The following is a 57,301-nucleotide window of genomic DNA, read 5'->3' on the forward strand; positions in this document are numbered from 1 at the left end:
GCCATCAAGACCGAGTAGCAGGGCGCGAAAAGCGAAGGGCCGGACTCCCCCGCGGGAGCCCGGCCCTTCGCCGTTCGTACGGTTACGCCTTCTCGTTCCAGACCCGCGGCCGCAGCGCCACGCCCGAGGCTCCCGACTCCGGCGTCTTCACGGCGAGGAACTGGTTCACGCCGATCCGGTTGCGCTCGAAGGAGACGGCGGAGGCCGCCATGTAGAGCCGCCAGATCCGCGCCCGGCCCGGCGAGGTGCTCCGCACGGCCCTCGCCCAGTCGCTCTCCAGGTTGGCCACCCAGCGGCGCAGCGTCAGGGCGTAGTGCTCGCGGATGGCCTCGACGTCGCGCACCTCGAAGCCGGCGTCCTCCAGCGTCGTCAGCGTGCGTCCCATCGGGGCGAGTTCGCCGTCGGGGAAGACGTACGCGTCGATGAAGGCGTCGATCTGGTAGGCCTCCTCGTCCGGCTCGGGGCGGCGGGAGATCTGGTGGTTGAGCAGCCGGCCGCCGGGCCTGAGCAGGGTGTGCAGTATGTCGGCGTACTCGCGGTAGCGGGCCTCGCCGACGTGCTCGGCCATGCCGATGGACGAAATCGCGTCGTACGGCCCGTCCTTGACGTCCCGGTAGTCCTGGACCCGGATCTCGATCCGGTCCGTCAGGCCCTCCTCGGCGATCCGCTTGCGGGCGTAGGCGGCCTGCTCGCGCGAGAGGGTGATGCCGACGACCTGTGCGCCGTACTCGCGGGCGGCGTGCATGGCCATGGAGCCCCACCCGCAGCCGACGTCGAGGAGCCGGTCGCCCTCCTTCAGGTTCAGCTTGCGGGCGATGAGGTCCAGTTTGTCGCGCTGGGCGTCCTCCAAGGTCCCGCCCTCGGTCCAGTACGCGCACGAGTAGACCATCGACGGCCCGAGGACCAGTCGGTAGAAGTCGTTGCCCACGTCGTAGTGGTGGCTGATCGCCTGTCTGTCGCGGCGCTTGCTGTGCCGCGATCCGGCACGCCGGCGCATCTCCTCGGCGGGCGGCGCCGGGGGCGGCAGTGGCCCGGCCAGCTTCAGGAACGCGGCGGCCGCGGCGCGCAGCTTCGGGTCGCGTACGGACTCCAGGGCGCTCCGGGTCTCCTCGCCGCGCTCCCAGAGCAGCCCCGACAGCCGGTCCAGGGCCTCGTAGAGATCGCCCTCGACGTCGATCTCACCGGCCACCCAGGCCCGTGCGAGGCCCAGTTCGCCGGGCTTCCACAGGAACCGGCGCAGGGCGCGCCGGTCCCGGACGATCAGAACGGGGCCGTCCGCGGGGCCGGCTTCGCTGCCGTCCCAGGCTCGCAGCCGCACCGGGAGCGGGGACCCCAGCAGATCCTCCGCGAGAGTGGTCAGCCGCAGTGCGGCGTCGGCCATGGTGCACACCTCCGTGATGTCGTGCCCCAGAAATGCTCGTCACCACGTAAACACCGTCCGTAGGCGAAAACACTCCCGCCGCCGCGCAACGACTCCGCAAAAACACGCGAAAGGGCCGTCCGCACCACGGATGGCGGACGGCCCTTTCGGTGAACGTAGGGTCCTGCTGTCAGCGCGTCAGGAGGCCTTGGCCTTCTCCTGCGCCGGGGTGGCGGGAGCCGGGGCGGGCTTGGCCGCCTCGTAGAACTCCTCGCGCGGCGTCTCCATCGCACCGAGGGAGACGACCTCGCGCTTGAGGAACATCGCGAGGGTCCAGTCGGCGAAGACGCGGATCTTGCGGTTCCAGGTCGGCACGGCCATGCCGTGGTAGCCACGGTGCATGTACCAGGCGAGCCGGCCCTTGAGCTTGATCTTCATCTTGCCCATGACGATCATGGCGACGCCCTTGTGGAGGCCGAGGCCCGCCACAGCACCCTTGTTGGAGTGCTCGTACGTCTTCTGCGGGAAGCCCCGCATGCCCGAGACCACGTTGTCGCCGAGGACCTTCGCCTGGCGCAGCGCGTGCTGGGCGTTCGGCGGGCACCAGGCGTTCTCGACGCCGGCCTTGCGGGCGGCGACGTCCGGGACCTGGGCGTTGTCGCCGGCGGCCCAGATGTAGTCGGTGCCCTGGACCTGGAGCTTCTCGGAGGTGTCCACGTGGCCGCGCGGGCCGAGCGGGAGGCCGAAGCGGGAGAGCGCCGGGTTGGGCTTGACGCCGGCGGTCCACACGATCGTGCTGGAGTCGACCTCGAGGCCGTTCTTCAGCACGACGTGGCCGTCGACGCAGGAGTCCATGGACGTCGAGAGGTAGATCTCGACACCGCGGCCCTCGAGGTGCTCCTTGCCCCAGCGGCCCAGCTCCGGGCCGACCTCGGGAAGGATCTTGTCGGCGGCGTCGACCAGGATGAAGCGCATGTCCTCGCGCTTCACGTTGGTGTAGTACTTCGCCGCGTCGCGGGCCATGTCCTCGACCTCGCCGATGGTCTCCGCTCCGGCGAAGCCGCCGCCCACGAAGACGAAGGTCAGCGCCTTGCGGCGGACCTCCTCGTTGGTCGTGGAGTCGGCCTTGTCGAGCTGCTCCAGGACGTGGTTGCGGAGGCCGATGGCCTCCTCCACGCCCTTCATGCCGATGCCCTGCTCGGCCAGGCCGGGGATCGGGAAGGTACGGGAGACCGCGCCCATCGCGATGACCAGGTAGTCGAACGGCAGGTCGTACGCCTCGCCGACGAGCGGCGCGATCGTGGCGACCTTGCGGTCCTGGTCGATGCTGGTGACGCGACCGGTGAGCACCTCGGCTCCGCGCACGACGCGTCGCAGCGGGACGACGACGTGGCGCGGGGAGATGCTGCCTGCGGCGGCTTCGGGGAGGAAGGGCTGGTACGTCATGTACGAGCGCGGGTCGACGACCGTGACGGTCGCTTCCGCATAACGCATCTTCTTGAGGATGCGTCGAGCTGCGTACAGGCCTACGTACCCACCGCCTACTACGAGGATCCTGGGACGCTCCGTGGTGCTCATGCATCCGAGTATCCACCCCTCCCAGGGGGGTCGCTCGTGCGCCCCTTCACAAGCTCTTCGGGTACCTCTGCTACACTCCGCCGCCCACGTGACCCAGGTCATGGTCGTGCAAAGGAACCAGGGTGCAGGGGTGAACGTTGTTCACCCCTACTGAACTGGCCTGGAGAGCCCCCGTTAACGCGGAACCACAGGGTGCATTCACACGATGGAAACATCGAGCGAACCGGGCTCCCCGCCTACGAAAGAGCCCCGACAGGGGCGTTGGAGGCCTTAATGGCCCTCCACAGCCCCCATCAGGGCCCTTTTCCTTGTGAAGAACTTCACGAACTTTCTCGGCGGACCGATTCCGGACGCGTCGCCGGGTGCCCGTTATGCCACGGACAGTGCGATTCCGTCGAGGATGTCGTGCTCGCTGACGACGACCTCGCGGGCCCCGGTCCGCTCCATGATCTCCAGCAGCACGAGCGCCCCGGCGACGATGACGTCCACTCGCCCGGGGTGCATCACGGTGATCGCGGCGCGCTCGGCGTGCGTGGAGCCCAGCAGCGACCCGACGATCTCCGCGACCTTCTCGTACGGAACACGGGAGTGGTGGATCCGCTCCGAGTCGTACTCCTGGAGCCCCAGCGCGATCGCGGCGACCGTGGTGACGGAGCCCGCGAGCCCGACCAGGGTCCCGGCCGAACGGATCGGGACGGTCTCCTCGGCCAGGTCGAGCGCGGCCCGGATGTCGGCGCGGATCGCGTCGACCTCCTCGGCGGCCGGCGGGTCGCTGCGGACATGGCGCTCGGTGAGCCGTACGCAGCCGATGTCGACGGACCGGGCGGCCTCGACGTGCTTGTTGCCGACGACGAACTCGGTCGAGCCGCCGCCGATGTCCACGACCAGGTACGTCTCGGTGCCGTGCAGCTCGCCCGTGGCGCCGGTGAAGGAGAACTCGGCCTCCTGGTCACCGGTGATCACCTCGGGCTCGACACCCAGGATGTCCAGGACGCCGCGCACGAACTCGTCGCGGTTCTCGGCGTCACGGGAGGCGGAGGTGGCCACGAAGCGGAGCCGCTCGGCGCCCAGTTCCTTGATGACGGCGGCGTACTCACGGCAGGCCGCGAAGGTCCGCTCCAGCGCCTCGGGCGCGAGGCGGCCGGTCCGGTCGACGCCCTGCCCGAGCCGGACGATCGTCATCCGCCGGTCCAGCTCGACCAGCTCACCGGTCTCGGGGTGGACGTCGGCGACCAGCAGGCGGATGGAGTTCGTACCGCAGTCGATGCCCGCGACCCGGGTCACTCCGCCGACTCCTTCTCGTCCGTGCACGGCGTGACGCAGGGGCCCTTGGCCCACCACTCCGGCAGCATGGCGATCGCCTCGTCGCCCAGCGGGTTCACGCCAGGTCCCGCGGCCAGCGAGTGGCCGACGAGGACGTGCAGGCACTTCACGCGGTCGGGCATGCCACCGGCGCTCGGGAAGCCCTCGAGAACCTCGATGGCGTCACGGCGGGCGATGTAGTCCTCGTGCGCGGCCCGGTAGGAGGCGGCCAGCTCCGGGTCGGTGGAGAGCCGGGCCTGCATCTCCTTCATGACCCCGTTGGCCTCGAGCGTGCCGATCGCGGAGGCCGCGCGGGGGCAGGTCAGGTAGTACGTCGTGGGGAACGGGGTGCCGTCCGGGAGCCGCGGCGCGGTCTCGACGACGTCCGGGTTGCCGCAGGGGCAGCGGTGCGCGATGGCGCGCAGACCCCGGGGCGGGCGGCCGAGCTGCTGCTCGAAGGCGGCGACGTCCGCCTCGGTCGGCTCGGTGCGTGCGGTCTGCGGAGGGGGCGTTTCCATCGTTACGTCTTGTCTTCTCGTCGGAGTGTCGTCGGGGGCGGTCGGTGGGGAGGTCTGCTTCGGTGCGGGTCGGCTGCGGGTCGGCTGCGGGTCGGCTCCGGTGTGCGGGTCGCCCGCGCTAGCGGCGCGCGTCCGCGCGGTCGACGCCGTCCCAGAGGTCGGAGTACCAGGGGTGCTCGGCGGCGCCCTGCTCGGTGCGCCGGGCGCGCTCGGCCTCGGGGTCGTTCACGGTGAAGCCGGTCTCGCCGGGCATCACGTAGTGGAGGTGCTCGCGGGCCAGCCGGCGGACGTAGGCGGGGTCCTGGAGACGGGCCTTCTCGTCCCGCAGCTCCTCGACGCGCGCGGCGGCGTCGGCGGCCTGGCGCTCCTGCTCGGCGATCTCGCCGCGCTGGGAGACGTACTGGCGCATGGGGTACGCGAGCGCGACGACCAGCGAGCAGACCACCAGGGCGAGGAAGGCGGCCCGGCCGGTGAGCCGGGAGCGGCGGGCCTGACGGCGGGTCTGGGAGCGGTAGACACGGGCGGCGGTCTGCTCGCCGAGCAACCTGATCCTGGTCGCGGTGGAGAACCGGTCCCGGTCCTTCGCGGCCATCTCCTGTCGCCTCCCCTGTGTCGTCCCGTAACAAGTGCGTCCCCGCACACGGTACGGGACCGGGTGCGGGGACGTACGTAACCGAGGGTTCCCCGGGATCAGCCGATCAGCCCTTGAAGCGCGGGAAGGCGCTGCGGCCGGCGTAGACGGCCGCGTCGTCGAGGATCTCCTCGATGCGCAGGAGCTGGTTGTACTTGGCGACGCGCTCGGAGCGGGCCGGGGCGCCGGTCTTGATCTGGCCGCAGTTGGTGGCGACGGCGAGGTCGGCGATGGTGACGTCCTCGGTCTCGCCGGAGCGGTGCGACATCATGCACTTGAAGCCGTTGCGCTGGGCCAGCTCGACGGCGTCCAGGGTCTCGGTCAGCGAACCGATCTGGTTGACCTTGACAAGCAGGGCGTTGGCGGCGCCGTCCTCGATGCCGCGGGCCAGGCGCTCCGGGTTGGTGACGAACAGGTCGTCGCCGACGATCTGGACCTTGGAGCCCAGCTTGTCGGTGAGGACCTTCCAGCCGGCCCAGTCGTCCTCGAACAGCGGGTCCTCGATGGAGACCAGCGGGTACGCGGAGACGAGCTCCTCGTAGTACTCGGTCATCTCGGCGGCCGAGCGGGACTTGCCCTCGAACTCGTACGAGCCGTCCTTGTAGAACTCGGACGCGGCGACGTCGAGCGCCAGCGCGATGTCCTTGCCCGGGACGTAACCGGCCTGCTTGATGGCCTCCAGGATGAGGTCGAGCGCCTCACGGTTGGAGTCCAGGTTCGGGGCGAAGCCGCCCTCGTCGCCGAGGCCGGTGGACAGGCCCTTGGTCTTCAGGACGGACTTGAGGGTGTGGTAGACCTCGGTGCCCCAGCGCAGGGCCTCGGAGAAGGACTCCGCGCCGATCGGCGCGATCATGAACTCCTGGATGTCCACGTTGGAGTCGGCGTGCGAGCCGCCGTTCAGGATGTTCATCATCGGAACGGGCAGCAGGTGCGCGTTCGGGCCGCCGAGGTAGCGGAAGAGCGGGAGGTCGGAGGCCTCGGACGCGGCGTGCGCGACGGCGAGGGAGACACCGAGGATGGCGTTGGCGCCGAGGGAGGCCTTGTTGTCCGTGGCGTCCAGGTCGAACATGGCCTGGTCGATGAGGCGCTGCTCGGTGGCGTCGTAGCCGACGAGCTCCGGGCCGATCTGCTCGATCACGGCGAGGACGGCCTTCTCGACGCCCTTGCCCTGGTAGCGGTTCTTGTCTCCGTCACGGAGCTCAATGGCCTCGAACGCACCGGTGGAGGCACCGGACGGAACAGCAGCACGGCCGGTGCTGCCGTCGTCGAGGCCGACCTCGACCTCGACCGTGGGGTTGCCTCGGGAGTCCAGGATTTCCCGGGCTACGACGACGTCGATGGACGGCACGAGCATCTCCTTCTGGGATGTGACGCTAGATGTGACGCTTGCGGTGCAGGGTCGCTTTGGCCTTGCGGCAAGAGCCTAACCGGCTCCAGGGCTCCCGTCGGCCGGGCGCCCGCCCCCTGGGACGAAAAAGGACCCAAGGGCACGCATCTGGGGCCAAAGACCCCCAGAACTACTCGGTGGTAACCGGGGCTGCGCCCCCGGACACGCGGAACCCCGGCCCGGAGCGCACGGGGGAAGAACGCTCCGGACCGGGGTGGTCACCGCGGGAGGGTCATCGGACCCGCGTGAGCCGCCGGACTCACGCGAGCCGCCGGGCTCACTTCAGGTGAAGCTGCTGGCCCGGGAAGATCAGGTCGGCGTCCTCGACGACGTCCTTGTTGAGCTCGAAGAGCTTCGCCCAGCCGCCCTTGACGTCGTGCGCGGCGGCGATGGTGCTCAGGGTGTCACCGGCGACGACCTTGTACTCGCCGTCACCCTTCTTGACCTTCTTGCCGGTCGGGGTGGTGACGGTCTTCGTGGACTCGGCCTTCTTCGGGGCGGTCCGCGTCTCGCTGCGGGTCGTCGGCTCCTCGGCCTGACGCTCCTGCTGCTTCGGGGCGGCCGGCTTCGCCGGCGCGGTCTCGGCGGCGCCACCGGTGTAGGCGGCGTTGGAGAGGCCGACGCCACAGCTCGGCCAGGCACCCTTGCCCTGGCCGGCGAGGACCTTCTCGGCGATGGTGATCTGCTGCGACTTCGAGGCCTGGTCGGCGGTGGCGGCGTACGCGGTGCCACCGTAGGCGGCCCAGGTGGAGGCGGAGAACTGCAGGCCGCCGTAGTAGCCGTTGCCGGTGTTGATGGACCAGTTGCCACCGGACTCGCACTGGGCGACGGTGTCCCACTCGGAGGCCGTGGCGGCCGAGGCGGACCCGGCGGTCATCAGCGGGGCGGCGACGGCGACACCGGCGACACCGGCGAGGGCGACGGCGCGGGTGGCCTTGGAGGCACGACGGTGTTTGCCCTTGGCGGAAAACAGCATGGAACTTCTCCTCACCGACGCCTGCGAGGTGAGCTGTCGGGTTCGGGCCATGTGAGTTGCCCGGCCGCGCGACCTTGCGCGCGGCTTCACCCCAAGCCGGTCCGTCGGCCGTCTGTCTCAACGGCCGGGGACGGCACTTACCTTGGGTCCCCCGCTCCTGCCTACGGCGCTTGACGCGACGACTGTTCCCATCGGCCGACGGCAGGATTCGGCGATTCGGTCGACGGGGCCCGCGGTGGCGAGCGGTCCTGACCGTAGACACAGACCCGGGGGAAGTTCAAAGAGGTCCAGGTCGGACAAATCATCCCTACTTACCTCGGGACGAAGGGTATTTACGCAGGTGAGAGGTGACGGAAGCAGAGTTTGCGGACGGGACGCGCCAGTTGAGACAAAGAGACCCATGTCTCACTGGCGCAGAACCGGACATACGATCCCGAACTACCCCTGGTTCGCGGTCGACCCGAGACTGAGGTCGAGGCTCTGGCCAGGGAGAATGAGGTCCGGATCGGTGCCCACCGTCGAGCGGTTGGCGTCGTAGAGGGCGCCCCAGCCGCCCGGGAGTTCGTTCTGCTGGGCGATCGCCGAGAGGTTGTCGCCCGGCTTGACGGTGTATTCACCGATCGCGTCGGTGATGTCCTGAGCGGCCGTGTTGTCCAGGCTGTCCGGAGTGCCCTTACTGCCCCGGTTGTCCTGATCTGCCGCATCGGCGTCCGCGCCAGGTGTCGGGGTGTCAGACGGGGTGCCGGTCGGCGAGTCGGCCGGGGAGGCATGGCGGCCCTTTTCGCCACTCTTGCCCGGATTGACCGACTCCTCCGGAGCCGCGTCGCCGCGATGCTTCCCGGTACCCGGGGTCGACGGAGCGCTGGGCGTGCCGGACGTCCCGGGCGTGGTGGACGCCTCAGGCGTCGCGGTCGACCTGTCCGCCCCCCGCGAGGTGGTCTCGGGGGTCTCCGCCTCGGGGGTGCCGGCCTCGGGGGACGACGTCTCGGATCCGGCCGGAAGGCCCGCGGTCCGGTTCGACTCCGGGAGGGGACCCGTGGGCTCCGCCGGCTTCACGGCCGGGCCCGGGTCCACATCGGGCCTGGCGCCGTCGTTCGTCAGCCCGGCGATCGGGGCGCAGGTGGCCCACTGCGTGTCGCCCGCGGCGAACGCCCTCTCCGCCACCGCGATCTGCTGGGCGCGGCTGGCGAGGTCCGCACTGGTCGCGTACGCGAGGCCGCCGTGCCGCTCCCAGCTCTCCTGGGTGAACTGGAGTCCGCCGTAGAGCCCGTTGCCGAAGTGGGCGCTCCACAGGCCGCCCGACTCGCACTCGGCGACCCGGTCCCAGGTGGCGGCGTCGGCGGCGGACGCCGAGCCGGCACCCAGGAGGGGAAGCGCCAAGGCCGATCCCGTCACGCCTGCGGCGACAACGATGGCGGGGGCCTGGCGGGGTCTGCGGTGTCGTCCGTTCCCGGAGCGCATGGGGAGGGCCTTTCGCGTGACTGCTGAGGTGACGGTGAACGTAGCGGCATTCGAACGTCAGTAACAAGTCGATGCAGCGGAGATCACGCGAAAGTCACAGTCTTGACGGTCCGTCAGTCACCCAAAGGGGAGAACTCGACCGGAAGCGTGCGCAATCCCCGCATGATGAGCCCTCCGCGCCACCGCAGATCGGCCGGATCCGCGGCAAGTCGCAGGTCCGGCAGGCGAGTCAGCAGCGTCGCGAGCGCGATCTGCCCTTCGAGGCGGGCGAGCGGCGCGCCGATGCAGTAGTGGATGCCGTGCCCGTAGCCGAGGTGCTGGTTGTCGCGCCGGGACAGATCGAGCGTGTCCGGCTCCTCGAAGCGCGCCGGGTCGCGGTCGGCGGCGGCCAGCACCACGAGGACCGGATCACCCGCCGGGATCCGCTGCCCGCCGATCGTCAGCGGCTCCATGGCGTACCGCCAGGTCGCCAGCTCCACCGGCCCGTCGTAGCGCAGCAGCTCCTCGACACCGGTCTCCAGGAGCCCCTGCTCCCCCGCCGCGAGCGAGGCCTGGAGCCGCTCGCGCTGACCGGGGTTGCGCAGCAGGGCGTAGACCCCGTTGCCCACCAGGTTGACCGTGGTCTCGAAGCCGGCGAAGAGCAGGATGAAGGCCATCGCGGCGGCCTCGTTCTCGGTGAGGTGCTCGCCGTGGTCGGAGGCCTTGATGAGCCCCGAGATCAGGTCGTCGCCGGGATCGAGCCGCTTACGGTGGATCAGCTCCGCCAGATACCCGCGCATCCTCTTGACCGACCGCGCCACACCGCCGCGCGGTCCTCCGCCGTGCCGGATCATCATCCCGGCCCAGTCCCGGAAGTCGTCCTGGTCCTCGGCCGGCACGCCGAGCAGGTCGCAGATCGCGTAGATGGGCAGGGGGAAGGCGAACTCGTGGATGAGGTCGGCCTCGCCCTTCGCAGCGAAGGAGTCGATCAGCCGGTCCGTCAGCTCCTGCACCCGGGGAGCGAACTCGGCGACCCGGCGCGGGGTGAACGCCTTGGAGACCAGCCGCCGCAGCCGGGTGTGGTCGGGTGGGTCGATATTGAGCAGATGTGTCATCAGCTCGGCCTTGCGCTCCCCCGGGATCCCCGTCTTCCCCTTGGCGTGCGCCGGCTCGTCGTGGTGCGCCGGGTTCTTGGAGAGCCGCTGGTCGGCGAGGGCCTGCCGGGCGTCCGCGTACCGCGTCACCAGCCACGCCTCGACCCCGCTGGGGAGCTTCGCCCGGTGCACGGGCGCGTGCTCACGCAGCCAGGCGTAGGCGGGGTACGGATCGGTCGCGAACTCCCAGGTGAAGAGCTCGGGAGCGGGGGGCTGGGCGGGGGGCGTACTCACCCTGAGACGGTACAAGGTCGGCGTCGCGTCGGCCTCCGGGCCGACCGGTCCCCGAGATGTGATCGTCCTGTGAAGGCGCGTGGCCTAGATTCTCCCGCGTGGATGCCCAGTTACTCAGAAGCACGTTCGCCGTCGTCGAGAGGCGGGCCGAACATGCCGTCACCTTCTTCTACTCCCATCTGTTCTGGCACAACCCGGGCGTCCGCGAGCTCTTCCCCGAGGACATGCGGGCCCAGCGCGACCGGCTCTTCGCCGCGCTCACCCATGTCGTGGCCCACCTGGAGGACCCCGGGCTGCCGGAGTACCTCGCCCATCTGGGACGCGACCACCGCAAGTTCCTCGCCACCCCCGCGCTCTACGCCGCTCTCGGCTCCAGCCTCACCGCCGCCTTCGCCCACGCCGCCGGGGCCGCCTGGACCGTCGAGGCCGAGAAGGCGTGGACCGAGGCGTACGGGTACGTCGCCGAGCTCATGATGCGAGGCGCCGACCAGGCCGAGGCCGAGGGGCAGCCGGCGTGGTGGGACGCCGTCGTCGTCCGGCGCGAGCTGCTCGGCGAGGACCTGGCGGTCCTCACCCTGAAGCCGCGCCGCCCCTTCGCCCATCTGCCCGGACAGTACGTCGGCGTCAGCTCGCTGCGGGTCCCCCGGGTGTGGCGGACGTACTCCCTGGCCAACGCCGTCCGCGCGGACGGGACGGTGGACCTGCACGTCAGCCGCATCCCGGGCGGTGCGATGAGCACGGCGCTCGTCGACGACACGCGGGAGGGCGAGTGGCTGCGGCTGAGCGCGCCCGGCGGCGCGCTGACCGCGCGGACCGCGCCGGGCGACCCGCGCAGCTACATCGCCGCCGGGACCGGCTGGGCGCCCGTCAAGGCGCTGCTCGAAGAGGTGGCGGCAGGACCGGAGGGCGTCGAGGCCCGGCTCTTCCTCGTCGCGCGCGCGAAGGAGTACCTGTACGGGAAGGAGGACGCCGAGCGCCTGCGGGAACGGATACCCGGGCTGCACGTCACGTACATCACCTCCGCGCCCCGCCACCCCCGCGACCAGGCCACCGAGCGGCTGCTCCACGCGCTGTACACCTGCGGCAACTGGCCGGCCCACGACGTGTACCTGGCGGGTCCGCCCGGCTTCCTCGCCGAGGCCCTCCCGGTCCTCGACCATCTCGGCGCGGCCCGCGTCCACCACGACCGCCTGCCGGCCGTGGCCGGCTTCGGCACCCGTGCGATCGGCACGGCGGAGTGGTTCATCGACCCCCCGGAAGTCCCCTGGCACGACCCGGCGGCACGGGCACCGCACGGCCCCTGATCAGAACCCGGCCGACACCCCGCCGCTCCCGGTGCTCTCGCAAGCCCCGGTGGCCCCGCTCCGTGCGTTCACGCCGTCCTGAGGGCGGCCTCCGCCGCGAGGATCGTGTCCCGGTACACGCGGGCGGCCGCGCGCAGGGCCGCTTCCGGGTCGACGCCCGACACCTCCGCCCGTGCCGCGAGCTCGAGCAGCTCGTAGCCGATCCCCTCACCCTTCGGCAGTTCGACGTCCAGGCCCGCCGTCCGCACCCGGCCCGCAAGCTTCGCGGCGAGCGCGAGGCCGGGCTGACCGAGCGGCACCCCTTCGGTGACCGAGTCGCGCTGCTTCTCGATCGCCTTGGTGCGCAGCCAGTGCTCCTTGACCTCTTCCGGCGTCTCGGCCGTGGCGTCGCCGAAGACGTGCGGGTGGCGGTGGATCAGCTTCTCCACGATCGTCCCGGCGACGTCGTCGACGGAGAAGGGTTCCTCCTCGTCCTCCTCCGCGATCCGCGCGTGGAAGACGACCTGGAGCAGGACGTCCCCGAGCTCCTCGCGCAGCTCGTCGCGGTCGCCCTCCTCGATCGCCTCGACGAGTTCGTACGCCTCCTCGATGCCGTACTTGGCGAGTCCCTTGTGGCTCTGGCGCGAGGACCACGGGCACTCGCGCCTGATCCGGTCCATGACCTGCACCAGGTCGAGGAGGCGAGCCCCGGGCAGGTCGTACGAACCGGGGAGCAGCTCCAGATCGGGCATCGTCACCCGGCCCGAGCCGGCCAGCCGGGCGAGCCCGTCCGTCAGCGCCTGGTCGCCCTCACCGGAGGGCAGGACGACGACGGTCCGGCCCCCGGTGCACGCGTCGACGAGGTCCTGCGCGGCGGGGCGGGCGTGCTCGACGGCGACCCCGGCCTCACGCAGGTACGGCAGCTGCGGGTGGTTCTCGTCGGCGCACACCACCCGGTCGGCGCCGTGCAGCGCCTGCCACGCGGGCCAGGACAGCAGTCCGGGCGCCACGCGGTGGCTGGCGGTGAGCAGGACGATACGGCCGGGCTCGACGGGTGATTCAGCGTTCACCCTTCGACCTTACGTGGACGCCGAGGCGGTCACGCACCCGCTTCGGCGGCCGCCGGGTCCTGGCTGATCTGGCGCACCCACGGGGCCGTGAACGTGCCCAGCTGGATCTTTTCGTCGTCCCACGCACCGAAGCGCGGGTTCACATCGATGTCGAGGTCCTTGGAGGCGGCGGTGAAGACATCGGTGAGCTTCTTCTGGCCCTCGGGGGTGTTCGCGATGCCCAGCTTGGCGGCGATCTTGTTCATCAGGACCGTGCGGCGGACGACCCCGTCGATCTGGTCCGGCGCGACGCCCTGCTGCTGGAGCAGCGTCGCGGCGAGCTGCTCCTGGCCGCCGCTCTGCTGGGTGAACTCGTCCCTGGCCTTCTGGATCTCGCCGCGCGAGGCCGTGATCCCGTTGTCCTCGGCGACCCGGTCGACCACCCGGTCGAAGATCATCACGTTGAGCTTCTCGCGACTGAGGTCACCGGTCGCCTCGATCAGCTGCGCCGCCTGCGGCGAGGCCTCCTGCGCGGTCCGCACGTCCCGTACCTGCGCCTGGAGGCTGGACACCTCGATCCGTTCGCCGTCCACGACGGCCGCCGCCCCTGGGTGGGCCTCACCGCCGCAGGCGGTGAGCAGCGGCGCCGCGGCGAGGAGCGCGGCGGAGACGGAGAGCGCAGTGCGGCGGTGCAAAGGAGCCTCCCGGCGTGGGTCATTCAGCAGGTGCGGCGCGAAGCGCCTCGTTGAGGGGTGGTGGTCGGGTGACGGGCGGGTGGAACGACCTTGCGGTGATCGATGTTAGGCAGTCACCGGAGCCGGGGCCACTCCTTCGCGGCCACTACTTCGTCGTGACTGTCTCGACCAACGACGTAACGGTTCGGCTGGTGTCGGTCCTGGGCCGCGGAACATCGGCGTTCGTGGCCTTCACCAGGAAATGCGGCCGCCGCTTCACCTCGTAGTAGATGCGTCCCACGTACTCGCCGACGAGCCCGAGCATCACCATCTGGACGCCGGCGAGCGCCGTGACGATGACGAGCAGCGTGACGTATCCGGGCGTGTCCACGCCGTTCACCAGCGCGTCCCCGACGATCCAGGCCGCGTACGCCAGCGCCACCGAGACCAGGATCATTCCCAGATAGACGGCGGCCCGAAGCGGTTTGTTGTTGAAGGAGAGCAGCCCGTCGAGACCGTAGTTGAGCAGCTTTCCGAACGTCCATTTCGAGCGGCCCTGCTCGCGCACCGCATTCTCGTACTCGAATGTGGTGGTGCGGAATCCGACCCAGGCGAAAAGGCCCTTGGAGAAACGGTTGTACTCGGTGAGTTCGAGGATCGCGTCGACGGTACGGCGCGAGAGCAGCCGGAAGTCGCCGACACCGTCCACCAGCTCGACGTCCACCAGCCGGTTGATCGCCCAGTAATAGAGGCGCGCCGTCATGGTGCGGGTGACCCGGTCGCCCTTGCGGGTGCGCCGGGCGATGACCTGGTCGTACCCCTCGGCGTGCAGGGCCACCATGCGGTGCACGAGCTCCGGCGGATGCTGGAGGTCGGCGTCCATGATGACGACCGCGTCGCCCTCGGCGTGCTGGAGACCGGCCAGCATCGCGGCCTCCTTGCCGAAGTTACGGCTGAAGGAGACGTAGCGGGCGCGGGGGTCGGAGGCGGCGATCTCCTCCAGGAGAGGGAGAGTCCGGTCGTGACTTCCGTCGTCCACATAGACCAGCTCGAATTCTCCGTCGAAAGCGGAGAGTTCGGTGGTCACATGGTCGTGGAAGCGACCGATGATCTCCTCTTCGTTGAAACACGGAACCACGATCGAGAGCAGCACGAAGGACACGACAGCCCACGCGGATGTCTCCGGCCGATTCGAAACATGACGGCCAGGCGACCATTCGGTGAACTGGCCCCGCTCGATCACCATTTCGTGTTCCGTACTGGCATATTCGCACCATCATGCCTGCTCAGACCACACCGGCCGTGGGCCGGTCCGCCGGCCTCGCCTCGTTCCTCACCGTCCTCGCGGTGTTCGCGGGCGACGCGGTCGCCCGCACGTTCCCCTTCGGTCCGGAACGCCGGAGCGTCAACGACCTGGCCAACCAGTTCGTCCCCTACCACGCCCATCTGTGGGACCTGCTGCACGGACGGGGAGACGGCGGGCTGCTCCTCAACTGGCAGTCCGGCTGGGGCACCAGCTTCCTGCCCGACCTCGGGACGTATCTGGGCAGCCCGTTCGCGCTCCTCGTGGCGCTCTTCCCGCGCGAGGACATCGAGTACGCGGTCTACGCCGTCACCGTCCTGAAGATGGCCGCCGCCGCGGCCGCCATGACGGTGACACTGCTGCGCCTGCGGCCCGGCCCCTGGTGGGCGGCGGCGGTGCTCGGCGCGTCGTACGGACTGTGCGGCTGGTCGGTCATCGAGGCCACGTACAACCCGATGTGGCTCGACGGGCTGATCGCCTTCCCGCTGCTGGTCCTGGTCGGCGACTGGGCACGGCAGGGCCGCCGCCCGCTGCTCGGTCCCCTGGTCGTCGCGCTGTGCTGGGTGGGCAACTTCTACACCGCGTACATGGCGACCATCGGGGCCGCGGTCGTGCTCCTGCTCCGGCTCGCGGCCGCTCACGAGCTGCGCGTCCGGGTGGTGGTCCGGGCGATGGCCACCGTGCTGCTCGGGATCGGGCTCGCCGCGCCGGTCCTCGTGCCGGTGTTCCTCGGCTCCACGCACGCGTACCCGGGCTGGACGAACGACTTCCAGGCGGCCGGCTGGTCGGACTTCCTCGCGCGGCTGCTCCCGGCGACGTACGGCTTCTACACCCCCGCCGCGTTCCTGGGCACCGGCACCCTGCTGCTCGCCGGGGCGCTGCTGTTCCACCGGAAGGTGCCGCGCCGGGAACGGTGGCTGTGGGCCGGGTTCGCGGTCGCGGTCGCGCTGTCGCTCCAGTGGGCGCCGACGCATCTGGTGTGGCATGTCTTCGCCACGCCGAACGGCAGCCCGTACCGGCAGACGTTCGTCTTCTCCGGGGTCCTGGTCCTCGTCGCCTGGACCGTCCTCTCGTACGGCTGGCCCGGGCGGCGCGCGCTGCTCGGCGGGGTCGGCGTGACGGCGGCGGTCGGGGTCGGCGCGGTCGCCAGCGAGCTGGTGACCGGCTGGTCGTACCCGCTGTTCGCCCTCGGTCTGGCCGCGGCGACGGGCGCGCTGTGGCTGGCCGCGCGCGGGAAGCTCCCGGTGGTCGCGGCGGCCCTGCTGGCCGGGGCGCTCGTCGGGCAGGCGGCGGCGACCACGGCGTACGCGGACCGGGAGCGGCTCGGCCGGCTCGACGACTATCCGGCCTGGGGCGCGGAGCAGGACCGGCGGACCGCGGCGCTCGCCGAGGCCGACGGCTGGCCGGCGTACCGCACCGACTCCGGCCGCGAGCAGATCACCGGCAACGAGCCGATGCTCTTCGGCGGCCAGGGCGCCGCGTACTACAGCAGCCACACGCCGACCGTGCTGACGGAGACGCTGGCCTCGCTCGGCGGCGGCTGGACCTCGCGCGGGCGCAATCTGCAGAGCCTGGACAACCCGGTGACGGACGCGCTGTTCGGCGTCGGCGCGCGATGGCGGGGCGACCGGGTGGTACGGACGGATGCGGTGCTGCCGCTGGTGACGGTACGTCCGGAGGGAGCGGCCGTACCGCGGTACGGGGCCTCTCCGTTCCGCAACCAGGAGATGCTGCTCGGCTCGTCGGTGTACACGCTTCCGGGCAAGGCGGCCTGTCCGGTCGGCAGCGAAGTCTTCCTCTGGGCCCCCGACTTCAGGGGGACGGCCCGGCTCGGCGCGGGCGGCACGCCGGTGAGGATGAGCGGCCAGATGCCGAAGCGGCGGGCCGCGCTGGCCTCCCTGGGCGTCCAGGAGTCGGCGGGCACGGTCGTGACCCTGAAGGGCGAACGCGGCCGTGACCACGAGATCGGCTGCCTGGACCGGGCGCGGCTGGCGGCTGCGGTGGAGGGCCTGCGCGCGAAGGCGGCGACCTCGGTCGACGTCACCGGCAGCGGTATCCGCGCGGATCTCCCGCCGGGGACGAGGGGAACGGCGCTGATCGCGGCCCCGAGGATCGCGGGCTGGACCTGCGAGGGCCGCCCGGCGGCTTCGTACGGCGGCCTGGTGGCCGTGCCGCTCGACGGCCGGACGTCGGTGAGCTGCGACTTCCGCCCGCCGGGCCTGCGAGCGGGCCTGGGCCTCGGCGCCGTGGCGGCGGTGCTGCTGGCGGTATGGGTGTGGTGGAGGTCCCGCCGGGAACGACAGGGCCGGCAGGGAGGCTCCCCCTCGGAGACCCCACCGCCGACGGACGTACGGGCGGACGCGCTGGCGCAGACGGGCTGAGCCGGGCGGAGACACGCCGTCGTCCGGCGCTACGGCTGAGCCGGGCGGAGACACGCCATCGTCAGGCCGTCGTCCGGTGCGACGCGACGTCGAGGTGCCAGCGGACCTCGCCCTCGTGCCGCTCCCCGGTGGGCGTGAGCCCGGCGGCTGTGGCGACGGCGGCGGACGCGGCGTGGTCGGGGTGGATGTGCGCGACGAACGTCCGCACGCCGTGCTCGGTGAGCCGGGCGACCATCCCCCGGACGGCCTCGGTGGCGATCCCACGCCCCTGCCAGGGCGTCCCGACGACCCAGGCGATCTCGGCGGTCCCGGCACGGTGGAGAGTCGCCTGGACCGTACCGACGAGCGGCCCCTCGTCCCCCTCCCGGAGCCGGACGACCCAGTTGCACCAGATGACCCCGTCCTCGGGCGACCCCGCGGTCTGGCGCTCGTAGCGGGCACGGAGCTCCGGCACGGTGGGCGGCGCACCGCCGATGAAGGTGTGGAGCCCGGGGTCACCGAGCACCCCGGCCATCTCCTCTGCATGCGCGACGGCCAGGGGAAGGAGGGCGAGCCGGGCGGTACGGAGGCTCTCGGTGGCAAGGGTCACCCGAAGGAGTATCCGCCTCCGGCCGCAGGGGGCGTGCCTCAGCCCACCCGCCGAAACCTGAACTGCGCTCGGTACCCATCGGATTGAGTACCGGTGCTCATGTCGGCGGTGGTCGGCAACCCGCAGAGTGCGGACATGCGATCGAACCTCTTCCCGAAGTCCCTGCTGGCCGCCGCGCTCGGCGGCGTCGTCGTCCTGGCCGGCTTCGGCGCGCAGAACGCCACCGCCGGTCAGCCCTCCATGGCCAACACCGCCACAGCGAGCAATGCCATGGAGGCCCGGTTCCTCGAGATGGCGGACCTCTTCTCGCAGAGCTGTGCGCCCGACGTCTCCAACGGCGTCGACGGCGTGGCGTCGGCCTCCGTGGCCGACACCACGGGAACGGAGCCGACCCCCGACTCCACCCTGCCCGTCCTGGTCGACCCGGTGCCGCTGACCGCGACAGAGGAGTGTGTCGCGCAGAGGCACAGCCTGCGCATCGGCAAGGCGTTCTCGGGGACGGACACGGCCACGTACGAGCAGTTGCGGAGGAAGTTGACGAGCCTGAACTACCCGGCGGCGCGGATCCACCGCATGCCGGACTTCGCGGGGGAGCCCGTGGCCAGGCTCGACCTGCGCGTGGGAGCCGAGCACGTGGCTCTGCAGGTGACCGACATCGACAGCGGCGTCATGGTCGAGGCGTTCGGCGCTCCGGAGGGCGTGAGCGTGACCGAGGTGCGGCTGGCGCCGCAGCTGGACGCGCCCTCATCCTGATGCCCTTGCCGACGCCCTCAGTTCACGCTGCGAGCTTCTCCGCCGAGGGGCCGCAGTCGCGGCACCGGCCCGGTTCCGGGGCGCGGAAGGCGCGGTCGCAGTCCTCGCAGGTCTGCATCGGGTCGGGGGCCGGGGGTTTCACCTGGATCGGGAGTGGCGGTGGGAGCAGGCCGTCAGGCGGTGGGCGAGAAGGCCTGCCGGGTACTTCAGGTGGTCCGGGAGGCACGCCGTGAGTGTGCGACTGATCGCCTCCGGGTGGGCGCCCCGGGCCAGCCAGGTGTCGACACCAGGGGCCAGGCGCTGGACGTCCCGCACCGACAGCAGCAGGCGAGGGTCGTGGGCCCGCAGGCCGAGGAGGAGGTCAGCCGCCGGGCCGTCCGGCAGGCGGATCGGCGGCGCGGGCGGAGGTACCGGGGCCCGCTCGGCCCGGGGCTCGGGCTCGGGCTCGGGTTCCGGGCCCTTCGGGTCCGGCTCGGGGTTCGGTCCGTCAGGATCGGGTCCCGGCTCCGACGCCCCCGGGCGGTTGTACGAAACCGTGCGCGTGGCCATCCGGCCGCCCGGCAGCCGCTCAAGGGTCCTGGCGAGATAGCCGTACGCCTCCAGGTCCCGCAGCGCGGCGGCGATACGGATCTCGCCCTCAGGGAAGCGCTCCGCGAGCGACCTGATCGAGATGCAGGTACCGGCGGGGAGCGACTGGATGTGAACGGCGAGGCCGATCGCGAGCAGCGTGAGCTCCTCGTGCTGGGCGAGGTGGTTGCCGATCACCACGAAGCAGCTGGTGTGCTTCACGTTGACGTGGATGACGCCCCCGCGAGGAGCGGGCGCGCTAGGGTGCTGGGTATCCATCGGGAAGGTTGTTGCTTCCTCGTTGGTCAGGCCCTCGATCGGGATTGCGAGTCCCGGCCGGGGGCCGAACTGTTTTCAGTTGGGTCGCCGAGAGCATATGCCAGGCAACCGGCACCAAATCCAGCCCAGTTGGCACAGTTCGCTCATGTGGGTGACGGGCGCGTCCTGGGGAGGCTGGAGGGGTGGGGAGGGTACTTTCCCCGGTTCTTTGGTCTTTGATCTCGCGCCTCGCCGCCCCGTGGGATCCCACGGCCCGGTCCGTCCCGGCGCATGCGAAAGGGGCCGGACCCCGCCGGGTCCGGCCCCCTCACATGGACACGCGTCAGTTCTTGACGGGGTTCAGGCAGAGGACGAACTTGTACGACTCCAGCTGCTGCGCGAGCGCGACCTCACCCGCGTCGCCGCACTTCTCCACGTCGAAGGTGTCGTCGACGACCTTCACGACCTTGTAGAGGTCGGGCACCTTCTCGCCGCAGGGCTTGGTGCTGACCTCGGGGTCGTTGTCCGGGCCGGTCACCGTCACGCACTCGCCGACCTTGGCGGACACGGGCGCCTCACCCGTCAGGTACGGGAGACCGAGCTTCCAGAACAGGATCGCGGCGATGGCCACGACGATGCTCAGGATCGTCTTGCCTATGCTGCGCTTCTTCTTCGCCGGCTCGGCGGGCGTCACGGGCTGCTCGGCGGGCGCGAGGGGCTGCTCGGGGGAGGCGGGCGGCTGCGTCGTCATGAGGGATTCCTTGGGGACGTGAACATGATCAGACGCGAACGCTACAGCGCACGGAAGGGGCAAACCGGACCCGGAAGATCCACTTCCTCATCAGTTGTGGACTCGTGATTCTGGCGCCCCGTCAGGCAAGCGGCCCGGTCAGGCACAGACCCGCGTCAGGCGAAGCGGCCCATCTGCTGCTGGCGCGCCAGCGCGCGCCGCAGGTCCGTCGGCAGCGCGTGATACGGGCCGTATGCCCGTTCCGTGTCGTACAGGAGCCCCTGGAGCTGCTGATGTGCCGCCGTGTGGTCGCCCATCGCCAGGAGGAGGTTCCCGATCCGGCGGCGGATGTCGAAGAACCGGCTCTGGTCCGCACCGTGTTCGACGAACGGGAGCAGGGAGCGGTACTCCGTCAGCGCGGCGGCCGTCTCCCCCAGCTGCTCCAGACACTGCGCCGCCTCGTAGCGGAACTGCAGGGTCTGCGGGTCGGCCGGGCCGGACTCCGCCGCGCGGTCCTCCGCGAGCCGGCGGAGCTCCGGCAGGGCGCGGCGGTACTGGCCGTCGTCCATGAGGGTCGTCGCGTACTGCTTGCGCAGGATGCGGACGACGGGCGAGTGCTCGCCGTGCTCCGCGGCGGCCGCGGGCAGGATGGAGCCGAGGAGGTCGACGGCGCGGGTCAGGGAGCCCTCGCCCAGCAGCCGCTTGACCTCGTCGACCGTGGCGGCCACGTCCGGCCGGGCGGCCGGCGGCGGGACCGGAGGGGCCACCGGCGGGGGCGGGGTGGAAGCCCGGTCGGGCCAGGGCGCGTGCGGGCGCAGGAAGGGGCGCGTCGGATCGAGCGGCCCCGCCGGGGCGCCGCGCGCGGGAAGCATCGGCAGCAGGGCCTCGTACACCTCGTGCGCCCCGGCGGGGCGGTGCTGCGGGTCCTTGGTCAGCAGCCGCAGCACCAGCGCCTCCAGGGCCTCCGGCACCTCGGGGCGCAGCTGGCGGACCGGCAGCGGCGGCTCGTACAGGTGCCGGTGCAGCACGCCGAGCGCGGTCGACCCGGCGAACGGGACGTTGCCGCTGAGGAGTTCGTGGAGCAGGACGCCGAGCGCGTACAGATCGGTGTACGGGCCGACAGCACCGCCCATCGCCTGCTCGGGCGCCATGTAGGCCGGGCTGCCGATCGGCGAACCGGTGTGGGTGAGGCGGGTGGTGTCGGTGTCCAGGACGGAGGCCACACCGAGGTCGAGGACGGTGACCGTGCCGTCCGGACGCACCATCACGTTCCGCGGCTTCAGGTCGCGGTGGACGATCGGCACCGCGTGGACGGCGGCGAGCACCGCGCACAGCTGGGCGGCGACGGAGACGGCCCACTCCCAGGGGTACGGGTCGTGCTCGGCGAGATGGTCGGAGAGGTCCGCGCCGTCGAGGTACTGCATCACGAGGTAGAGGTCGTCCCCGTCGCTGCCCGCGTCGTGGACGGTGACCAGGCCGGGGTGGTCGACCTGGGCCGTGACCCGGCACTCGCGCACGAAGCGGCGGCGCAGCTCCTCGGCGGCGGTGGCGGGGCCGGTCATGGTGGCGGGCCGGAGCAGCTTGACGGCGACGCGGCGGTCGAGCCGTCCGTCGTACGCCGTCCAGACCTGGCCCATGCCGCCCTGGCCGATGACGGTGGACAGTTCGTACCGCCCGCCGATGACGCGTCCGTTCACCGACCGCCCTCTCGCGGGTCCCTCTGGTCCCTCTGGTCCTTCGGCTCCTTGCGGAGGAGGTCGCTCAGCTCGTCCAGCTCGGCGCGGACCTGGTCGATCCGGGGCGCGGGCTGAGGGGTCTGGACCGGCTGGTGCTGCGGCTGCGGCTGCGGCTGCGGCTGCGGCTGCGGCTGCGGCTGCGGCTGCGGCTGCGGCTGCGGCTGCGGCTGCGGCGGAACGGCCGGCTGGGGCGGCACCGCCTGCCGGGGGTAGGCGTAACCGGTCTGGGGGCGCGGCACGGTCGTCCCGTACGGGCTGTACGCGCCGCCGGCGGCCGCCGGGGACACGAGACCGAGACGGACCTTGTCGTGCTTGATGTCGACGACCAGGAAGTAGACCGTGAACGCCGCCGCGTTGAGGAGGATCATCCCCATGGCGACGTCCGCCTGCGTCGTCTCGATGTCCTCCGGCAGCAGCACCATGCCGGTGATCATGACGGCCGCGGAGACCCCGCACAGGACCCAGTCGAGCGTACGACGGGTCACGACGGCGAGCCGGATCATGGTCCCCCACGTCAGGAACCCGATGCTGAACAGCGGCAGCATCGCGAAGAGCACGCGGAGCACGATCACCGAGGCCGGAAGGGCACGCGGTGGTGGCGGAGGCACATAGCCGTGGCCGTACATTCCTGCTCCTGTGCGTTCGGTTCGGTTGCGGAGACGAGCGTATACACCGACAGGGACAACGGCTCAGGGATGTACCGAACCGTTGTCGGACCGATCGCCGTGCCACCGCTCAGGGGGCCACCGTGCCGTCCGCCAGCCCGTCGTACAGCCCTTGCACCAGCTGCTCACCGAGCCGGCCCGCGAGCCGCAGGGCGTCCTCGAACTCGGCGAGGGCCCTGAACCGCTCCCCGTACCGCTGCTGTTCGGCGAGCGGCAGGCGCGGGAGCTGGAGGCGGCGGACGTCGAGCCGGGTGGCGGTGGAGGCGTAGCTGCTGGCCTGGCGGGTGTTGGCGGTGCCGCGCAGGAACCCGGCCAGGAACCAGGGGTCGAGCGCGGCGGGGTCGGGGCGCAGAAGCTGGAGGTTGCGGCCGAGGGCGGCTCCCGCGGTGGTCGCGTCGACGACCCGGGCCAGGGAGCCGCCGCCGAGGACGGGGACGACGACGTCGCCTTCGGCGAGGACGACCGGCTCCTCGGGGGCGCCGTCGGGGAGGGAGCCGGAGGGCGGCTGGGCGGAGAAGACGTCGTTCTCGCCGAGGACGCGGAGGGGGGCGCCGGTGAAGGAGGCCGTTCCGGTGCCGCCGGCGCGCAGTTCGAGGGCGCCGGTGCGGGCCAGTTCGCCGACGGTGACGCCGGTGGGCCGGGCCGCGGCGGCCGGGTCGGCGGCGGTGTCCGCGGGCAGCGCGGGGGGTGGGGTGAGCGTGACGGTACGGCCCAGGGTCTCGGCCAGCCGGTCGCGGACCGCGAGGAGTTCGCCGGCGCCGCCGCCCGCGGCCGGGGGCGGCAGATGGCGGGCGGGGGCCAGGTCGACGTCGTCGTCGAGGAGTTCGATGACGGGCACGGCCCTGCTCGCACCGGGGGTCTCGGTGACCGTGCCCTGCTTGTCGAAGGGCAGCCAGGCGTCCAGGACGGCGCTGTGAACGGCCTGCCAGTCGAGTCGGTCGCGGCCCGCGCCGCCGATGTGGTCGCCGGCCGTGTCGACGACGAGGAGCTCCGGAGACGGGGTGGCACCGGGGGCCGGCCTGCGCAGCACCCAGAGGTGGAGCGGGATGCCGTACGGCGGGGCCGCGCCGGCGGGCAGGGCGACGACGGCCCGCAGGGCGCCCCTGCGCAGGAGGTCGGCGCGGATACGGCGGCCGGAGCGGCGGGAGGCGGCGGCGGGCGGCATGAGCAGGACGGCGGTGCCGCCGGGGCGGAGCCGTGCCAGGGCGTGCTGGACCCAGGCCAGTTCGGACTCCGTACGGGCCGGGAAGCCGTACTCCCAGCGGGGGTCGTAGGCCAGTTCGTCGTGGCCCCAGTTGCGCTCGTTGAACGGCGGGTGGCAGAGCACGACGTCCGCCGTCAGGTGCGGGAAGGCGTCGGCGCGCAGGCTGTCCCCGGTGCGGACGCGGATGTCCGCGTCGGAGGCGAGGGCGAGACGCAGGGCGGTGAGCGCGGCCAGGTCGGCGTCGGCGTCCTGGCCGTGCAGGGCGCCGGGGTGGTCGACGGCGCGGAGGAGGCCGCCGGTGCCTGAGGCCGGGTCGAGGACCGTGGGGCGGGGGCCTGCGCCGGGGGCGGCGAGTGCGGCCATCAGGGCGGCGGGGCCGGGCGGGGTCAGCGTGTACTGGCGCGGGTTGGCGTCGAGGTGGCGGCCGAGCAGGAACTCGAAGGCCTGGCGGGCGCCGATCTCGGCCGCGAGGTCCGCGGCCCCGCGCAGGAGGGGTACGACAGGGACCAGTTCGGCCGCTGCGGGCGTACGGACCGCACGCTCGGCGCCGAGGCGTTCGGTGAGGACCTCTTCCAGTGCGACCGGCAGGGTCTCGGCGAGCCGTTCGTCGGAGACGGCGGCGAGCGTCGGCCAGGCGGTGGAGCGGTCCCGTACGAGCAGGAGGACGGAGCCTGCCTGGGCGAGGGCGGTGACGGCGCCCGCCGGATGGCCGGCGATCTGCTGCCAGACGCGCTCGCGCAGGGGGACCTCGGCGAGCTTGCCCTGGGCGCGGAGCCAGCGCTCGACGTCGGCGAGGGCGAAGGAGGGGCTGGTCTCCGTGCCGCCGACGGGCCGGGGGAAGTCGGCGTGGCGGCGCCGCCAGTTGCTCACCGCGGCCCGTCCGACTCCGGCGAGCCGGGCGATCCCGGCGGCGGTCACCTCTGCTGCGTGCTCCGGCACCTGACTGCCTCCCTTGGCTGTCCGCACGATTCCCCGCGTACACGTGCTGTGACCCCGGATCTTACCGATGAACGCAAGACCCCTCCCTTCACAGCGTGAGCCGATTCAAAATCGGTGAACCGTGTTGACTCGGTTCACAGGCTCTGCTGTTATTGATTCATCGCTCCACGGGGTCCGGAAGGGCCTCCGTCAACCATCGGCACGTCATGTCCGGGAGGACACCCATGTCGTACGACACCCAGACACCGCAGGTTCCGCAGGTCCCGCACGTGGCCGTGCGCAACGGGCTCGGCACCGCGGCCCTGGTCCTCGGCATCATCGGCACGATCTCCGGCGTCATCCCGCTGCTCTTCTGGCTGGCCGGCATCCTCGGCCTGATCGCGCTGATCCTCGGTCTCGCGGGCAGAGGCCGGGTGAAGCGCGGCGAGGCGAACAACAAGGGCGTGACGACGACCGGTGCGATCCTCGGCCTCGCGGCCCTGATCCTCTCGGTGGTCGGCGCGGTCATCACGTACACCGTCGTGAACGACGCGGTGAACGAGCTCGACAAGGCCATCGAGGAGTCCGCCCCGAAGGACCCGTCGAGCAGCACGGGCAAGGGGGGCGCGGGCAAGGGCAACGTCGGCAAGGGCCTCGCCGCCGGTGACACCGCGATCTACGACGACATCAAGGTCACGGTCTCCGCGGCCAAGGCGTACAAGCCCGGCGAGTTCGCGTCCGGCCACACCAAGGGCAACAAGGCGTACCAGGTGACCGTCGTCATCGAGAACGGCGGCACGGAGAAGTTCGACGCCGCGCTGGCGACGGTGACCGCCCGGGCCGGCAAGGAGGGCGTGACCGCCGAGCAGATCTACGACGACAAGGTCGGCACCGGCTTCAGCGGCACCATCCTGCCCGGCAAGAAGTCCACGGTCGTCTACGCCTTCGACGCCCCGAAGGACGCGAAGGACCTCGCGGTCGAGGTCGGCCCCGGCCTGGACCACGAGGCCTCCCAGTGGGAGCTGAAGGTCGGCTGACCTACCGGCCACCCCGCCCCGCCCCACCCCGTCACACCCGGCCCCGCCGGCCACGCCGGCCCGGCCGCACCCCCCACCGCTCAGCCCTTCGTACGCCCGTAACCCTCCCCACCCCCGGAGAACCACCATGTCTGCCGCCCGCCGCCCCCGAACCCGTCGCACGGCCCTCGTCACCGTGCTCTGCGCCGCGGTCGCGCTCGGCGCCACCGCCTGCGGCCCCTTCTCCGACGACGCGAAGCCCGCGGCGTCCGGGCCCTTCGGGGACCTGACCGGGCCTCAGATCGCCAACAAGGCGATCGCCGCCACGAAGAAGGCCGACTCCCTGACCCTCGACCTCGCCACCAAGACGACCGACGGGCCGATGAAGGCGTACCTCGCGATGGACACCGGCGGAAAGTGCGCCGGCACCCTGACCGTCGGCACGACGGGCACGGCCGAACTGATCAAGGCCGACGACAAGGACGTCTACCTCCGCTTCGACGAGGCGTTCCTGCGGGCCCAGGGGGAGGGAGAGCCGGCCGAGGTCCAGGCTGCGATCCTCAAGGAGTTGAAGGGCCGCTGGGTGAAGACGCCGGTGACCGACCCGGACGCCAAGGACAACCTCGAACTCTGCGATCTGGAGTCACTCCTCGGCGACTTCGAGCAGGGGGTCAACTTGGCGGTGAAGGGCAAGGAGACGACCGTCGGCGGCAAGAAGGCGCTGACGCTCACGGAGAAGTCCGGCGGCGAGACGACCACGCTCTACGTGGCGACGCAGGGCGAGCCGCACATCCTGAAGGTCGTGACGGCGGGCGGGGAGGAGCCGGGGACGATGTCGTTCACCGACTACGGCAAGCCGGTCGAGGCGAAGGCGCCGGCGGCCAAGGACGTCGTGTCCGAGAAGAAGACCGGCTGACCCGCACGGACGCGGACACGGCTGCGAGGGTGTGAGGGCCACCGGAGGGGGGCGGCCGTCACACCCTTCGCGCTGTTCACAGGCTGCCGCTGTTCACAGGCTGCCGCGAGGTTCACAGCGTGTGGCGGACCCACACGTTCGGCTCGACGTAGACCGCGTAGCCGCGGGAGAGCTCGCAGTGCACCGGGACCAGCGCGCCCTCGACCTCCACCGGACCGTCCGTGTCGAACGGCAGACCGGTCCAGGCGCGCCACTGCTCCACCGAGGCCGCGACGGTCATCGAGGCCGGGCAGACGGCCTCCACCTTGGCGCCGGCGCGGACGTGGACGCGCAGCCACGGGTCCTGGGGCAGGCCGTCCGACTCGCGCGTTCGGAAGGCGTACTCGTGGAAGGAGGACGCGGCCTCCAGGTGCTTGCCGTTGGGGCGGACCGGAGCCACGACCTCCGAGAAGCCGAGACGCCGGGCGTTGTCCCGCATGGCGCCGAGCATCTTCGCCGACAGCCCCTGACCGAGCGCGCTCGTGTCCACGGTGACCTCGATCGCGCTCACCGTGTCGGGGACGCGCCCGTGCCGCCGGTCGGAGAACGCCCAGAGCAGCACCTGGTCCCAGCCGGTGGCGGGCAGTTCGCCGCGGTCCTTGGTGTGGAGCTGGAAGGGGACGCTGAGCGCGCGGGCGACGACCTTGCCTCCGGGGTCTGTGGCGACGAGGACGAACTCCGGCAGTTCCGCGACGATCCGGCCGTAGTGCGACCAGCCCACCGGGTCGTTGAGGGTGAACTCCGGCCAGAGGTCCTTCATCGACCACATCGCGCCTTCGAGTTCGGGGCGCTCGGCGAGGGTCGTTATGTTCAGCTCCATGATCGCAGGCTAACGACCGTTCGCGTGACGGAGAAACGATTTACGGAAGCCTCTGCTCCGGGCAGCGGCCGAGGACCTTCTTCATCGCGTCGCGCTCGCCGCTGGTCACCCAGACCCCGTACTTCTTCTTCACCGCGACCTGCGCGGCGACGTAGGTGCAGCGGTACTCCTTGTTCGGCGGCAGCCAGGTCGCCGCGTCCCCGTCGGACTTGCGCCGGTTGGCGGTCGCCTCGACGGCGAGCAGGTTGAGCGGGTCGTTGGCGAACCGCCGCCGCTTCTCCGCGTCCCACTTCTGCGCGCCCTTCTGCCAGGCGTCGGAGAGCGCGACGAGATGGTCGATGTCGACCTTGCTGCGGCCTCGGACGAAGTCGACGCGGTCCCCGGTGTACGGGTCGGCGGCGAGGGTCCCTGAGGCGACCTTGCAGCGGCCGTCCTTGAAGCGGACGTCCGCGAGGTCGCGCCTGAGGATGTCGTCGCGGGTGCCGCAGCCGTTGCGGTCGACGTCGGCCCAGGCCCGGCCGAACTTCTCCCGGTCGTAGCCGGTCTTGGGGGCACGGCCCTTGACCGTGAGCGTGTCCACGGCGGCGAGGGCGGAGCCGCGCGCGCCGGGGGCGCCCTCGGCCGGGGAGTCGTCAGGGGGCTGCGTACAGCCGGAGGTTATGAGGACGGCGGAGGCGAGGGCGGCGAGGGGGAAGGTCCCGCGATAGCTGAGCACGCCGGGATCCTAGCCAGACCCTTTGTGGTCCAGACCATTAAGCCGTTCGGCGCGCGGAAACGACAGGGGGCGCGTAGCGTCGAATAGGCCGTATGTCCCTTTCGAAGGAGTCACGCACATCATGGGGATCATGGACAAGCTCAAGGGCATGATGGGTCAGCACCCGGACAAGGCCCAGCAGGGCGTCGACCGAGGCGGCGACATGATCGACCACAAGACCGGTGGCAAGCACGCCGGCCATGTCGACCAGGGCCAGCAGAGGGCACAGGAGTACATCGACAGGCAGCGGGGCCAGGACCCGCAGCGGGGACAGGACCAGCCCCCGACCACCTGAGGCTCCTCCGCACACATCCCGCCGTGGGGTACGCGTCACGCGCGCGCCCCACGGCCGCGGCGCGTCCAGGCCGTCCTGCCCGCACACGCCACCGCCCGCGTCACCGCGCATGCCACCGCCCAGCATGGAATAACCGGAGCACATCTCCGATTGTCCCCTGCATGACGACCTTGACCGGAATCACAACGCCCTTACGACGTACGACCGTTGCCGTCCTGACCGCCGCCGCGCTCACCGCACTCCCCCTCGGCGGCTCCGTGGCCGCCGAGCCCCGCCACGACGGCGGCACATGGCGCGGCGCCTGGGCCGCCTCGCCGCACGCACCGACCGCACCCTTCGGGCCCAACTGGTCCCAGGCGGGCTTCTCCGACCACACGGTCCGCCAGGTCGTCCGGGTCACGACCGGCGGCACCACGGCGCGGATCGAACTGTCCAACCGCTACGGCACGGCCCCGCTGCGGATCACCGGCGCGACCGTGGCCCGCACGGACAAGGGCGCCTCCGTGAGGGCCGGTACCGTCCGGCAGCTCTCCTTCGGCAAGGGCCGCTCGGTGACGATCCCCGCCGGCGGCACGGCGTACAGCGACGGCGTGCCGTTCACCGTGAAGGCGCTGGAGTCGGTGACGGTCACCCTCTACCTCGCCGCGCCCACCGGCCCCGCCACCTTCCACCACATGGCCTCCGCCACCAGCTACCGCGCGGACGGTGACCACCGCTCCGACCGCGCCGCCACCGCGTTCAAGGAGAGCAGCGGTTCCTGGTACTACCTCTCCGGTGTGGAGGTGAGCGGCGGCGCTCCCGCCCGCCGGGACGGCATCGTGACGTTCGGCGACTCCATCACCGACGGCGTCGGCTCGGGCCTGGAGGCGAACAACCGATACCCCGACGAGCTGGCCGAGCGCTTCGCCGCCGCGGGGAAGCCACGCAGTGTCCTCAACCACGGCATCGGCGGCAACCAGGTCACCAACGACACGACCTGGGCGGGCGAGAAGGGCATCGAGCGGTTCAAGAAGGACGTCCTCACCGAACCGGGCGTGCGGACGGTCATCCTCCTCGAAGGCATCAACGACTTCGGCGGCAGCCTCGCCGGCGGCGTCGTCACCCCCACCCCCGAAGTCCCGGTCGAGCGGCTCATCGAGGGCCACCGCGCGCTGATCCGCGAGGCCCACGCCCGGGGCATCAAGGTCGTCGGCGCGACGCTCACCCCGGTCAAGGGCTCCTTCTACGACACCCCGGCCGTCGAGGCAAAGCGGGACGCCTTCAACCACTGGGTCCGCACCTCCGGCGCGTACGACGCCGTGGTCGACTTCGACCGCGCCGTCGCCGACCCGGCCGACCCGGACCGCATGCTCCCCGCGTTCGACTCGGGCGACCACCTGCACCCGGGCGACGCCGGCTACAAGGCGATGGCCGAGGCGCTCGACCTCGACCGGCTCTGATCACCCCGTCGGCCGTGCCCTGGAGCGGGGCACGGCCGACCCGGAGCCTCTAAGTCCCCAGGACCGTGGTCACGACCCCAGGATCGTGGTGAGGAACTCGCCCGTCCACGCCAGCAGTTCGCGGCCCACCACCGGCTTCCCGCCGATCTTCCCGCTCGTCGGGCGCGGCACCAGGATCTGGTGGACGGCCGGCTTGATGACCGTCCGCGGGTAGAGGCGCTTCAGCCGCAGCTCCTGCGACTCCCGCAACTCCACCGGCGCGAAGCGGATGTTCGGGCCCTGGAGCACGATCTCGCCGACGCCGCACGCGCGCGCCAGCATCCGCAGCCCGGCGACCAGGAGCAGGTTCTCCACCGGCTCGGGCAGCTTGCCGTAGCGGTCGGTGAGCTCCTCCCGTACGGCCTTGATGTCCTCCTCCGTGTTGGCGGAGGCGATCGCGCGGTACGCCTGGAGGCGCAGCCGCTCGCCCGGCGCGTAGTCGTGCGGGACGTGCGCGTCGACCGGCAGCTCGATCTTGACCTCCAGCGGCGGCTCCTCCTCGACCCCGCCGTCCAGGGAGGCGCGGTAGTCGGCGACCGCCTCGCCGACCATCCGTACGTACAGGTCGAAGCCGACGCCCGCGATGTGGCCGGACTGCTCGCCGCCGAGCAGATTGCCCGCGCCGCGGATCTCCAGGTCCTTCATCGCCACGTACATGCCCGCGCCCATCTCGGTGTGCTGGGCGATCGTCGCGAGCCGCTCGTGCGCGGTCTCGGTCAGCGGCTTCTCCGGCGGGTAGAGGAAGTAGGCGTACCCGCGCTCGCGCCCACGGCCGACACGGCCGCGCAGCTGGTGCAGCTGCGACAACCCGAAGTTGTCGCCGCGCTCCACGATGAGCGTGTTGGCGTTGGAGATGTCGATGCCGGACTCGACGATCGTCGTCGAGACCAGCACGTCGAACTTCTTCTCCCAGAAGTCGACCACGACCTGCTCGAGCGCCGATTCCGACATCTGGCCGTGGGCGGTCGCGATCCGGGCCTCCGGGACGATGTCGCGCAGCCGCGCCGCCGCCCGGTCGATCGACTCGACCCGGTTGTGGATGTAGAAGACCTGGCCCTCGCGCAGGAGTTCACGGCGGATGGCCGCGCCGATCTGCTTCTCCTCGTACGGCCCCACGAACGTGAGGACCGGGTGCCGCTCCTCCGGCGGGGTGGTGATCGTCGACATCTCACGGATGCCGGTGACCGCCATTTCGAGCGTACGGGGGATGGGAGTGGCCGACATCGTCAGGACGTCGACGTTGGCACGGAGCTTCTTCAGCTGCTCCTTGTGCTCGACGCCGAAGCGCTGCTCCTCGTCGACGATGACCAGGCCCAGGTCCTTGAACTTGGTCTCCGAGGAGAACAGGCGGTGGGTGCCGATGACGATGTCGACGGAACCGTCCTTCAGGCCCTCCATCGTCGCCTTCGACTCGGTGTCCGTCTGGAAGCGGGAGAGCGCGCGGGTGACGACGGGGAACTGCGAGTACCGCTCGGAGAACGTGCCGAAGTGCTGCTGCACGAGGAGCGTGGTGGGGACCAGGACCGCGACCTGCTTGCCGTCCTGGACCGCCTTGAACGCCGCGCGGACCGCGATCTCCGTCTTGCCGTAGCCGACGTCACCGCAGATCAGCCGGTCCATCGGGACCGTCTTCTCCATGTCCTCCTTCACCTCGGCGATGGTGGACAGCTGGTCGGGCGTCTCCGCGTACGGGAAGGCGTCCTCCAGCTCCCGCTGCCAGGGGGTGTCGGGGCCGAAGGCGTGGCCGGGGGCCGCCATCCGGGCGCTGTACAGCTTGATCAGGTCGGCGGCGATCTCCTTGACGGCCTTCTTCGCGCGCGCCTTGGTCTTCGTCCAGTCCGCGCCGCCGAGCCGGTGCAGCGTGGGCGCCTCGCCGCCGACGTACTTGGTGACCTGCTCCAGCTGGTCGGTCGGGATGTAGAGCCGGTCGCCGGGCTGGCCGCGCTTGGCCGGGGCGTACTCCACGAGGAGGTACTCGCGGGTGGCGCCCTGCACGGTCCGCTGCACCATCTCGATGTACCGGCCCACGCCGTGCTGCTCGTGCACGATGTAGTCGCCGACCTCCAGGGTCAGCGGATCGATCGTCTTGCGGCGCTTGGCCGGCATCCGCTGGCCGTCCTTGCCGGCCGCCTTCTGGCCGGACAGGTCGGTCTCGGTGAGGACGGCGAGCTTGAGCGCCGGGTCGACGAAGCCGTAGTCGATGGATCCGGTCGCCACGTGGACGACGGACGGGGTGACCTCGGCCAGGTCCGCGTGCAGCCGGGCCGCGATCCCCTCGCCGCCGAGGACCTCGACCGTGCGGGTCGCGGGGCCGTGCGCCTCGGTGACGTAGACCGTGCGCCAGCCCTCGGCCAGCCAGCCCTTGGTGTCGGCGAGCGCCCGGGCGGTGTCGCCGCGGTAGGACTCGGGCGCGTGCATGCCCAGCTTCACCGTGTCCGCGTCCAGTGTCTCGTCCGCCGCGAACGGGGAGACCGACCACCACATCATGTCGAGCTCGCGTGCCCGGTCCCGTACGTCCGCGATCCCCCACAGGGAGGCCGCGCCGACGTCGATCGGCGCCTCGCCGCCACCCGCGGTCGCCGCCCAGGACGCCTGGAGGAACTCCTGCGAGGTCGCGACGAGGTCGGCGGCGCGCGTACGGACCCGCTCGGGGTCGCACACGACGGCCATCGAGCCCTTCGGCATGACGTCCAGGAGCAGCTCCATGTCGTCGACCAGGACCGGGGCGAGGGACTCCATGCCCTCGACGGCGATCCCCTCGGCGATCTTGCCGAGCAGCTCACCCAGCTCCGGGTGCTCCTCCGCGAGGGCGGCGGCGCGCCGCTTCACCTCGTCGGTGAGGAGCAGCTCGCGGCAGGGCGGGGCCCACAGGCCGTGCTCGGCGACCTCGAGGGAGCGCTGGTCGGCGACCTTGAAGTAACGGATCTCCTCGACGTCGTCGCCCCAGAACTCGATCCGGAGCGGGTGCTCCTCGGTCGGCGGGAAGACGTCCAGGATGCCGCCGCGGACGGCGAACTCGCCGCGCTTCTCGACCAGCTCCACCCGGGAGTAGGCGGCGGCCGCGAGACCCTCCACGATCTCGTTCAGATCCGCTGTCTGTCCGGTGCGCAGGGCCACGGGCTCCAGGTCGCCGAGGCCCTTGACCTGCGGCTGGAGCACGGACCGTACGGGCGCGACGACGACGGAGACCGGGCCGGCGGACGGGTCGTCGGCGGACGGGTGGGCAAGGCGGCGCAGCACGGCGAGGCGCCGGCCGACGGTGTCGGAGCGGGGCGAGAGCCGCTCGTGCGGGAGCGTCTCCCAGGACGGGTAGTCGACGACCGTGTCCGGGTCGAGGAGGCTGCGCAGGGCGGCGGCCAGGTCCTCGGCCTCCCGGCCGGTCGCCGTGACCGCGAGGACGGTCCGGCCGGCCTCGCGGGCCAGCGCGGCGACGGCGAAGGGCCGAGCGGCCGGCGGGCCGACCAGGTCCACGTGCGTGCGGCGACCGTCGGACGCGGCCTTGACCGCTTCGGCGAGGGCCGCGTCCTTGACGACGAGGTCGAGCAGACCGTGCAGGCTCATGGAGCTTTCCATCCCGGGTTCGACTACGGGGGCGGGCAACGCGAACAGCCCGACACGTGTAACGGGCCGGGGGTCCCGGCGCGGCGGCCGAGTGAGACCAGCCTACGACGTGGGCGGGGCACGGGCGCGGGGGACGGCCTTCACCCTGAGGAGTGAGAGCGGGTGGATCGGGTGGCGCCGCGGCAGGCTCTACGGCCCCGGCAAGCACATCCCGCTCCACGACGAGCCGGTCCCGGCCCTGCGAAAGCTCCACGACGCGCCGGTCCCAGCCCGGCGGACACGGGACGGCCCCGGTGGACCGGAGACCGGTCCACCGGGGCCGTACAGCCCGTGGGGGCACCCCCGTAACCCCCTGGGAGCTACTCGGTCGCGATCGCGTTCAGGACGTTCATCCGGCCGGCCCTGAACGCCGGGACCAGCGCCGCGAACAGGCCCACGAACGCCGAGCCGACGAAGACCGTCAGGATCGTCGGCCACGGGATCTCCAGGACCCCGAGGCCCTCCAGGGCCAGCAGCTTCTGGGCCGCCGTGCCCCAGCCCATGCCCAGGGCGAGACCGAGCAGCGCGCCGAAGAGGGCGATGACCACCGACTCCAGGCGGATCATGCGGCGCAGCTGGCGGCGCGAGAGGCCGATCGCCCGCATCAGGCCGATCTCCCGCGTCCGCTCGACCACCGACAGCGCGAGCGTGTTCACCACACCGAGCACCGCCACGATGATCGCCAGCGCCAGCAGGCCGTACACGATGTTGAGCAGCTGGCCGACCTGGTCCTTCAGGTCCTGCTTGTAGTCGGCCTGGTTCTGCACCTTGTACTGCGGGTAGGCGGCGAGCGAGTCCTTGAGGGCCGCGTACGCCTCCGTCTCCTTGCCGTCCTCGGCCGTCGCGAACATGATCATGCTCTGCGGCTGCTTGTCGGCGGGCAGGAACCGCTCCATGGTGGTGATGTTCGTGTACATCACGCCCTTGTCGACGTTGTTCTCGTCCGACGTGATCGCCGCGACCTTCAGCTTCGCGGTGTCGCCGCCCTTGAAGGCGACGGTCAGCTCGTCGCCGACCTTCACGCCGTGCTCCGTGGCGTAGTCGCTGCCCACCGACATCGCGTCCGCCCCGTACGCGGCGGCCAGCTCGCCCGCCGTCGTGTCGCGCCGCAGATCCTCCGCGTACGACGGCTCCGCCGCGACGAGGCCCTTGTCCACCGGCTTGCCGGCCGGGTCGGTGATCGTCGCCTCGACCCAGGTGTACTCGGTCACGTGGTCGAGGCCGGGCGTCTTCTCCAGAGCGGCCTGGGCCTGCGGCATGATCGGCTGACCGTTGGCGGACTGCACGATGAAGTCCGCGCCGACCGAACGGTCCAGCTCCTCCGTCGCCGAGGCCACCATCGACGAGCCGACCACCGACAGACAGGCCACCAGCGCGAGCCCGATCATCAGCGCGGCGCCGGTCGCTCCCGTACGGCGCGGGTTGCGCAGCGCGTTGCGCTCGGCCATCCGTCCGACCGGGCCGAAGACCCGCAGGACGACGACGCCCAGGGCCCGGACGACACCGCCCGCGAGCAGCGGTCCGACGACGATGAAGCCGATGAGGGAGAGGACGATGCCGAGGCCGAGCCAGAGGGAGCCGGCCGAGGCCTTCTCGGCCTGGGTCGCGGTCCACAGCGCGGCGGCGCCGCCGAGCGTGAGGAGCAGGCCGACCGCGCCCCGCACGAGGCCGGCCTTGCCGTCGGCCGGGGTGCCGGCGTCGCGCAGGGCGGCCATCGGGGAGACCTTGCCGGCCCGGCGGGCCGGGATGTACGCGGCGAGGACGGTGACGACGATGCCGAGGAGGAGACCGACGGCGGGCGTCGTCCACTTCACGGTCAGGTCCTCGGTGGACAGCTCCATGCCCATGGAGGACATGAGCTCCATCAGGCCGACGGCGAGTCCGACGCCGGCCGCGACACCGGCGATCGAACCCACGACACCGAGGAGGACCGCCTCGACGAGGACGGAACGGTTCACCTGCTTGCGGCTGGAGCCGATGGCCCGCATGAGGCCGATCTCGCGGGTGCGCTGGGCGACCAGCATCGAGAAGGTGTTGACGATGAGGAAGATGCCGACGAGGAAGGCGATCCCGGCGAAGCCGAGCATCGCGTACTTCATGACGTCGAGGAACCCGGCGACGTCCTCGCGGCCCGCGTCGGCGACCTCGGCCGCCGTCTGGAGCGTGTAGTCGCCGCCGACCGCGGCGACGATGTTGCTCTTCAGCTTCTCGTCGCTGACCCCGGGCGCGGCGTCGGCCGTGATCTGGGTGAACAGACCTTCCTTGCCGAGGAGTTCACGCTGCGCGGTGGCGGTGTCGAAGTAGACGACGGTGGCACCGGGGTTGGTGACCTTGAACTCGACGATGCCGGAGATCTTCGCCGTGAAGTCGCCGGTGACGGCGATGGTGCGCAGCTCGTCGCCGATCTTCAGCTTGTGCTTCTCGGCGGTGCCGGCGTCGACCATCACGTCGGTGGGGCCGCGCGGCTCATGGCCGGAGGCGACGTCCACCGAACGCAGCTCGTTGGCGCTCCAGTTGGCGGCGATCGTCGGGGCGCCGCTGGTGGGTCCGACGTTCTTGTCACGGGAGTCGACGACGGTCACGCTCAGGGAGATGACCGAGCCCTGGGCGGCCTTGACGCCCTCCGCCTTGCGGACCTGCTCCACGAGGGAGGCCGGCAGGGTCTCGGGCCGGCCGGACTGCGGGGTCTCGTCGTCGACCGCCGCGTCCTTGGGGCTCAGCGTGACGTCCGAGGCGGTCGAGGCGAAGAGCTTGTCGAAGGTGGTGTTCATGGTGTCCGTGAACACCAGAGTGCCGCTCACGAACGCCACGGAGAGCAGGACGGCGACGGCGGAGAGCGCCATCCGGCCCTTGTGCGCGAAGAAGTTGCGCAGGGAGGACTTGAGGACGGTCATGACGTCCGTCCACGGGCGTCGAAGTCCTTCATGCGGTCGAGGACGGCGTCGGCTGTGGGCCGGAACATCTCGTCGACGATCCGGCCGTCCGCGAGGTAGAGCACACGGTCGGCATAGCTGGCCGCGACCGGGTCGTGGGTGACCATCACGATGGTCTGGCCGAGCTCGTCCACGGACTGCCGCAGGAACCCGAGGACTTCGGCGCCGGCACGGGAGTCGAGGTTTCCGGTCGGCTCGTCACCGAAGATGATCTCCGGCCGGGCGGCCAGCGCGCGGGCCACGGCGACACGCTGCTGCTGACCGCCGGAGAGCTGCGTGGGCCGGTGCCCGAGACGGTCGGCGAGACCGACGGTCGACACGACCCGGTCGAGCCACTGCTTGTCGGGCTTGCGGCCCGCGATGTCCATCGGCAGCGTGATGTTCTCGAGCGCGTTGAGGGTCGGCAGCAGGTTGAACGCCTGGAAGATGAAACCGATCCGGTCGCGCCGCAGCTGCGTCAGCCGCTTGTCCTTCAGCCCGGTGATCTCGGTGTCGTCCAGGAAGATCTGGCCGCTGGTGACGGTGTCGAGCCCGGCGAGGCAGTGCATCAGCGTCGACTTGCCGGAGCCCGAGGGGCCCATGATCGCGGTGAACTGCCCACGGGCGATGTCCACGTCGACATGGTCGAGCGCGACGACCCGGGTCTCGCCGGTTCCGTACGCCTTGACGACCTGCCGCGCCTGCGCGACCACAGCCGTCCTCCCCCCGGTCTCCCCGTGCTGGGGAATGGTCACAGCCGAAGTCACGGTATGTCTCCTATGTCTGGGACGGATCCGACTCGTGTCCGAGTCTGCGAGAAGGAGGGCGGAGGATCACTGGTGCTGGGCGCACTCTTCGCCCTGGGGTTATCCGTAAGAACAAGCTAAAGACGAAGAGGCCCGTTCTCCTCCTCCGCCGGGACGAACGGCCCCTGCCCTCTATGGGGGAGGGACCCCTAGGGGTTCTCCGCCCACGGTTCGAGTGGGAGGCTAGGCCGACGGAATTAGATGTACGACCCATCGGATGGAGGGCCGGAGTGTCACGGACGACGACGCGGCAGGCCGCAGCAACGGCGACGACTCCGCGCGGGCGCGGGCCGGTCGTCGCGGCGCTGATGCTCGGCATGGCCCTCGCCGCGCTCGACGGCACGGTCGTCTCCACCGCCGTACCGCAGATCGTCGGCGACCTCGGCGGTCTGTCCGTCTTCTCCTGGCTGTTCTCCGGCTATCTGCTCGCCGTCACGGTCACCCTGCCGGTGTACGGGAAGCTCTGCGACACCTTCGGCCGCAAGCCGGTCCTGATCGCGGGAACGATCCTCTTCCTCATCGGCTCACTGCTGTGCGCCATGGCCTGGAGCATGGGCTCGCTCATCGCCTTCCGCATCGTGCAGGGCCTCGGCGGCGGCGCGCTCCAGGGCACGATCCAGACGATCGCGGCGGACCTCTACCCGTTGAAGGAGCGCCCCAAGATCCAGGCGAAGCTCTCCTCCGTCTGGGCGACGGCCTCGGTCGCCGGCCCGGCGGCCGGGGGCCTCCTCGCCGGATACGCGGACTGGCGCTGGATCTTCCTGATCAACCTCCCGGTCGGCCTGGTGGCGCTGTGGCTCGTCGGCCGGTACCTGGTCGAGCCGGAACGGAAGTCGGTCGAGGCGGCGGCGGATTCGGCGGCGGCGGATTCGGCGGCGCCGGCGGACGGGCAGGTGGATCCGCGGGCGGCGGGCGGGGACGCGAGGGCGGCTGTGCCCGGGGACGCGGCGGCGCCGCGCAAGGCGCGGTGGTACCGGAAGGCGCATGCCGTACGGAAGGTGCCGGTCGTACGGAAGGTGCCCGCCGTACGGAAGGTGTCGGTCGACTGGGCGGGCGCGGTCACCATCTTCGCGACCGGGTCCCTCCTGCTCACCGCTCTCGTCCAGGGCGGCGTCGCCTGGCCCTGGCTCTCCGCGCCCTCCCTCGGCCTCTTCGCGGGGGCGCTCGCCCTCGCCGGAGTCACCGTCCTCGTCGAACGCCGGGCCGCCGACCCGATCATCCCCGGCTGGATCTGGCGACGCCGCACCATCTCCGCGGTGAACCTGGCTCTGGGCGCGCTCGGCCTGCTGATGGTCGCCCCGACGGTCTTCCTGCCCACCTACGCCCAGTCCGTGCTCGGCCTCGGCCCGATAGCCGCCGGCTTCGTGCTCTCCGCGATGACCCTCAGCTGGCCCGTCACCGCCGCCCTCTCCAACCGCGTCTACAACCGCATCGGCTTCCGCCAGACCGCCGTCATCGGCATCACCCTCGCCCTGCTGGTGCTGCTCGCCTTCCCCTTCCTCCCCTTCCCCGGTGAACCCTGGCAGCCCGCCCTGCTGATGCTTCTCCTCGGCGGCGCTCTCGGCCTCTTCCAGCTCCCGCTGATCGTCGGCGTCCAGTCGACCGTCCCGTACGAGGAGCGCGGCACGACCACCGCGTCCGTCCTCTTCTGCCGCCAGGTCGGCCAGAGCGTCGGCGCGGCCCTCTTCGGCGCGATCGCCAACGGCGTCCTCGCCTCCCGCCTGGGCACCGGCACCGACGTGGACAGCCTCGCGTACGCCCTGGGCCACGCCGACGACACCCTCCGCCGCGCGGTCGACGCGGCCGTCGACTACGTCTACCTCGGCGCGGCGGGCGCCGCCGCCCTCGCGCTGCTGGTCCTGCTCACCCTGGCCCCGCGCCGCTTCCCGGTCCTGACGGAGCACCAGGACCGGGGTCAGTCGGCCTGATCCCCGTCCTCTTTCCCCTCCGCTTCCCCGTCGTCCTCCTCCTCTGCCTCCCCGCCGCCGCCCTCGGCCGTACCGCCCGCCTCGTCGGCCCCGCGGCCCGTGAGCGAGGCGAGCGCGGCGCGGATGTGCTCCATGTGGGCGTGGATCTCCTCACGCGCCTCCTCGTGCTCCCGCAGCACGCGCTCCGTCTCGCGCTCGACGCGCTCCTGCCGGGACCGCGCCTCCGCCAGGAGCTCCGCCGCCTCCGCCTCCGCGTCCTCCTGGCCGTGCCGGGCCTCCTCCTCCGTACGCGCCAGCGCGCGTTCGGCCTCCGCGACCTCCGACCGCGCGGCCGCGACGAGCTCCTCGTGGTGGGCGTCCAGTTCGGCCGCCCGGGACGCCGCCGTCCGCTCGGCCTCCTCCCGCGCCGCCGCCTGCTCCACGCGCTGGGCCTCCAGCAGCGCCGCCGCCCTGCGGGCCCTGTCGTCGACCACCACCCGCGCCGCGGCCCGGCGCCCCGCCGCCTCCTCGCGCGCGGCGGAACGCAACGCCTCGGCCTCCGCGCGCGCCGTCTCCAGGGTCTCGGTTGCCGCGGTCTCCGCCTCCGCCAGCAGCGCGTCCGCGTACGCGCGGGCCGCCTCCGTCGCCGTACGCGCCGCCTCCTCCGCCGTCTCCGCGAGGGACTGCGCCTCGGCCTCCGCCGCACGTACGAGACTCTCGTCCTCGGCCTCCGCGAGCTCCAGGATCTTCCGCGCCCGCTCGCCGAGCGACTCGTACCGCTGCGGTTCCAGCGCCTCGATCTCCGCCCGCAGCCGGGCCGCCTCCTCCTCCATCTCCCTGGCGAGGACCGTCAGCCGGGCCGCCCGCTCCCATCCGGCGTCGCGTTCGCCGGAGAGCGCGGCGAGGTGACGGTCGACCTGCCGGGGGCGGTATCCGCGCCCTCGCGCGACCACGGCGAAACCCATTTCTGACGCTCCTTCCGTAATGGCTCAAATGCCAGGATGCGTCATCGGACACGACAAAAGGCGCCCGACGTGTCGTGCACGTCGGGCGCCTTCGGTCACGCGTGGTCTACAGCAGGCCGTCCCACATCTGCTCCAGGAGCACCGACCACCAATTCTCCGGCGACGCCAGCGCCGCCGGGTCCAGCATCGCCAGCTGCGCCTGGAAGTCGACCGTCCAGCGCCCCGCCTGCTCCGGGTTGAGCCCGAAGCGCAGTCGCCACATGCGCCCCAGCAGCGCCATCGAACGGGCGAACTCCGGCAGCCCGCTGTTCACGAACTGCGGCGCCACCGGCGCACCGCCCGGACCGGCCTCGACCGGTACGGCGACGATGTGCGCGGTCCCGTACTGAACGCAGAGCGCCCGCCCGAAGTCCGAGCCGATCACCAGGTACGAGCCCGCGTCCGACGCGGGCTGGATCTGACGCTGCGCCGCGAGCTCGGCCAGTGTCGGCACCACCGGCTGTGCCGGCTGCGCCCAGAAGAACGGACCGAAATCGGCCGGCAGACCCGCCCATACGAGGGTCAGCGCGACGACCTCCGGCACACCCTGCCGGGACACGGCCCGCTGGTCGAACCGGCAGATACCGGGCCCGAAGGCGCCCGCCATCTCCTGCGCGATCCCGTCCGGGGGAATCGGCGGAGCCGGCTGCACCTGCGGCAGCGGGGCACGCACCGGCGCCGGGCGCGCGGGGCCGTCCGCAACCTGGTGCAACTCGCCCTGATGGGTCAGGAGTTGACGCATGCCCTGCTGACGGCCCGCATGATCCTTGCCGTACGGCGCGATGTTGGTGATCCGGGCCTGCGGCCAGGTCTCCCGGATCATCCGCGCGCAGTAACCGCCCGGCAGCTCGCAGGACTCCAACTCCGTGTGCAGTTCGAGCACCTGCTGCGGCGGCACGTTCATGGCGCGCAGCTCGTGCAGGATCTGCCACTCCGGGTGCGGGGTGCCGGGGGCGGACCGCCGGATGATCTGCGCCTCGGAACCGTCGGGCGCGCGGTAGCGCAGCACGGCCTGGTAGCCGGGGCCGACGGTCGGCTGACCGGTGGGCTGCTGCGGGTACCCGTACGCCGGCGGGGCGCCGGGCACCGACGGCGGCGGCATCGGCGGAGCCGGCGGTCCACCCGGACCGGGCTGCGCCAGCATCGTCGCCGCGTGGTGCACCCCACCGGGCGGCGTCCCCGGACCACCGGGAGCACCCGGAGCACCGGGGGGCCCGGGCGGGGCGCCGGGCGCGCCGGGAGGGCCGGGCGGCGCGATGCCGCCCGGTCCGGGGTGAGCCAGCATCGTCGCCGCGTGCGCGACACCCGCACCGTCGGATCCGCCGGGCGCACCCGGCGGCGCGGGCGGAGGCGGCGGACCGCCGGGCCCGCCCTGACTCGGGTGCGCCAGCATGGTCGCGGCGTGGTGCACGGGCTGCGGAGGCGTCGGCGGAGAGGGAGGCCCGGGCGGCTGGGGCCCGTCGGGCCCGAGCTGCGACACCATCTGCGTCGGTACGTAACCCCCGGCGGGCACACCGGGAGCCCCCGGCGCCTGCGGCGGCGGAGGAGGATTCCCCCCACCCCCGCGCGTGGCACGCGGAGGCAGCGCGGCCTTGCTGGTCGCGGCGTCCGCGATGTCCCCGGCCCCGGGAGCCCGAGGCGCGGGAGGAGGCGTGGGCGCGCCGGGGACACCCGGCGGAGGCGTGGCACCGGGAGCACCCGGGGTGCCGGGAGCGCCGGGCGGCGGGGCAACGGCGGGACCACCGGCCGGCACGGACGCGCCGGGCATGCCAGGGGCACCGGGGGCTCCTGGCGCCGACGGCGCGGCGGGGCCACCGATCGAGCCGCCACCACCCGGGGCCGAAGGCGCACCCGTACCACCCTGACCGCCCATGGACGCCGGGCCGCGGGACGCGAACGGGTCGCCGGCGCCGGCCGGCGCCGGGGCGTTCGGGTCGAGGGCCCGGGCGATCGCCGTCGGAGGAAGCGCGCTGCCGCCCGACATCAGGGCCGTCGGAGCGTCCGCACCCACCACCGGGAGCGGCGTGTCCTCGTCGTCCGCGCCCGACAGCGGCGGCGCGAAGACCGTCGCGGGGAGCGGCACGGAACCGTCCGCGCCGCCCGAACTCGCGTTGGCGTCCGCCCACGGGCTGCTCGACGGCGCCTCCGCCGGAACCCCGTCCGAGGCCGTCGGCTCGTAGTCGACCGACCGCCCCTCCGACGCGTCCACGGAATCGGCGGCCGCACCCGAAGGCACCGCCCCCGAAGACACCGAACCGGAAGACACCGAACCGGAAGGCGCCGAACCAGAAGGCACCACATCGGAAGGCGCCGCATCGGAGGGCGCCGGACGGGGAGCCGGAACGTTCACCGGCTCGGCGGACGGCGAACCGTCACCCGTCGCCTCCGGCGTCGACGAACTCCCGCCCGCCTGAGACGCGTTCGGCCCCTTCGGCGGCAGCCCCAGCTTGTCCGCCGCGTCCTGCAGCCACTCCGGCGGGGTCAGCAGGAACGACGTCGCGTTCAGATCGACCCGCTCCGGCGGCGCGGGCGCCGTCGCGCCCGAGCCCGCCTCGTCGGCAACGGCTCCGTACTCCTCCTCGTACCGCCGGATCACCTCGCCCACCGGCAGCCCGGGCCACAACGTCGCCTCGCCGCTGTCCCGGGCGATCACCAGACGCTGCCGGCCGCCGTCCGAGATCGGGCCGCCCTCACGGTCCTCCGCCCACACGACGAAGCCGAGCCCGAACTCCCGTACCCGCACCTCCCGGTGCTGATACGCCGGCACATCACCGTTGATCCATTCCTCGGCGCGCTCCTGCGCCTGCGCGAACGTCACCACAGCCAGTTCACTCCCCCACCGGGACCACGGGCACAGCGCGCGCGAAGCCGCCGTCCACCATCAGGTTCGCCACCGTCTCCAACTCCGGCGGGTTGCCGGCCAGCCGCTGGAGGAACGCGTCGAAGTCCTCACCGCACGGGAGCAACAGTTGCTCCACGCGCTCACCCACACTCCACCCGGCCGTGTCATGGGAGTCCCGCGCGTCGTCGTACGCGCAGAACCACACCGTCCCGATCCGGTCGCCCTTCACCTTCACCGCCAGGATCCCGCCCTGGACGAAACCGACGCCCAGGTAGTCCTTGGTCAGATGGTCACGCAGACACTTGTTGGCGTAGACGAGGTCGTTGACCCCCGCCTCGTCGCGCACCGTGAAGAACGGCTGGTCCACCAGCAGACCCAGCTCCGCGTCCAGCGCCGCGCCCACCGGCGCGCAACCGCCCGCCGCCTTGAGGAAGGAGCGGTACGCGCCCGGCAGGCGGTATCCGAGGTCCTCCTCCACCCCGAGCAGTTGCTGCTCGGTCACCGACACCAGCCCCTTCGGCACCCCGAAGTGGGCCGGCCGGGTCTCCTGCAGCGGGCGCGTGCCCCGCTTGCCGTGATCGACGGCGGCCGTCGCGACCCCGCCGTGGTGACGCAGCAACGCCTTCACCTCGACCGGGACCAGCTCCATCCGCCGGCCGCCCGCCACGTGGTGCCAGGTCCAGCCGTGCGGCGTCGCGACCGAGGGGATCGTGTCCCACAGCTCGTGCCCCGTCGCGGCGAGCGCCGCGTTCGCCGACACGTAGTCCGTCAGCCGCAACTCGTCGACGCCGAAGCCCTCGGGCGGGTCGGCGATCTCCGCCGCCGCCCGGGCGTACGGCGAGAAGTCCGGATAGCCGTGTTCGTCCACCCGCACCCCTCTGGGGTGCCGGGAGGCGCGGACCGGGTCCGGGAAGTGCACGACCTGCCCGGCGTAAGCCGCGTTCGGCGGTGCGGCTTTCCCGAGCCGACCTGTCGTCATGGCGGTTGCCCCCTGCGCTGGCTGCTGGCTGATTCCGCACAGCCTATGCGCTGCCACAAGCCTGCCACCCGGCCCGATGCGTCCACCGCCACGGTCCGTGACCAACTGTCACGAGCGGATGACGCACCGGCGATAGTTCCGACACACCGACACCCCGTTTGTGTACCCCGCTTCCACATGAGGCGTCCCATTTGGCAGTCTGTTCCCGCAACTCGGGGGATTGCAGGAGGGGAAGACACGCACCATGTACGCAGCACCGACGCCCACGCAGGGTGACCCACGCCTCAACTGGAGCAGCACCGAGCCCACCCGCGCCCCGTTACTGCGCTTCCGCCGCGACGGCATCCTCCCCACCGTCGGCGCCGCGCTCTCCGTACGTGGCGAAACACTCACCTGCACTGCGGGCCGCGGAGACCGACCGCCCACCCTGCACCCACTCGTTCAGGACTTTCTGGACACCCTCAGCAGCGGCCAGCGCGAACGCTTCACCGGACGCTGCCCCGAGGCGATCCTGCTCTCCCGCCACCTCACCGCCACCGACGCGAGCCGCTCCAAGCGCGCCCAGCGCAAGGCACTCACCCACAGCGAGGCACGCCGCTCGCTCAAACACGCCAAACTGACCGCACGGCGCATCCGCGAGGACGGCGACCCGCTGCACGGCAGCTACGCCGCACCCTGCCGTTCCTGTACGGCGATGCTCGCGCACTTCGGTGTACGCACCGTGGACCCCACCTCGACTGTCGAGAACGGCTGACCGCACCTTCATGCCCGACCACCTGAGCACCACCCGGTTCCCGGTCAACGTCGACGCCGCCCTCCGCGAGGCGGGGTGGCAGCCGGGCCGCTGGGACATCAAGCTCGCCGAACAGTGGGCCGACGCCCTGCGCGCACACGTCTCACCGGCCGGCCACCGGCACAGCGTCTTCCCCGCGGCCGTGGAGGCGTGGGCCGAATTCGGCGGCCTGCGCGTCACCGCGCCGGGCGCGGGCCGCCAGATCGCCCCCGCGACCCTCCGCTTCGACCCGCTCGCCGGCCTGCACCTGGCCCGCACCCTGGCGGACCTCGGACGCGCGCTGGACACGGAGATCTCCCCCCTGGGAGAAGAGGTCGAACACCAGGCGGTCCTCGCCATCGACCTGGACGGCCGCGTCTACAGCCTGGACCACACGGGCGACTGGTTCCTGGGCCAGGACATCGACACGGCACTGGCGACGCTGATCACGGGGGTACAGCCGGGGCGGCTGGTGACGGGGTAGCCGCCGGATCGAGGATCGGATCCCGGACATCGGATCCAACCTCCCGGCCGGCCTACGACGCGGCCCGCTCCCCCACCGGCAGCACCGCCGACACCCGGAACCCGCCCCCGTCCGTCGGCCCCGACACGAACACACCACCCAGCCGCGTCACCCGCTCACGCATGCCCACCAGACCGTTCCCGCCGCTCGGAAGATGCGCGTCCGCCGCCTCCGCGTCCGAGGGGCCGTTCTCCACCTGCATGGCGACCTCCGCCTCGCGATGCGCGAGCCGGACGACGACCTTGGCGCCCGCCGCGTGCTTGTGCACATTGGTCAGCGCCTCCTGGACCACCCGGTACGCGGTCCGCTCGAGCTCCGCCGCATACGCCCGCGCCTCACCGAGCACCGTCAGTTCGACCACCGCACCCGCCTGACGGGACTGCTCGACCAGATCCTCCAGAGCGTCCAGACACGGCCCGTCCTCCGAAGCCGCCTCGGCCGCCGCGGCCGCAGCCCGCCCCACCGCGGCCAACGGGACCGGAGCCACGGAAGCACCCACGGCCGGACCCGCGTCCTCCCGCAGCACGCCCAGCATCTCGCGCAACTCCGTCAGCGCCTGCCGGCCCATGTCACCCACCAGCGCCGCGTTCTTCACCGCCTTCTGCGGATCCTTCAGCGCGACCGCCTGCAACGCCGCCGCGTGCACCACCATCAACGACACCCGATGCGCGACCACGTCGTGCATCTCCCGCGCGATCCGCGTCCGCTCCTCCTGCCGCGCCCACTGCGCCCGCTGCTCCGCCCGGTCCGCGAGCAGCGACAACTCCTGCTCCAGACTGTCCGCGCGCTCCCGCAGGCTCTCCATGAGCCGCCGCCGCGCCCCTATATAGAGCCCGAAGAGAACGGGGGGCGCGTTGAGACCCAGCGTCAGGAAGACCGCAAGGACCGGCACGTACCAGTCACTGGGCTGCTGGCCCGGATCGCCCTGGGTCACGTCCTGCCGTACCCGCACCACCGTCACGATGAAGACGGCGACCGACGACATGCCGGCGAGAGCGGCCGTGATCCGCCGGGGCACCTCGGAGGCGGCGAGCGAGTACAGCCCGACGATCCCCATCAGGTAGCCCATCTCGGCGGGCGTCACGGCGATCGAGACCAGAACGACGACGATCGGCCACCGCCGCCGTACGAGCAGCACGGAGCCGACCATCAGCCCGAACAGCACCCCCACGGGCACGGGCAGACCCGCCTTGTCGGCGAAGCCGACCCCTTCCAGCCCGCACTCCAGCGCGGACACCCCCGCCAGCCCGATGTCGAGCACCGCGCTGCGCCGTCTTCCCCACCACCACCGGCCACCGGGCGTCATGCCCGTCGCGTCCTGGTGTGCCCCCGTTGTGGTCATGCCCTCCAGCGTACGGGCGGGGGCGAATCATTTTCCGAAGTCCACGGGACACGGCGGCGACGCCCATCACGGGGCGCACGGAGGGCGGCCGGTCATCGAGCGCGGAGCTCTACCGTCGCATGGAGGGGGCTTGGTACGGCATAGTGTTGGGTGCCGATCCGACGGCCTGACCGAATGTCCGGTTTAGTTGGATATTATCCCCTGTGGTGTAATTGGCAGCACTGAGGCTTTTGGTGCCTTATGTCCGGGTTCGAGTCCTGGCGGGGGAGCTCCAGGTTTCGGGTTCCGGCCTCCAGCGTCGGGACCCGCACTCATTTCCGCTCCAGAACCCCCCGGTATCCTGCGGGTGTCCACCACCCGAAGCCGAAGGGCATTCCCGTGAGCGCCAACCGCCCGGCCGCCGTCGTCGTCCTCGCAGCGGGTGAGGGCACCCGCATGAAGTCGAAGACCCCCAAGGTCCTGCACGAAATCGCCGGACGTTCCCTTGTCGGGCACGTCGTGTCCGCCGCGCGTGAGCTGGAGCCCGAGCACCTCGTCGTGGTCGTCGGACACGCCCGTGAGAAGGTCACCGCGCACCTCGACGCGCACTACGCCGGTACCCGCACCGCCGTCCAGCACGAGCAGAACGGCACCGGTCACGCCGTCCGCATGGGTCTCGAGGAGCTGGGTCAGGCCCCCGAGGGCACCGTCGTCGTCGTGTGCGGCGACACCCCGCTGCTGTCCGGGGAGACCCTCAAGGCCCTCGCCTCCACCCACGCCGCCGACGGCAACGCCGTCACCGTGCTGACCGCCGAGGTTCCGGACTCCACCGGCTACGGGCGCATCGTCCGTGACGCCGCGTCGGGTGCCGTGACCGCGATCGTCGAGCACAAGGACGCGACCGACGAGCAGCGCGCCATCATGGAGATCAACTCCGGTGTCTTCGCCTTCGACGGCCGGCTGCTCGCCGATGCGCTGGGCAAGGTCCGGACGGACAACAGCCAGGGCGAGGAGTACCTCACCGACGTGCTGTCGATCCTCCGTGAGGCCGGTCACCGGGTGGGCGCGTCCGTCGCCGGTGACCACCGCGAGATCCTGGGGATCAACAACCGGGTGCAGCTGGCCGAGGCGCGTGCGCTCCTGAACCGGCGTCTCCTCGAGCGGGCGATGACCGCCGGTGTGACCGTCGTCGACCCGTCCTCCGTGTTCGTGGACGTCACGGTGACGTTCGAGCCGGATGCCGTCATCCACCCGGGTACGCAGCTGCTGGGCGCGACGCACATCGGCGAGGACGCCGAGGTCGGCCCGAACACGCGCCTGAAGGACACGACGGTCGGCAAGGGTGCCCGGGTGGACAACACGGTCGCCGACTCCGCCGTGATCGGCGAGAGCGCCTCCGTGGGGCCGTTCGCGTATCTCCGTCCGGGCACCAACCTCGGCCTGAAGGCCAAGGCGGGTACGTATGTGGAGATGAAGAACGCCACGATCGGCGAGGGTACGAAGGTCCCGCACCTCTCCTACGTGGGTGACGCCACGATCGGCGAGTACACGAACATCGGCGCGGCGAGCGTCTTCGTGAACTACGACGGTGAGGCGAAGCACCACACGACGATCGGGTCGCACTGCCGGACCGGGTCGGACAACATGTTTGTGGCACCCATCACGATCGGGGACGGTGCGTACACCGCCGCGGGGTCCGTCATCACGAAGGACGTACCGGCCGGTTCGCTCGCTGTCGCCCGTGGCCAGCAGCGGAATATCGAGGGTTGGGTGGCGCGGAAGCGGCCTGGTAGCGCTGCCGCGCAGGCTGCTCAGGCGGCTGTGGAGGAGCCCGCCGGCGAAAGCTGACCGGAAACGGGTACGTCGAACTCGGCGTACCGTGATACGTGCACATAAATTCGGCTGGCTCGCACACGCGCACGGGAGCGCTGTGGTCGCGACCAGAGGACACGTCTGAGGAGACAGTGCTGTGACCGGGATCAAGACGACCGGCGAGAAGAAGCTGATGCTCTTCTCCGGCCGCGCCCACCCCGAGCTGGCCGAGGAGGTCGCGCACCAGCTGGGTGTCGGTCTCGTGCCGACCAAGGCTTTCGACTTCGCGAACGGTGAGATCTACGTCCGTTTCCAGGAGTCGGCTCGTGGCGCGGATTGCTTCCTGATCCAGAGCCACACGGCTCCGATCAACAAGTGGATCATGGAGCAGCTGATCATGATCGATGCTCTGAAGCGGGCCTCCGCCCGGAGCATCACCGTGATCATCCCGTCGTACGGCTATGCCCGTCAGGACAAGAAGCACCGTGGCCGTGAGCCGATCTCGGCCCGTCTGGTCGCGGATCTGCTGAAGACGTCGGGTGCGGACCGTATTCTCACGGTCGACCTGCACACGGACCAGATCCAGGGCTTCTTCGACGGTCCGGTGGACCACCTGTCGGCCCTTCCGGTCCTGGCGGACTACGTGGGCAGCAAGGTCGACCGCACGAAGCTGACGATCGTGTCTCCGGACGCGGGTCGTGTGCGGGTCGCGGACCGCTGGTGCGACCGTCTGGACGCGCCGCTGGCGATCGTGCACAAGCGTCGTGACAAGGACGTCGCCAACCAGGTGACGGTCCACGAGGTCGTCGGTGACGTGAAGGGCCGGGTCTGTGTCCTGGTCGACGACATGGTGGACACGGGTGGCACGATCTGCGCCGCGGCGGACGCGCTGTTCGCGCACGGTGCGGAGGACGTCATCGTGACGGCGACGCACGGCATTCTTTCGGGGCCGGCCGCCGATCGTCTGAAGAACTCGAAGGTGAGCGAGTTCGTGTTCACGGACACGCTGCCGGTGCCGGGTTCGCTGGAGCTCGACAAGATCACGGTTCTGTCGATCGCGCCGACGATCGCGCGTGCGGTGCGTGAGGTGTTCGAGGACGGTTCGGTGACGAGCCTCTTCGAGGAGCACTGAGCGGCTCGCAGACCCTGAGCGAGGCCCGCTTCCCTTCCGGGAGGCGGGCCTTTCTCGTGCCCGCCGCGGCGTCGACGGGTGGCCCGGGTGATCCAATTGGGTGCGGCGGCGGGGGGCGAGTAGACTGCCGTAGTTGCTCGGCGAGGGAGGCCGTACCGGTGAGGTGCGGCGGTCCGTTATCGACGCGCTCTTCGTAGCAGGCCAGTCGTGGCCGGGTAGCCACACTGTTCCGTTTCTGCTTACGAGGAGTGCATATGTCCGAGGTGAAGATCTCCGCCGAGGTTCGTACCGAGTTCGGCAAGGGCGCCGCCCGCGCCGTCCGCCGCGAGAACAAGGTTCCCGGCGTTCTCTACGGTCACGGCACCGAGCCGGTCCACGTGACCCTTCCGGGCCACGAGCTGCTGCTCGCGCTGCGTACCCCGAACGTCCTGCTGGCCCTGGACGTCGACGGCAAGAGCGAGCTGGCGATCCCGAAGGCCGTCCAGCGTGACGCCATCAAGGGCTTCCTGGTCCACGTCGACCTGCTCCTCGTCAAGCGTGGCGAGAAGGTCACGGTCGAGATCCCGGTCCAGGCCGAGGGCGAGCTGGCCGCCGGTGGCAACCTGCTGGAGCACGTGCTGAACACGCTCTCCGTCGAGGCCGAGGCCACCCACATCCCCGAGGCCGTCACGGTCTCCGTCGAGGGCCTGGAGGCCGGTGCCTCCATCCTCGCCAAGGACATCGCGCTGCCGAAGGGCTCGACCCTGGTGACCGACGCCGACGCCGTCGTCCTGCAGGTCCTGGCCGCGCAGGCCGAGGAGCCGGCCGCCGAGGGTGAGGGCGAGGCCGCCGAGGGCGCCGAGGGCGCCGAGGCCTGAGCCGTAGGCTCTGCTTGACGCGGACGGGGTGGTGGGCTGCGGCCCGCCACCCCGTTCCTCTGTGCCCCTGCCGCACTGTTCCTTTGTTCCCCGCCCAGTAGTACGCAGACGAGGAGACGCCCCACGATGACGGACGACGCGAACGCCCCCTGGCTGATCGTCGGTCTCGGCAATCCGGGCCCTGAATACGCCGCGAACCGCCACAACGTGGGCTTCATGGTGGTGGACCTGCTCGCCGAGCGCATCGGCGGGAAGTTCAAGCGGGCGCAGAAGGCGCAGGCACAGGTGGTCGAGGGCCGGATGGGCCCTCCGGGGCCGGCCAACCGGCGGGTGATCCTCGCGAAGCCGATGTCGTACATGAATCTGTCGGGCGGCCCGGTGACGTCGCTGCGCGACTTCTACAAGGTGCCGACGGCGCACATCGTGGCGATCCATGACGAGCTGGACATCGATTACGGCGTACTGCGACTGAAGGTCGGTGGTGGTGACAACGGCCACAACGGTCTGAAGTCGATGACGAAGGCGATGGGCGCGGACTACCACCGGGTGCGGTTCGGTATCGGGCGTCCGCCGGGGCGGATGCAGGTCGCGGACTTCGTTCTGAAGGATTTCGCGTCGTCGGAGCGCAAGGAGCTCGACTATTTCGTGGACCGGGCGGCGGACTCCGTCGAGTGCCTGGTGGCGGAGGGTCTGGAGCGCGCGCAGTCGGCGTACAACTCCTGACCGTTGCCTCGTGGCGGTACGACTGTACGATCGCGGGTCATGATGCACGCCCGTAACGCCGCCATGGCCCTGGTCGCCCTGCTGCTCCTCGTCGCCGGAGCCTGGTCGTCGTGGGGCAGCGCGCAGCACGTCCTGCTCCCGAAGGGCCGTGAGCACGGCACGTTGACGGTGACCGGCTGCAACGACGAGACGTGCAGCGGCCGTTATGTTCCGGACGGTCCGCCGTCGCCGCATGCCACCTTGACCATCGCCCGCTCGGTCGCGGCCGAGAAGGGGCAGACGCTGCCCGTGGTGGTGAAGCCGGGGACCAGCGAGGCGGTGCGCGCGGGGTGGGGCGGCGGTCTGCACGCCTGGCTGCCGCTGGGCGGGGCGCTGCTGTTGGCGGCACCGCTGATAGGCGGCGGTCTTCGGCTGACGCGGACGGCGTGGTCGATGGCGGGCGCGGGTGGCGTGTTGCTGGTGGGGGCGTTCTTCGCTCTCTGATTGTTATCGGGTCACGGGTTAAAGGTGGCTTAAATGTGCCGCTAAGCTGCCTCCGCTGCCCCCCACGGCATCCCTCATCCCAGATGGACGACTGCACATGCGACGATCCCTCATTCCCGCAGGCGCGCTGGTCGCCGCCGTGGCGGGCTCTCTCGTCCTGGCTCCGGCGGCTTCCGCCCAAGGCAAGCACGGCGACAACGGCACGGTGAAGATCCACGACGCCAAGACCGGCGAGGAGCTCCGTAAGAACGAGCCCAAGGTCTGCGTCTTCTACCTCGACGCCTTCGGCTTCGACGCCGGTCAGAAGGTGACCTGGAAGATCAAGGCCTGGGCGAACAACGACCAGGACAAGGGCACCACGGTCAAGTCCGGTCTCATCACGCTCGACGCCGACGGTCACGAGCGCACCGAGGACATGACCCTCCCGAACGGCCAGTACAAGCTGTTCTGGAACTGGGAGGGCGAGAAGGGCGCGGCCAAGCACAAGGTCTTCAAGACCGACTGCCCCGCCGAGACCCCGGGCACCGAGACCCCGGGCACGTCCGAGACGCCCGGCACGGAGTCCCCGTCGGCCACCCCGACCGACTCGGAGACCCCCGGGACTCCGGGTACCTCCGAGACGCCCGGCGCCACGCCGTCCGCCACGGACTCGGCCTCGGCCGGTGCGACCCCGTCCGCGTCCACCGGCGGCTCCGGTGGTGACCTCGCCGAGACGGGCTCCAGCGTCCCCGTCGGCATCATCGCCGCCGTCGCCGTCGCCCTCGCGGGTGCCGGTTCCGTCCTGGTGATGCGTCGCCGCAAGGCCCAGCAGCACTGAGCACGGTGAAACGAAGTGCCCCCATCGGTCCTGCCGATGGGGGCACTTGTCGTTCACGGGGCAGGCGTCAGCCGGTGTTGCGCAGGCCTGCCGCCACGCCGTTCACCGTGAGCAGCAGGGCCCGGGCGAGCAGCGGGTCCGGGTCCTCGTCGCGCTCGGCGGCGGCGCGCTGACGGGCGAGGAGGGCGACCTGGAGGTAGGAGATCGGGTCCAGGTAGGCGTCGCGGATGGCGAAGGTCTGCTGGAGCACCGGGTTGGAGTCCAGCAGCTTCTGGCCGCCCGTCACCTTCAGGACCTCGGCGACGGTGAGCGCGTGCTCCTCCTCGATGGTGGCGAAGACGTGCTTGAGCTCGTCGGGGACGAGGGTGTCGACGTAGTGCCGGGCGATCCGCAGGTCCGTCTTGGCCAGTGTCATCTCGACGTTGGAGAGGAAGTTGCGGAAGAAGTGCCAGCGCTCGTACATCTCGCCGAGGACCGGGTCGAGGCCCGCTTCGCGGAGGGCCTTGAGGCCCGAGCCGACGCCGAACCAGCCGGGGACGATCTGGCGGGACTGGGTCCAGCCGAACACCCACGGGATGGCGCGGAGTCCGTCGAGGGAGACGCCGGAGCCGGGGCGGCGCGAGGGCCGTGAGCCCAGGTGCAGGTCGGCGAGCTGGTCGACGGGGGTGGAGGCGAGGAAGTACGCCGGCAGGCCGGGGTCCTCGACGAGCTTGCGGTAGGCGGTGTGGGCGGCCTCCGAGACGGTGTCCATGGCGGCGTCCCAGCGGGCCAGGGACTCGTCGGACTGGCGCGGCGCGGTGTGCAGGGCGGAGGCCTGCAGCGTGGCGGCGACGGTCAGTTCGAGGTTCTCGCGGGCCAGGGACGGGATGAGGTACTTGTCGGAGATGACCTCGCCCTGCTCGGTCACCTTGATCTCGCCCTCCAGCGTGCCCCAGGGCTGGGCGAGGATCGCGTCGTGCGAGGGGCCGCCGCCGCGGCCGACGGTGCCGCCGCGGCCGTGGAAGAGACGGAGCCGCACGCCGTACCGGTGGGCGACGTCGCGCAGCCGGCGCTGGGCGCGGTGGATCTCCCACTGGGAGGTGGTGATGCCGCCGAACTTGGAGGAGTCGGAGTAGCCGAGCATGACCTCCTGGACGTCGCCTCGGAGCGAGACGAGGCGGCGGTAGGAGGGGTCGGCGAGCATGTCGTTGAGGATGACGTCGGCGGCCTTGAGCTCGTCGGTGGTCTCCAGGAGCGGCACGATGCCGATCTTGGCCCAGCCGGCGTGCAGGTCGAGCAGTCCGGCCTCGCGGGCGAGGACGGTGGCGGCGAAGACGTCGTCGGCGCCCTGGCACATCGAGATGATGTACGACTCGATGACCTCGGGGCCGAAGCGCTCGAAGGCTTCCTTGATCGTGCCGAACACGCCGAGGGTCTTCTGTCCCGCGGCGTCCAGCGGGGCCGGCGTCGGGCCGAGCGGGCGGCGGGAGCGCAGCTCCTTGGCGAGCAGCTTCTGCCGGTAGTCGCGGGGCATGTCGGCGTACCGCCAGGACTCCTCGCCGAGCCGGTCGAAGAGCTGGCCGAGGGCGTGGTGGTGGGCGTCGGCGTGTTCGCGGACGTCCATGGTGGCGAGCTGGAGGCCGAAGGCGGACAGGGTACGGATGGTGCGGTCCATCCGGCCGTCGGCGAACAGGGCGCCGCGGTGCTCGCGCAGCGAGGTCTGGATCAGGGCGAGGTCGTGGACCAGCTCGGAGGTGCCGAGGTAGTCGCGGCCGTCCTGGTGCGGGGTGCCCTTGGCGAGGCGCTCGCGGGTGTTGACGAGCTTCTGCCGGATGCAGGTGGCCTTGAGCCGGTACGGCTCCTCGGCGTTGAGCCGCTTGTAGCGGGGGCTGATCTCCGGCAGGCCCTCCAGGTCGCGCTGGAGGGAGGTGAGGAGTTCCTCGGTGGCTCCGGCGTAGCGGATGGAGTTGGAGAGGAAGCCGCGCAGCTCGTCGATGAGTTCGAGGGCGTCGGTGATGCCGTGCTCGTGCTGGAGGATCAGCACGTCCCAGGTGACCTGGGGTGTGACGTTGGGGTTGCCGTCGCGGTCGCCGCCGATCCAGGTGCCGAAGGTCAGCGGGCGGGTGCCGGCGGGCAGCTCGACGCCGACGCGCTCCAGCTCGGCGGCGAGGTCCTCCAGGACGTCGCCGACGGCGCCGGCGTGCAGCTCGTCGAGGTAGTAGATGGCGTTACGGGCCTCGTCGGCGGGCTCGGGGCGGACGACCCGGAGCTCGTCGGTCTGCCAGATGAGGTCGATGTTCTCGGCGAGCCGCAGGTCGTGGCGGCGCCGGTCGGCCTCGATGACCGGGGTCTCCAGGAGGGCGGCGATCCGGCGCAGCTTGTTGAGGACCGAACGGCGGGCCGCCTCGGTCGGGTGCGCGGTGAAGACGGGCCGTACGTTGAGGTTCCGTACCGTGTCGCGGACGTGCTGCGGGTCGCCGTCCTTGAGCATGTCGGCGGTGCGGGCGAGCAGTCCGCCCTCGGCGGCGCGCTTCTCGCGCATCTCGCGGCCACGGTGGACCTGCTCGGTGACGTTCGCCAGGTGGAAGTACGTCGAGAAGGCGCGCACCAGCTTGGTCGCGGTCTCCAGGTCGGTCTCGCCGAGCAGCTCGGCGGCGGCCTCGGTGTCCTCGCGGGTGAGCCGGCGGACCTTCTCGACGAGGTCGAGAAGCTCGTGGCCTTCCTGGCGGACGAGCGTCTCGCCCAGCAGATCGCCCAGTCGGCGGATGTCGGAACGCAGCTCGGCGCTGGCGGTGGGGGTCTGGTCGGCACTGCTCACAGGTGCGGCTCCTTGCAGTGTTCGGGCACAGCTGGAGGGGGTACTGAAGGCTTGCGGACCGCGCTGTCCGACGCCAACAGGATAGGTGTCCATTCCTTGGACACTCGCTAGCCCCTCGTGTGCCCTCTTGCCGCGCGCCACGGCGCTGCCATACTTACGTCGCCGTAGGTTACGGTCCCGTAGGCGCGGCTCCATTCCCTCACCCTCACCCCCCAGGGGACACCCATGACCTCCAGCCCCGAGGTACTCGAACCCACCGGCCAAGACCAGTCCGATCTGCCCTCCGCCACGCTCGGCGGCGACAGCAAGCGTTCCATCGAACAGATCACCCTGCTGCTGTTCATCACGGTGCCCTTCCTGGCCCTGCTCGCGGCGGTGCCGCTGGCGTGGGGCTGGGGGGTGAGCTGGCTCGATCTGGGCCTGCTGGTGGCCATGTACTACATCGGCTGTCACGGCATCACGATCGGTTTCCACCGCTACTTCACGCACGGCTCGTTCAAGGCGAAGCGTCCGCTGCGGATCGCGCTGGCGATCATGGGCTCGCTGGCGGTGGAGGGCCCGCTGGTGCGGTGGGTGGCGGACCACCGCAAGCACCACAAGTTCTCGGACGCGGAGGGCGACCCGCACTCGCCGTGGCGGTTCGGCGAGACGGTGCCGGCGCTGATGAAGGGCCTGTGGTGGGCGCACATCGGCTGGATGTTCGACGAAGAGCGCACGCCGCAGGCCAAGTACGCCCCGGATCTGGTCAAGGACCCGGCGATCCGTCGCATCTCCCGTGACTTCATCTACTGGACGATGCTGTCGCTCGCCATCCCGCCGCTGGTCGGCGGTCTGGTGACGATGTCCTGGTGGGGCGCGTTCACCGCGTTCTTCTGGGGTTCGCTGGTCCGGGTCGCGCTGCTGCACCACGTCACGTGGTCGATCAACTCGATCTGCCACGCGGTCGGCAAGAGGCCGTTCAAGTCGCGTGACCGTTCCGGCAACGTGTGGTGGCTGGCGGTCCTGTCGTGCGGCGAGTCCTGGCACAACCTGCACCACGCGGACCCGACGTCGGCACGCCACGGCGTGCTGCGCGGCCAGGTCGACTCCAGCGCGCGGCTGATCCGCTGGTTCGAGCAGCTGGGCTGGGCGTACGACGTGCGCTGGCCGAACGCCTCCCGGATCGAAGCCCGGCGCCGGGGCGAGCCCGTCGACGCGGCATGATGGAGAACGTGGCGATCGACGGCAGTACCAGCAGCGAGAACAAACCACGGCGTGGCCGCCGGGTGAGGATGACGGGCGCGGAGCGCCGCGAGCAGCTGCTGGACATCGGCCGGACCCTCTTCGCCGCGAAGGGCTTCGAGGGCACGTCGGTGGAGGAGATCGCGGCGAAGGCCGGGGTCTCCAAGCCGGTGGTGTACGAGCACTTCGGCGGCAAGGAGGGGCTGTACGCGGTCGTGGTCGACCGGGAGATGCGCCAGCTCCTCGACATGGTGACGGGGGCGCTGACGGCGGGGCATCCGCGTGAGCTGCTCGAGCAGGCGGCGTTCGCGCTGCTGGACTACATCGAGCGGTACACGGACGGCTTCCGGATCCTGGTCCGTGACTCGCCCGTGGCGCAGTCGACGGGCACGTTCGCGTCGCTGATCAGTGACATCGCCACGCAGGTGGAGGACATTCTGGGTCTGGAGTTCAAGGCCCGGGGCTTCGACCCGAAGCTTGCGCCGCTGTACGCACAGGCGCTGGTGGGCAGTGTGGCGCTGACGGGCCAGTGGTGGCTGGACGTCCGCAAGCCGAAGAAGGCGGAGGTGGCCGCGCATCTGGTGAACCTGGCGTGGCACGGCCTCGACGGCCTGGAGCAGAAGCCGCGCCTGATAGGCCACCGCAAGTCCTGACGAGGCCGGCTCCGGGCCCCGGGCCCGCCGCCGGCCGACCCGGTCGCCCGAACCGCCGCCCCGGTCGTGGGCCGCCCGGTCCGCCCGGTCCGCCCGGTCCATCCGGGCCCCCGGTCGCCCCGCGGTATGCGT

General features: G+C 71.4%; 46 protein-coding genes, 1 tRNA gene, 1 pseudogene and 1 riboswitch (1 of these 49 only partly in view). Of the genes and pseudogenes, 20 read left to right on the plus strand and 28 right to left on the minus strand.

Annotated features, from left to right (window positions below; genetic code table 11):
- A protein-coding gene (locus ACFY8U_RS32340) for an ABC transporter permease (RefSeq protein ID WP_389575755.1) crosses the window boundary here: on the plus strand, window positions 1-18 show its end. 2,520 nt of this gene lie to the left of the window's left edge; only the last 18 of its 2,538 coding nucleotides appear in the window; the start codon falls outside the window, past its left edge; its stop codon occupies window positions 16-18.
- Window positions 19-82: 64 nt separating this feature from the next.
- Here the strand turns inward: ACFY8U_RS32340 and ACFY8U_RS32345 are convergent, their stop codons facing one another.
- From ACFY8U_RS32345 to ACFY8U_RS32385, 9 genes are all read right to left on the minus strand, one after another.
- A complete protein-coding gene (locus ACFY8U_RS32345; RefSeq protein WP_389575756.1) occupies window positions 83-1,381 on the minus strand; it encodes a class I SAM-dependent methyltransferase in 1,299 nt (432 codons plus the stop codon).
- A 177-nt stretch (window positions 1,382-1,558) separates the two neighbouring features.
- Window positions 1,559-2,938, minus strand: coding sequence for an NAD(P)/FAD-dependent oxidoreductase (locus tag ACFY8U_RS32350; RefSeq protein ID WP_389575757.1), 1,380 nt, complete (start codon window positions 2,936-2,938; stop codon window positions 1,559-1,561).
- A gap of 369 nt (window positions 2,939-3,307) precedes the next feature.
- On the minus strand, window positions 3,308-4,222 hold the full coding sequence (locus tag ACFY8U_RS32355; protein WP_389575758.1) for an exopolyphosphatase: 915 nt from the start codon (window positions 4,220-4,222) through the stop codon (window positions 3,308-3,310).
- Complete coding sequence (locus tag ACFY8U_RS32360; RefSeq protein WP_361601131.1) at window positions 4,219-4,758, minus strand: DUF501 domain-containing protein; 540 nt, start codon at window positions 4,756-4,758, stop codon at window positions 4,219-4,221. Before ACFY8U_RS32360 ends, ACFY8U_RS32355 begins: the two co-directional genes overlap by 4 nt.
- Before the next feature lie 118 nt (window positions 4,759-4,876).
- Window positions 4,877-5,350, minus strand: coding sequence for a septum formation initiator family protein (locus ACFY8U_RS32365; protein ID WP_361438616.1), 474 nt, complete (start codon window positions 5,348-5,350; stop codon window positions 4,877-4,879).
- 106 nt (window positions 5,351-5,456) lie between these two features.
- Complete coding sequence (gene eno / locus ACFY8U_RS32370) at window positions 5,457-6,743, minus strand: phosphopyruvate hydratase (RefSeq protein WP_361672029.1); 1,287 nt, start codon at window positions 6,741-6,743, stop codon at window positions 5,457-5,459.
- Window positions 6,744-7,053: 310 nt separating this feature from the next.
- Window positions 7,054-7,752 carry a transglycosylase family protein gene (locus tag ACFY8U_RS32375; protein ID WP_389575759.1) on the minus strand — a complete coding sequence of 233 codons (699 nt, stop codon included), beginning with the start codon at window positions 7,750-7,752 and terminating at the stop codon, window positions 7,054-7,056.
- Between the two features lie 3 nt (window positions 7,753-7,755).
- A riboswitch (cyclic di-AMP (ydaO/yuaA leader) is annotated at window positions 7,756-7,931 on the minus strand.
- Window positions 7,932-8,190: 259 nt separating this feature from the next.
- The gene (locus ACFY8U_RS32380) at window positions 8,191-9,132 is read right to left on the minus strand and encodes a transglycosylase family protein (RefSeq protein WP_389575760.1); all 942 of its coding nucleotides are present in this window, start codon (window positions 9,130-9,132) and stop codon (window positions 8,191-8,193) included.
- A 194-nt stretch (window positions 9,133-9,326) separates the two neighbouring features.
- Window positions 9,327-10,580 (minus strand): cytochrome P450, encoded by a 1,254-nt coding sequence (locus ACFY8U_RS32385; RefSeq protein ID WP_389575761.1) that lies wholly within the window; start codon window positions 10,578-10,580, stop codon window positions 9,327-9,329.
- A 98-nt stretch (window positions 10,581-10,678) separates the two neighbouring features.
- On the opposite strand from ACFY8U_RS32385, the gene ACFY8U_RS32390 reads away from it, so the two are divergent.
- Window positions 10,679-11,884: a globin domain-containing protein gene (locus tag ACFY8U_RS32390; protein WP_389575762.1), complete on the plus strand. Its 1,206-nt coding sequence runs from the start codon at window positions 10,679-10,681 to the stop codon at window positions 11,882-11,884.
- 68 nt (window positions 11,885-11,952) lie between these two features.
- On the opposite strand, the gene ACFY8U_RS32395 is transcribed toward ACFY8U_RS32390, so the two are convergent.
- From ACFY8U_RS32395 to ACFY8U_RS32405, 3 genes are all read right to left on the minus strand, one after another.
- On the minus strand, window positions 11,953-12,933 hold the full coding sequence (locus ACFY8U_RS32395) for a nucleoside triphosphate pyrophosphohydrolase (protein ID WP_389575763.1): 981 nt from the start codon (window positions 12,931-12,933) through the stop codon (window positions 11,953-11,955).
- A gap of 29 nt (window positions 12,934-12,962) precedes the next feature.
- Complete coding sequence (locus ACFY8U_RS32400) at window positions 12,963-13,607, minus strand: SurA N-terminal domain-containing protein (RefSeq protein ID WP_389575764.1); 645 nt, start codon at window positions 13,605-13,607, stop codon at window positions 12,963-12,965.
- Between the two features lie 145 nt (window positions 13,608-13,752).
- Entirely contained in the window at window positions 13,753-14,739 is a 987-nt protein-coding gene (locus ACFY8U_RS32405; protein WP_389575765.1) for a glycosyltransferase family 2 protein, read from the minus strand.
- Between the two features lie 125 nt (window positions 14,740-14,864).
- Here ACFY8U_RS32405 and ACFY8U_RS32410 point away from each other — a divergent pair, with 125 nt between their 5' ends.
- The gene (locus ACFY8U_RS32410; protein WP_389575766.1) at window positions 14,865-17,270 is read left to right on the plus strand and encodes a YfhO family protein; all 2,406 of its coding nucleotides are present in this window, start codon (window positions 14,865-14,867) and stop codon (window positions 17,268-17,270) included.
- A gap of 61 nt (window positions 17,271-17,331) precedes the next feature.
- Here the strand turns inward: ACFY8U_RS32410 and ACFY8U_RS32415 are convergent, their stop codons facing one another.
- On the minus strand, window positions 17,332-17,859 hold the full coding sequence (locus ACFY8U_RS32415; protein WP_389575767.1) for a GNAT family N-acetyltransferase: 528 nt from the start codon (window positions 17,857-17,859) through the stop codon (window positions 17,332-17,334).
- A 135-nt stretch (window positions 17,860-17,994) separates the two neighbouring features.
- Here ACFY8U_RS32415 and ACFY8U_RS32420 point away from each other — a divergent pair, with 135 nt between their 5' ends.
- Complete coding sequence (locus ACFY8U_RS32420; RefSeq protein WP_389575768.1) at window positions 17,995-18,612, plus strand: hypothetical protein; 618 nt, start codon at window positions 17,995-17,997, stop codon at window positions 18,610-18,612.
- A gap of 22 nt (window positions 18,613-18,634) precedes the next feature.
- On the opposite strand, the pseudogene ACFY8U_RS32425 reads toward ACFY8U_RS32420, so the two are convergent.
- The 5 genes and pseudogenes from ACFY8U_RS32425 to ACFY8U_RS32445 all read right to left on the minus strand — a co-directional run bounded on the left by ACFY8U_RS32425 (window position 18,635) and on the right by ACFY8U_RS32445 (window position 24,711).
- Window positions 18,635-19,458, minus strand: a pseudogene (locus tag ACFY8U_RS32425) (helix-turn-helix domain-containing protein).
- Window positions 19,459-19,780: 322 nt separating this feature from the next.
- Window positions 19,781-20,188 carry a hypothetical protein gene (locus tag ACFY8U_RS32430; RefSeq protein WP_361438592.1) on the minus strand — a complete coding sequence of 136 codons (408 nt, stop codon included), beginning with the start codon at window positions 20,186-20,188 and terminating at the stop codon, window positions 19,781-19,783.
- 155 nt (window positions 20,189-20,343) lie between these two features.
- Window positions 20,344-21,864, minus strand: coding sequence for a protein kinase (locus tag ACFY8U_RS32435; protein WP_389575769.1), 1,521 nt, complete (start codon window positions 21,862-21,864; stop codon window positions 20,344-20,346).
- Window positions 21,861-22,529: a hypothetical protein gene (locus ACFY8U_RS32440; protein WP_389575770.1), complete on the minus strand. Its 669-nt coding sequence runs from the start codon at window positions 22,527-22,529 to the stop codon at window positions 21,861-21,863. The genes ACFY8U_RS32435 and ACFY8U_RS32440 overlap by 4 nt, the downstream gene beginning before the upstream one ends.
- Window positions 22,530-22,638: 109 nt before the next feature.
- Window positions 22,639-24,711, minus strand: a complete 2,073-nt coding sequence (locus tag ACFY8U_RS32445) for an N-6 DNA methylase (RefSeq protein WP_389575771.1) — start codon at window positions 24,709-24,711, stop codon at window positions 22,639-22,641.
- Between the two features lie 224 nt (window positions 24,712-24,935).
- Between ACFY8U_RS32445 and ACFY8U_RS32450 the strand changes: the two genes are divergently transcribed.
- Both ACFY8U_RS32450 and ACFY8U_RS32455 read left to right on the plus strand, forming a co-directional pair.
- Window positions 24,936-25,727: a DUF4352 domain-containing protein gene (locus tag ACFY8U_RS32450; RefSeq protein WP_389575772.1), complete on the plus strand. Its 792-nt coding sequence runs from the start codon at window positions 24,936-24,938 to the stop codon at window positions 25,725-25,727.
- Window positions 25,728-25,854: 127 nt separating this feature from the next.
- Window positions 25,855-26,622: a hypothetical protein gene (locus tag ACFY8U_RS32455; RefSeq protein WP_389575773.1), complete on the plus strand. Its 768-nt coding sequence runs from the start codon at window positions 25,855-25,857 to the stop codon at window positions 26,620-26,622.
- A gap of 112 nt (window positions 26,623-26,734) precedes the next feature.
- Here ACFY8U_RS32455 and ACFY8U_RS32460 read toward each other — a convergent pair whose 3' ends face one another.
- Together ACFY8U_RS32460 and ACFY8U_RS32465 are read right to left on the minus strand one after the other, a co-directional pair.
- Window positions 26,735-27,481 (minus strand): N-acetyltransferase, encoded by a 747-nt coding sequence (locus tag ACFY8U_RS32460; protein WP_389575774.1) that lies wholly within the window; start codon window positions 27,479-27,481, stop codon window positions 26,735-26,737.
- A 40-nt stretch (window positions 27,482-27,521) separates the two neighbouring features.
- Window positions 27,522-28,196, minus strand: coding sequence for an HNH endonuclease family protein (locus ACFY8U_RS32465; RefSeq protein ID WP_389575775.1), 675 nt, complete (start codon window positions 28,194-28,196; stop codon window positions 27,522-27,524).
- A 121-nt stretch (window positions 28,197-28,317) separates the two neighbouring features.
- Between ACFY8U_RS32465 and ACFY8U_RS32470 the strand changes: the two genes are divergently transcribed.
- Window positions 28,318-28,530 (plus strand): antitoxin, encoded by a 213-nt coding sequence (locus ACFY8U_RS32470; RefSeq protein WP_389575776.1) that lies wholly within the window; start codon window positions 28,318-28,320, stop codon window positions 28,528-28,530.
- 161 nt (window positions 28,531-28,691) lie between these two features.
- Window positions 28,692-29,969 (plus strand): SGNH/GDSL hydrolase family protein, encoded by a 1,278-nt coding sequence (locus ACFY8U_RS32475; RefSeq protein ID WP_389575777.1) that lies wholly within the window; start codon window positions 28,692-28,694, stop codon window positions 29,967-29,969.
- 69 nt (window positions 29,970-30,038) lie between these two features.
- On the opposite strand, the gene mfd is transcribed toward ACFY8U_RS32475, so the two are convergent.
- The 3 genes from mfd to ACFY8U_RS32490 form a co-directional block, all read right to left on the minus strand.
- Entirely contained in the window at window positions 30,039-33,569 is a 3,531-nt protein-coding gene (gene mfd / locus ACFY8U_RS32480; RefSeq protein WP_389575778.1) for a transcription-repair coupling factor, read from the minus strand.
- A gap of 359 nt (window positions 33,570-33,928) precedes the next feature.
- Entirely contained in the window at window positions 33,929-36,502 is a 2,574-nt protein-coding gene (locus tag ACFY8U_RS32485; protein ID WP_389575779.1) for an ABC transporter permease, read from the minus strand.
- On the minus strand, window positions 36,499-37,287 hold the full coding sequence (locus tag ACFY8U_RS32490; RefSeq protein ID WP_389575780.1) for an ABC transporter ATP-binding protein: 789 nt from the start codon (window positions 37,285-37,287) through the stop codon (window positions 36,499-36,501). The genes ACFY8U_RS32485 and ACFY8U_RS32490 overlap by 4 nt, the downstream gene beginning before the upstream one ends.
- 347 nt (window positions 37,288-37,634) lie before the next feature.
- On the opposite strand from ACFY8U_RS32490, the gene ACFY8U_RS32495 reads away from it, so the two are divergent.
- A complete protein-coding gene (locus tag ACFY8U_RS32495) occupies window positions 37,635-39,254 on the plus strand; it encodes an MFS transporter (RefSeq protein ID WP_389575981.1) in 1,620 nt (539 codons plus the stop codon).
- On the opposite strand, the gene ACFY8U_RS32500 is transcribed toward ACFY8U_RS32495, so the two are convergent.
- The 3 genes from ACFY8U_RS32500 to ACFY8U_RS32510 all read right to left on the minus strand — a co-directional run bounded on the left by ACFY8U_RS32500 (window position 39,242) and on the right by ACFY8U_RS32510 (window position 44,058).
- Window positions 39,242-40,198 carry a cellulose-binding protein gene (locus ACFY8U_RS32500; RefSeq protein ID WP_389575781.1) on the minus strand — a complete coding sequence of 319 codons (957 nt, stop codon included), beginning with the start codon at window positions 40,196-40,198 and terminating at the stop codon, window positions 39,242-39,244. The genes ACFY8U_RS32495 and ACFY8U_RS32500 overlap by 13 nt on opposite strands.
- A gap of 106 nt (window positions 40,199-40,304) precedes the next feature.
- Window positions 40,305-43,058 (minus strand): SUKH-4 family immunity protein, encoded by a 2,754-nt coding sequence (locus ACFY8U_RS32505; protein WP_389575782.1) that lies wholly within the window; start codon window positions 43,056-43,058, stop codon window positions 40,305-40,307.
- A 7-nt stretch (window positions 43,059-43,065) separates the two neighbouring features.
- Window positions 43,066-44,058: an SMI1/KNR4 family protein gene (locus ACFY8U_RS32510; protein WP_389575783.1), complete on the minus strand. Its 993-nt coding sequence runs from the start codon at window positions 44,056-44,058 to the stop codon at window positions 43,066-43,068.
- A gap of 244 nt (window positions 44,059-44,302) precedes the next feature.
- Between ACFY8U_RS32510 and ACFY8U_RS32515 the strand changes: the two genes are divergently transcribed.
- Entirely contained in the window at window positions 44,303-44,812 is a 510-nt protein-coding gene (locus ACFY8U_RS32515; RefSeq protein WP_389575784.1) for a YwqJ-related putative deaminase, read from the plus strand.
- Window positions 44,813-44,822: 10 nt separating this feature from the next.
- Window positions 44,823-45,314: an SUKH-3 domain-containing protein gene (locus ACFY8U_RS32520; RefSeq protein ID WP_361601041.1), complete on the plus strand. Its 492-nt coding sequence runs from the start codon at window positions 44,823-44,825 to the stop codon at window positions 45,312-45,314.
- Between the two features lie 52 nt (window positions 45,315-45,366).
- On the opposite strand, the gene ACFY8U_RS32525 is transcribed toward ACFY8U_RS32520, so the two are convergent.
- Window positions 45,367-46,695 (minus strand): sensor histidine kinase, encoded by a 1,329-nt coding sequence (locus ACFY8U_RS32525; protein WP_389575785.1) that lies wholly within the window; start codon window positions 46,693-46,695, stop codon window positions 45,367-45,369.
- Between the two features lie 197 nt (window positions 46,696-46,892).
- Here ACFY8U_RS32525 and ACFY8U_RS32530 point away from each other — a divergent pair.
- From ACFY8U_RS32530 to ACFY8U_RS32560, 7 genes are all read left to right on the plus strand, one after another.
- Window positions 46,893-46,964: transfer RNA gene (locus ACFY8U_RS32530), tRNA-Gln, on the plus strand.
- Between the two features lie 109 nt (window positions 46,965-47,073).
- The gene (gene glmU, locus ACFY8U_RS32535; protein WP_389575786.1) at window positions 47,074-48,522 is read left to right on the plus strand and encodes a bifunctional UDP-N-acetylglucosamine diphosphorylase/glucosamine-1-phosphate N-acetyltransferase GlmU; all 1,449 of its coding nucleotides are present in this window, start codon (window positions 47,074-47,076) and stop codon (window positions 48,520-48,522) included.
- 121 nt (window positions 48,523-48,643) lie between these two features.
- Window positions 48,644-49,618, plus strand: coding sequence for a ribose-phosphate diphosphokinase (locus tag ACFY8U_RS32540; protein WP_361438549.1), 975 nt, complete (start codon window positions 48,644-48,646; stop codon window positions 49,616-49,618).
- Between the two features lie 254 nt (window positions 49,619-49,872).
- Window positions 49,873-50,475 (plus strand): 50S ribosomal protein L25/general stress protein Ctc, encoded by a 603-nt coding sequence (locus tag ACFY8U_RS32545; protein ID WP_389575787.1) that lies wholly within the window; start codon window positions 49,873-49,875, stop codon window positions 50,473-50,475.
- Window positions 50,476-50,601: 126 nt separating this feature from the next.
- Entirely contained in the window at window positions 50,602-51,198 is a 597-nt protein-coding gene (pth, locus tag ACFY8U_RS32550; protein WP_361438545.1) for an aminoacyl-tRNA hydrolase, read from the plus strand.
- A 39-nt stretch (window positions 51,199-51,237) separates the two neighbouring features.
- The gene (locus ACFY8U_RS32555; RefSeq protein WP_389575788.1) at window positions 51,238-51,681 is read left to right on the plus strand and encodes a hypothetical protein; all 444 of its coding nucleotides are present in this window, start codon (window positions 51,238-51,240) and stop codon (window positions 51,679-51,681) included.
- Between the two features lie 97 nt (window positions 51,682-51,778).
- Window positions 51,779-52,498 carry an LPXTG cell wall anchor domain-containing protein gene (locus ACFY8U_RS32560; protein ID WP_389575789.1) on the plus strand — a complete coding sequence of 240 codons (720 nt, stop codon included), beginning with the start codon at window positions 51,779-51,781 and terminating at the stop codon, window positions 52,496-52,498.
- Window positions 52,499-52,565: 67 nt separating this feature from the next.
- On the opposite strand, the gene ppc is transcribed toward ACFY8U_RS32560, so the two are convergent.
- On the minus strand, window positions 52,566-55,295 hold the full coding sequence (gene ppc / locus ACFY8U_RS32565; protein ID WP_389575790.1) for a phosphoenolpyruvate carboxylase: 2,730 nt from the start codon (window positions 55,293-55,295) through the stop codon (window positions 52,566-52,568).
- Window positions 55,296-55,520: 225 nt separating this feature from the next.
- Here ppc and ACFY8U_RS32570 point away from each other — a divergent pair, with 225 nt between their 5' ends.
- Both ACFY8U_RS32570 and ACFY8U_RS32575 read left to right on the plus strand, forming a co-directional pair.
- Complete coding sequence (locus ACFY8U_RS32570) at window positions 55,521-56,498, plus strand: acyl-CoA desaturase (protein WP_389575791.1); 978 nt, start codon at window positions 55,521-55,523, stop codon at window positions 56,496-56,498.
- Window positions 56,495-57,169: a TetR/AcrR family transcriptional regulator gene (locus ACFY8U_RS32575; protein WP_361438535.1), complete on the plus strand. Its 675-nt coding sequence runs from the start codon at window positions 56,495-56,497 to the stop codon at window positions 57,167-57,169. Before ACFY8U_RS32570 ends, ACFY8U_RS32575 begins: the two co-directional genes overlap by 4 nt.
- Window positions 57,170-57,301 lie beyond the last annotated feature (132 nt).

It is taken from the genome of Streptomyces sp. NPDC012508 (assembly GCF_042902595.1).
GTDB lineage: Bacteria > Actinomycetota > Actinomycetes > Streptomycetales > Streptomycetaceae > Streptomyces.

What these genes read in the sequence shown, in the direction of transcription:
- ACFY8U_RS32560 (WP_389575789.1), top strand. Translation starts at nt 51,779, where the DNA reads ATGCGACGATCCCTCATTCCCGCAGGCGCGCTGGTCGCCGCCGTGGCG.
- ACFY8U_RS32545 (WP_389575787.1), top strand. Translation starts at nt 49,873, where the DNA reads ATGTCCGAGGTGAAGATCTCCGCCGAGGTTCGTACCGAGTTCGGCAAG.
- ACFY8U_RS32360 (WP_361601131.1), bottom strand. Translation starts at nt 4,758, where the DNA reads ATGGAAACGCCCCCTCCGCAGACCGCACGCACCGAGCCGACCGAGGCG.
- mfd (WP_389575778.1), bottom strand. Translation starts at nt 33,569, where the DNA reads ATGAGCCTGCACGGTCTGCTCGACCTCGTCGTCAAGGACGCGGCCCTC.
- ACFY8U_RS32485 (WP_389575779.1), bottom strand. Translation starts at nt 36,502, where the DNA reads ATGACCGTCCTCAAGTCCTCCCTGCGCAACTTCTTCGCGCACAAGGGC.
- ACFY8U_RS32345 (WP_389575756.1), bottom strand. Translation starts at nt 1,381, where the DNA reads ATGGCCGACGCCGCACTGCGGCTGACCACTCTCGCGGAGGATCTGCTG.
- ACFY8U_RS32365 (WP_361438616.1), bottom strand. Translation starts at nt 5,350, where the DNA reads ATGGCCGCGAAGGACCGGGACCGGTTCTCCACCGCGACCAGGATCAGG.
- ACFY8U_RS32470 (WP_389575776.1), top strand. Translation starts at nt 28,318, where the DNA reads ATGGGGATCATGGACAAGCTCAAGGGCATGATGGGTCAGCACCCGGAC.
- ACFY8U_RS32450 (WP_389575772.1), top strand. Translation starts at nt 24,936, where the DNA reads ATGTCGTACGACACCCAGACACCGCAGGTTCCGCAGGTCCCGCACGTG.
- ACFY8U_RS32575 (WP_361438535.1), top strand. Translation starts at nt 56,495, where the DNA reads ATGATGGAGAACGTGGCGATCGACGGCAGTACCAGCAGCGAGAACAAA.
- eno (WP_361672029.1), bottom strand. Translation starts at nt 6,743, where the DNA reads ATGCTCGTGCCGTCCATCGACGTCGTCGTAGCCCGGGAAATCCTGGAC.
- ACFY8U_RS32460 (WP_389575774.1), bottom strand. Translation starts at nt 27,481, where the DNA reads ATGGAGCTGAACATAACGACCCTCGCCGAGCGCCCCGAACTCGAAGGC.
- ACFY8U_RS32510 (WP_389575783.1), bottom strand. Translation starts at nt 44,058, where the DNA reads ATGACGACAGGTCGGCTCGGGAAAGCCGCACCGCCGAACGCGGCTTAC.
- ACFY8U_RS32410 (WP_389575766.1), top strand. Translation starts at nt 14,865, where the DNA reads ATGCCTGCTCAGACCACACCGGCCGTGGGCCGGTCCGCCGGCCTCGCC.
- ACFY8U_RS32525 (WP_389575785.1), bottom strand. Translation starts at nt 46,695, where the DNA reads ATGACCACAACGGGGGCACACCAGGACGCGACGGGCATGACGCCCGGT.
- pth (WP_361438545.1), top strand. Translation starts at nt 50,602, where the DNA reads ATGACGGACGACGCGAACGCCCCCTGGCTGATCGTCGGTCTCGGCAAT.
- ACFY8U_RS32570 (WP_389575791.1), top strand. Translation starts at nt 55,521, where the DNA reads ATGACCTCCAGCCCCGAGGTACTCGAACCCACCGGCCAAGACCAGTCC.
- ACFY8U_RS32420 (WP_389575768.1), top strand. Translation starts at nt 17,995, where the DNA reads ATGCGATCGAACCTCTTCCCGAAGTCCCTGCTGGCCGCCGCGCTCGGC.
- ACFY8U_RS32555 (WP_389575788.1), top strand. Translation starts at nt 51,238, where the DNA reads ATGATGCACGCCCGTAACGCCGCCATGGCCCTGGTCGCCCTGCTGCTC.
- ACFY8U_RS32500 (WP_389575781.1), bottom strand. Translation starts at nt 40,198, where the DNA reads ATGGGTTTCGCCGTGGTCGCGCGAGGGCGCGGATACCGCCCCCGGCAG.
- ACFY8U_RS32430 (WP_361438592.1), bottom strand. Translation starts at nt 20,188, where the DNA reads ATGACGACGCAGCCGCCCGCCTCCCCCGAGCAGCCCCTCGCGCCCGCC.
- ACFY8U_RS32350 (WP_389575757.1), bottom strand. Translation starts at nt 2,938, where the DNA reads ATGAGCACCACGGAGCGTCCCAGGATCCTCGTAGTAGGCGGTGGGTAC.
- ACFY8U_RS32455 (WP_389575773.1), top strand. Translation starts at nt 25,855, where the DNA reads ATGTCTGCCGCCCGCCGCCCCCGAACCCGTCGCACGGCCCTCGTCACC.
- ACFY8U_RS32515 (WP_389575784.1), top strand. Translation starts at nt 44,303, where the DNA reads ATGTACGCAGCACCGACGCCCACGCAGGGTGACCCACGCCTCAACTGG.
- ACFY8U_RS32440 (WP_389575770.1), bottom strand. Translation starts at nt 22,529, where the DNA reads ATGTACGGCCACGGCTATGTGCCTCCGCCACCACCGCGTGCCCTTCCG.
- ACFY8U_RS32495 (WP_389575981.1), top strand. Translation starts at nt 37,635, where the DNA reads ATGCTCGGCATGGCCCTCGCCGCGCTCGACGGCACGGTCGTCTCCACC.
- ACFY8U_RS32375 (WP_389575759.1), bottom strand. Translation starts at nt 7,752, where the DNA reads ATGCTGTTTTCCGCCAAGGGCAAACACCGTCGTGCCTCCAAGGCCACC.
- ACFY8U_RS32475 (WP_389575777.1), top strand. Translation starts at nt 28,692, where the DNA reads ATGACGACCTTGACCGGAATCACAACGCCCTTACGACGTACGACCGTT.
- ACFY8U_RS32520 (WP_361601041.1), top strand. Translation starts at nt 44,823, where the DNA reads ATGCCCGACCACCTGAGCACCACCCGGTTCCCGGTCAACGTCGACGCC.